The organism is Actinoplanes sp. NPDC051851 (assembly GCF_040681165.1).
Classification (GTDB): Bacteria; Actinomycetota; Actinomycetes; order Mycobacteriales; family Micromonosporaceae; genus Actinoplanes.
Window position 1 is genome coordinate 168662 of sequence record NZ_JBFAYF010000010.1, and the last position, 50179, is coordinate 218840.

Consider the following 50179-nt stretch of genomic DNA (forward strand, 5'->3'; position numbering starts at 1 on the left):
CTCGTGTCTCGCGAGGCGGCCGTCCGCAGGGCGCCACGCTGGTACTCGTCCAGTTCCATCACGGACCAGTATGACCGGTAGCGGTCAGGGCCGGCGCGGAGCGGAGCCGTCAGGCGTCCCTTGCCTGCGTGCTGATGGGCACCGCCATCGAGAACCGTTCGGAGAATCCCAGTGATTCTCGTTCCTGCTTCGCTGGTCCGTGCCCACCACTTGCGCGGCGGGACTTACCGGTCCTCCACAGGCGTTTACCGTCTCCCACGGAACTACGAGGCGACGTCATGCTGAGGTCGGTCAAGTGGCGTGCATCGCGGCGAGCAGGTTGCGTGCCCAAGGACAGAGTCGCGGTCCGGGCCGCGCCCGGCAGCGTTTTCCCCGACGACTCCCCGTTAGAGCGACGAGATCCCGCGACCTTCAGCCGCTCAGCGCGGCGGTGACGGCGGAGGACGGCGGCGAGACGACCCGTGGCGCACGGTGGGTGACGGTGTCCCAGGCGGCTTTGACGCAGGCGACGTAGTCGCGGATCGTCTTCTCGGCGAGCAGGACGGTGCCGCAGCCGTCGCAGCGGGCCGTGACGCCCTCGGCGTCGATGCCGAGGGCGCGGCAGAGGGCGACCGCGCGGGACAGGTGGTAAGCCTGCGTGACGACCAGGGCCTCGTGTACGCCGTAGACGTCGCGGGCGCGGATGCAGGAGTCGTAGGTGTCCAGTCCGGACGGGTCGGCGATCACCCGGGCGGGATCGAGGCCGAGGGTGCCGGTCAGGTAGGACGTCATCGCGGCGGTCTCGTCGCCGGACTCCCCACCGCCGTCGCCGGAGACCAGCACCACGCGGGCCCGGCCGGTGTGGACCAACTCGGCCGCGGTGGTGAGACGGCCGCGGAGCCGGTCCTCGGGCAGGCCGTCGGGGGCCACGGTGGTGCCCAGCACCAGGACGACGTCGGCGGTGGGCGCGCCGGCGGCGTCGTGCCGGTGCCCGGTCGCGGCGAGCACCGTCCAGGCCCAGGGCACGCTGAGCAGGAGCAGACCCGCGAGGGCCGAGACGGCGGCGGCCCGGCGTACCCGGGGAAGGTTCATCGATGCAGGGTAGCGGCAGGCGTCATCCCGGCTCGGACTCGTGGCCGGCCGGGTGGGTGCGCAACAACCCGTCGTAGGCGTGCTCCGCGGTGATGTCGCCGGTGATCACCCGGTGGATGGTGCGGGTGATCGGCATCGGCAGGCCGTGGCGGTCGGCGAGCTGAACGGCGGCGTGCACGGTCTTGACGCCCTCGGCGACCTGGCCCATCTCGGCGAGGATGTCGTCGAGGGCGCGCCCGCGGCCGAGTTGCTCGCCGACGTGCCGGTTGCGGCTGTGCGGGCTGATGCAGGTCGCCACCAGGTCACCCATCCCGGCCAGCCCGGCGAGGGTGCCCGGCTCGCCACCCATCGCGACGGCGAGCGTGGTGAGCTCGGCCAGGCCACGGGAGATCACCCCGGCCCGGGTGTTGTCGCCGACGCCGAGGCCCTGGGCGATGCCGGTGGCGATCGCGACGACGTTCTTCAGCGCGCCGCCGACCTCGCAGCCGATCACGTCGTGGTTGGTGTAGACGCGCAGCACACCGCGACGGAACACCCGCTGCAGCTCGGCGGCGACGGCGAGGTCCTCGGTGGCGATCACGGCGGCCGCGGCCATCCCGGCCATGATCTCCTTGGCCAGGTTGGGACCGGTCAGCGCGGCGGCCGGACGGCCCGGCAGCACCTCCTTGATCACCTCGGTCATCCGGAGCAGCGAGTCGCGCTCCAGGCCCTTGCTGAGGCTGACCACCGGGATCCACGGGTGCAGGTCGGGACGGACCAGCTCCAGGGTGGCCCGGAACGCCCCGGTCGGCACGCCGACGACCAGCAACTCCGCGTGCGCCGCCGCCTCGGCGAGGTCGGCGGTGGCCCGGAGCCGGCCGGGCAGCGGGAAGCCGTCCAGGTAGCGCTCGTTGGTGTGCGCGGCGTTGATCTCGTCGGCGGTGCCGGGGCTACGCGCCCAGATCAGCGAGTCGTGGTCCCGCCGGGTCAGCACGGACGCGACGGTCGTCCCCCACGAGCCCGCGCCGAGTACCGTGATCCGCATGATCGCCCCTTCCGCCGGCCCGGGTCCAGCCTACGGTTTCGGCGGTTCGCCGTCCCGTCGGCGGCTTCCGCACGCGCACCGGCCACTCCCGGCCCGCCGGGCGGCGGGGCCGCGGTCAGAGGACGATGCCGTCGCCCAGGTGGACCAACTGTTCGCCCGACGGGCAGCCGGTGGCCGAGCTCGATGCCAGACCGATCTTCTGGTACGGGCTGATCTCCAGGTCGATCGGGAGGGAGGCACCCTTGCGGACCTCGAACCACTTCCACAGCGCGTCGTCGGCGTAGACCTGAACCTGGACCGCCATCCCGTCGGGCGCGGAGTCGTCGACGCCGAGCGTGCCGGCCAGCCGGGTGTACTTCCCGCCGGTGTAGAACGTGACCTGCGGGACCGGGGTACCCGCGCACTGGGTCCACATGGCGGTGGAGTACGGGTAACGCTCGCCGGCCAGGGTGACATCGAGCGGGGCCCGCTGCGGACCGGGTTGCCCGGCGGAGGTCGCGGGCAGCTCGTAGAGGTGGGTGCCGGTCACCGCGGCCGAGGAGGGCCGTACCGAGGAGGGCCGTACCGAGGAAGGCTGTGCCGACCCTGACGGCGGGGCCGGGGCGGCGGTGGCGGCCGGCTCGGCGGCGGACTGCGGGAGCCACCATGCCCCGACCGCGACGGCGAGGCCGATGAGCGCGGCCAGGCCGCTGATCCCGCTCCACGCCGGCCAGGAGAGCCAGGCGTTCCGGTCCTTCGACTCCCTCATGCCACTCCCCCGCCACTGTGGACACCCGCCGCCACAGTAGCGTGGCGCCGCCCCCCGGCGATCAGCGATACGGGCACCGGCCGGGCCGGTCACCAGGCGGCGCGCCAGAACTGGGGCGGTAGCGGAAGGGCGGTGCGGTCGACGCCGAGGCGGGCCACCGGATCAGCGCGCGCATCGAACGCGCCCTCCAGCCGGCGCCCGGCGGGAGGCCCGGATCCTCCGCGACGCGGAGCACGCTTAGCGAGAGGTCGGCGCGGGGTGGCGGGGACGGGTGCGGTTCTGGCGCTTGACCTCGTACATCACCGTATCGGCGCGAGCCATCAGGTCGTCGGCGTCGGTGCCGGGGCCGCCGACCGCCACGCCGATGCTCGCGCCGATGCGAACCACCTGGTCCGGGAGGTCGAACGGGCGGCGCATGTCGGCCATCAGCTGCGCGGCCCGGGCGCGGGCCTCCGCCACCTCGGTGACCCCGGTCAGGACGGCGGCGAACTCGTCGCCGCCGAGCCGTCCCAGCAGGTCGTGGTCGCGCAGGCCGGCACGCAGACGGCGGGCGGCGGCGCCCAGGAGCGCGTCGCCGCTGGCGTGACCATACCCGTCGTTGACGGCCTTGAAGCCGTCCAGGTCGACGAAGAAGAGCGCCACGGACTCGCCGACCGGGGCGTCGCGGAGCGCCGCTTCGAGGACCCGCAGCACCTCCGCCCGGTTCGGCAGGCCGGTCAGCGGGTCGTGCGCGGCGGCGTAGGCGAGGCGGGCCTGGTGGGCGCGGCGCTCGCTGATGTCGCGCTGGTTCGAGACGATGCCGCGGACGGCCGCGTGGTCGAGGGCGTTGCGCAGGGTGACCTCGTGCCAGTGCCAGGTTCCGTCGCGGTGGGCGACGCGCAGTTCGAGGCGGATCTGGCTCTCGGCACCGGCGGCGGCGACCTCGTCCAGGGCGGCGCGGGCCTGCTCCTGGTCGTGCGGGTGGAACAGCCTCAGGTAGTCGCTGTTCAGCAGGTTGTCCGGGTTCCAGCCGCTGACCTGCCGTACGGCGGCGCTGACGTGGGTGATCCGGCCGGCGGCGTCGATGACGGCGACCACGTCCGAGGAGCCCTGCACCAGGGCCCGGTACCGTTCCTCGGCGCGTTCCAGGGTGCGCCCGGCCCGCTCCGCCCGGGCCGCGCTGAGACCGAGATTGCTCAGCCCGAACCCGCCCAGGAGCAGCAGGATGGCGGCCGCGACGTGCGAGCTGGCCGGGGTGACCACCGACGGCACGGCGCCGAACTGGACGGCGACCTGGATCGCCACCGTCACCAGGACGGTGATCACCGCGGCCGGGCGCCAGGCCCGGGAGCCGGACCAGCCGATGTGCAGGGTACCGATCAGGATCACGGCGGCGGGCAGCAGGAATCCCCAGCCGGCGAGCGCCAGTACGACGCCGAGCTGGCCGGTGGCGGAGAGCAGCCGCACCACGACGCGGTTGTGCAGGTGGCCGCCGCCGAGCCACCGCTGGAACCGTTTGCTCCCGGACGCCGAAAAGACCGTGGCCAGGACGGCGATCAGCAGCGGCTCGCCGAGGACGGCACCGTGGTAGGCGCCCCACGCGGTCAGCGCCCAGACCGTCAGGAACAGCACGGGCGCGCCCACCCAGAGCGGGACGACGTCGGTCGTCGCCATCGCGCCGAGGACGCGTGGCCGCGCTTGTCTCACGCCGCCTGTCATCGGCCGCCGGCAGCCCGACTTTAGGACGACGCTTGCCTTCCTCGCCGATCCGGCAGGAACGCCACGGCTACGGCCTGACGATGCAGACAGGTTTCGGCGTGTTCGGGGCGGCGCGCAGTGGATCGCCGGGCGGCAACGGCTCCACCTTCATGATCTTCACCGTACGGGTGCGGGGTCGACCACGGCCGGATGCGCACGATTGAATGGGGTGGTAGGTCCACGCTGGAGGATGGTCCGTGAGCCCCTACTTCGTCCCCGCTCTCCCCAGGCCGTTCGTCGGCCGCGAGGAGTTGCTGAACGCCCTGATGAAGACCCGTGCCACCGAGTTCCGCCAGGGCCGGAACAGCCGGTTCATGCTGCACGGCGCGCCGGGCATCGGCTCCAGCAGCGTCGCGGCGCTGCACACCGACGCCGCGATCCTGGTGACCGCGGAGGAGCACCCGGGGCGGGTCACCGCGTTCGCCGGGGACGCGTCGACCTGCCGGGTGAGCGGGCCACAGGGCGCGATCACCCTGCGGTACGCCGCGTCGCCCTGCCCCGATCCGGTCGGCCTCGCGTCGGTCGTCCCGCTCGTGGCGGCGTACGGGAAGGAGCTTCCGAACCGGATCGTGGTCGATCTCGGCCACGGCCGGTACCCGGTCGAGGTGTCGCGCCGGGCCCGCTGAGTATGGTGAATCGGTGAGCACGAGATTCGCGCTGGTACGGCCGCCCGCGACCAGCCTCGCCGACGGGATCGTGACGTTCATCGAGCGGCAGCCGGTCGATGTCGGGCTGGCCCGCGAGCAGTGGGCGGCGTACGTCGCGGCGCTGGAGGCGAACGGCTGGCCGACGGTGGCCGTCGACGGTGACGACGCGCTGCCCGACTCGGTGTTCGTGGAGGACACCGTGGTGATCTTCGGCGAGCTGGCGGTGCTCACCAACCCGGCGCGGGCGGCCCGCGCCCCGGAGGTCGACGGCACCGCGCGGAAACTGCGGGAGCTCGGCTTCGACCCGGTCGCGATCACCGAGGGCACGCTGGACGGCGGTGACGTGCTCAAGGTCGGCACGACCGTGTACGTCGGGCTCACCGGCAACACCAGCGCGTCCGCGATCGGTCAGTTGCGCACGATCCTGGCGCCGCGCGGCTGGACCGTCGTCGCGGTGCCGCTCACCACGGCGCTGCACCTCAAGAGCGCGGTCACCGCCCTGCCCGACGGGACCGTCATCGGCTACGACCCGCTGGTCGACGACCCCGCGGTCTTCGGCTCCTACCTGGCGGTGCCCGAGGAGCCCGGCGCGCACGTGGTGGTCCTCGACCCGGCGACGGTGCTGATGAGCTCCGCGGCACCGGCCAGTGCGGCGCTCTTCGAGGCCCGCGGGTTGCGGGTGGTCCGCGTCGACATCAGCGAGTACGAGAAGCTCGAGGGCTGCGTGACCTGCCTGTCGGTGCGCGTACGCGGATAGCGTCCCACCACGACCGCGACGATCTCACCGGCCCGTGCCGCGGAATCCGGCTGGTCGCGCGGGGTGTTCCCGGAGCGGAACGGCGCTCAGGGATCGCGCACTCCTGCCGACCGGGAGGGTGTGGTGCTGGAGCAGCGGGGATGAGCGGCCGGAGCACGTTCAGCAGCCGGCTCGTGGGCGGTTTCGTGCTGACCGTCAGCCTGACCATCCTGATGGGGGCGATGTCCGTCGTCGCACTGGCCGCGGTCACCCGCAGCAAGGACGACGTGATCGCGGCGACCAACCGGCAACTGTTCGACAGCCAGCAGCTCAGCACCATCGCCGAGCAGCGGATCGGCGATCTGCGCGCCTATCTGCTCAATGGCGAGGACGAGTGGCTCGCCGCCTTCACCCAGGATCGGCGGCTCTTCCTGGCGAAGGCGGCGGACCTGCGCACGCTGTTCACCGATGCCCGCAAGCGCGCGCTGCTCGACGCGGTGCTCCGGTCGGAGGCCGCGTACGCGGCCGCGCTCGAACCGACCGTGCAGCGCCGCCGGTCGATCCATGACCTCAGGACCGTCACACAGCTCAGCAATCCGCTCGTCAAACCGGCCCGGATCACCCTTCAGTCGGACATCACCGCCCTGATCGCCCGGGTCCAGGCCGATGCCGAGGCCGCCCGGCGATCCTCGTCGCGGGATGCCGCCGCGGCGATCGCGGCGATCTGCACGATGACCGGGCTCACCATCGTCGCCGCCGTGATCATCGCCTGGCGGCTGCGGCGGCGGTTGCGGCGACAGGTGGGCTCCGCGATCGGGCACATCCAGAGCTCGTCGGCGGAGTTGGAGGCGTCCGCCGCCCAGCAGGCGACCGGGGGCCAGAACCAGACCACCGCGATGTTGGAGATCAACACGACGATCAGCGAGATGCTGATCACCTCACGGCAGATCGCCGACAACGCCCGGATGGTGGCCGCGGCCGCCGAGGAGACCGCGGACGCCGCCCGCAGCGGGGACACCACGATCGGGCTGACCCGGCAGTCGATCACCGACATCCGGGAACAGGCCGATCAGACCGTACGGCACATGGTCGCCCTCGGCGAGAAGTCCCAGCAGATCAGCGGGGTCACCGACCTGGTCGGCGAGCTGGCCGAGCAGACCAACATCCTGGCGATCAACGCGACCATCGAGGCCAGCGGCGCCGGCGAGTGGGGCCGCCGGTTCTCGGTGGTGGCCGAGGAGATCCGCAAACTGGCCGACCGGACCGCCGGGTCGGCCAAGGAGATCCGGGCGCTGATCGACGACGTTCAGGCCGCCGTACGCACGACGGTGCTGGCCACCGAGAGCGGCGCCAAGACCGTGGACGCCGGCGCCCAGCGGTTCGACGAGGTCACCGAGTCGTTCCGCCGGATCGCCGGGCTGGTGGCGACCACCAACGACGCGACCCGCGAGATCGAGCTGTCGACCCAGCAGCAGGCCGTCGCGGTGGAGCAGGTGAACGCCGCGGCCGCGGACACCGCCGCGGTCACCCGGGGAACCCAGAGCACCGCCGTGCAGACCCGGCAGACGGCGGCCCACCTCTCCTCGCTCTCGAACGAGCTCCAGCAGCTCGTCGGCGTGGGTTCGGCCGGCTGAGCGGTCCGCTCCTCGATCGTGCCGTCGACACTTGAATCGACACAGTACGATGCCTTGCCATGGGGGAGATTCGGGTCGAGGTCGTACCGAAGTCCGGGCGGCCGGGTGACCTGCGCGCCGGCGCCCTCACCGAGAGCCTGCTCGACCGGGTCGAGGAGCTCGGCGACTCCATCATGGAGGTGGCCCGGGGGCTGCGCCGGCGCATCGACGACGACACGGACCCGGAGCTGGGCACGTTACGGCTCAACGAGGTCTCGCTGACCTTCTCTATCGACCTGGAGGCGGAGGCCGGCGTGATCGTCTCCCGCGCCTCCGCCGGTGCCGGTTTCGAGGTCGCCCTCACCTGGTCGCGGGACTGACCCGTGCCGGCCGGCGAGAGTACGCCGGCGATCGGTGAGGTGCGCTCCCCCGACGGCGCCGCCTCGCTCGGCACCGCGTTCGCCGTCTCCGGGACGCACCTGCTGACCGCCGCGCACATGGTCGCCGGGGACGCGACGGTGCTGATCCGGTTCCCGGGCGCGTCCACGCCCCGCCCCGCCCGGGTGCTCGACACCGACGAGCGGCTCGACGTGGCGGTCCTGGTGGTCGAGTCGCTGCCCGAGGGGCTGATCCCGCTGGTCCCGGCCGAGCACCGCGACGGTCAGCGGTGGCGGTCCCGGGGCTGGAGCGAGGATCTGCACGCGGACGCGATCGACGGCGCCTGGATCGACGGGACGGTCTCCGGCGTCACCGTCGAGCACGGACGCCCGGCGCTGCAACTGCGCTGCGAGCAGTCGGCCGCCGGTACGGCGCTGAGCCTGCACGGGTTCAGCGGCGCCCCGGTGCTGCCCGCCGAGGGCCCGCCGCACCGCTTCCTCGGGCTGGTCCGCTGGAACCCGGAGAGCCCCCGGACCCCGCGCATCGCGATCGGCGGCATGGTCTACGCCTGCCCCGCCGCCACGGTCCGGTCCCGGTTCCCCGCGGCCCTGCCGAGCACGAACCCCTACCCGGGCCTGCGGGCGCTCCGCGCCGACCGGGGCGACCTCTTCGTCGGGCGGGACACCGAGGTACGCCGCCTCGCCGCGCTGGTCCAGCGGCCCGGCCGCCGGCTCACCGTGGTCACCGGCCTCAGCGGCAGCGGCAAGTCCTCCCTGGTCCGGGCCGGGCTGATCGACCGGCTGCGGGCGGACGGCCCGGCCGCGGCCTGGCACGTCGCGGTCACCGACGTCTACGACGAGACCTTCCCCCGGCTGCTCGGCGAGGCCGCGGAGCACGACGGCACCACCCTGCTCGTCCTGGACCAGTTCGAGCGCTTCACCCTCGGCGACCACGCCGTGGAGACCGTCACCGCGCTGGAGACCCTGATCGCCGGCGCCCCGCGGGTACGCACCGTCCTGGTCATCCGCACCGACTTCCTCGCCATCCTGGAGGCCCGCTTCCCCGGCCTGCACGCGCTCGCCCACGACGAGATCGTCTTCCCCGGCGTCTACCTGGACCCCGACGGCATCCGCGGCATGATCGAGGAGCCGGCCCGGGCCGCCGGCCTGCGCCTGGAGCCGGGCCTGACCGACGCCCTGCTGCACGATCTGACCGAGGCCGCCCGTGACCGCCGCCGCGGCGAACCGGCCGGTGTCATCGCCACCGCCCTGCCGATGCTCGCCATCGTCCTGCACCGCCTCGGCGAGGCCGCGGCGACCAGCCACGAGATCACCATCTCCGGGTACGCCGCGATCGACAGGTTCAGCGGCGCCCTGACCCGCTGGGCCGACGTGAGCTACGCCCGTGTCCCGCCCGAGCTGCGCCCGCGGACCGACCGGCTGCTGCTGCGCCTGGTCCGGGTGGGCCTGACCGACGCCGAACCGGACACCCGCGCCGCCGTCCCGCTGCGCGAGCTGGCCGGGGACGACGAGGACCACGCGGCCTACGCCGAACTGCGCTCCGCCCGCCTGGTCCTGGAGTCCGGACCGGACCGGGAGCCGTACGCCGCCCTGGTGCACGACTCGCTGATCCACGACTGGTCGCACCTCTCCCGGCTGGTCAACGGGGCCCGCCCCGCGCTGGTCTGGCGGACCACCCGCTTCGACGCCCTGGTGGAGCGCTGGCGCGCGGACGGCGAACCGCTGACCGACGGCGAGACCCTGGCGACGGCCCAGCGGTGGCTCGCCGCGCAGCCGCTGCTCTTCGACGCCGACGAGCGCCGGTTCATCGCGGAGAGCCGCCACCGGCGGACGCTGCGCCGCACGGTCCTGCCGGGCGCGGGCACGCTGGTCGCGGCCGCGCTCGCGGTGCTGCTGGTCCTGCTCTGGTCCAGTGGCGCGAAGGTCGACGAGAGCCGCCGCTCCAGCCTGGCCGAGCGGCTCTTCACCCGCGCGCAGGAGGAGCAGGCGACGTCACCGGAGACCGCCATCCGGCTGATGCTGCAGGCGTACCGGCAGTACCCCTCGGACGTGACCCGCCTCCGGCTGCTGGGTACGGCGATGCACGACACCGGCCGGACGCTGGTCCCCTCCCTCGAACTCGGCGCCACCTTCTACCACACGGTGCCCGCCGCCCAACTGGACGGCGTGCTCTACACCTCGCTGGACGACAACTGCACCTACCTCGCGCCACTGGTCCCGGGTGTCGCCGTCGACTTCGGCGCCCGCCCGGCCGAGCACCGGTACTGCCCGCCGGGCACCGCCGACCAGGGTGTGGTGCTCTCCCGGAGCCAGCAGTACGCCGCGACCGCGCGCGGCACCGGGGAGATCACCCTGTGGCGCGGCGCCGATCCGGTCTGGCGCCATCAGGTCCCGCGGACCGGCGACGAGGAGGTCTTCAGCGTCGGGGCGGTGGCGGAGGACGGCACCGTGGTCGCGGTCCGGGACGGCGAGGCCCTGATCGGCGTGCCCGGGGATCCGAGCCCGCAGCGGATCGGCGTCGGATACGAGGATCCGGAGGTGGCCGTCGGCGACGACGGCGCGACCGTGCTGGTCACCGAGATCGGCGAGGACGGGGGCGTCCTGCTGCGCCGGGACGCCGGTGGCACGTACCGCCGCACGACGGTTCCGGCGGCCCTCGGGGACACCCCGGTGCTCTCGCCGGACGGCGCCTGGCTCTACGGCGTCGCCGACCTGCGCCACGGTTGGCGGATGGAGCGCTATGCGACGGCGACCCTGCGCCGGGCGCCGCTGGACCCGCGCATCGCCATGCCGGAGTCGTTCTTGGCGCCGGACGTGTTCGCGCTCAGCCCGGACGGGACCATGATGGTGCTCTACGTCAGCGGCGGGGACTACGACCGCGTCGACCTGGACGACCCCGGCCACGTGCTCCCGGTGGTGGGGGGCTCGATGAGCGGCACGCCGGACCAGGTCTGGATCAACGACGCGGGCGACATCGCCGTCGAGGAGGACGACTACCTGGAGGTCATCGACGCCGAGCTGGCCACCCGGGTGGAACGACGGTACCGGTCACCCGACTTCGAGGTGGCCGACGAGGACCGGGAGCAGCCGGCACCCGTGCTGCACGACTCCGGTACGGCCCTCTTCCTGCTCGACGAGGACGCCTTCGTCGCCGGCCCGGAGACCGGGGTCCGGCCGCTCGACGTCACCACGGTGCTGATCGCGACCGGCCCGGCGCCCGGCGACACGTTCCGGATCGTCGGCCGCGACGGCGAGGTGCGCTCGGTCGACGCGGCCGGGCACAGCACACCGCTCACCCACCTGGCCGACGCCGGCACGACGGACGTCGCCGCCGTCGCCGCCGACACGGTCGCCTACCGCGCCGCCGACGACCGGACGGTGGTCCGGTCGCTGACCGGTGGCGACGCCGGGCAGACCCTCGACACCGGCGGCCCGGCGACCGGGTTGCAGCTCGCCGACGACGGCCGGACCCTGCTCGCCGGCACCGACACGGGGATCCGGGCCTGGCGGCTCACCGGCGCTCAGTGGCGGCCGCTGCCCTGGCAGACCGCCCGCGACGACCCGGCGGCCGAGTACCGGCTCTCCGGCGACGGTCGGCACGTGCTGAGCGACAGCGCCCGGATGTGGAACGTCGAGACCGGCGAGGAGCAGGCGTTCAGCGGATCCGGCGTCACGGGCGCGATGCTCTCCCGGGACGCGAGCCGCATCGCCGTCTACGCCACGCCGGAGAACGCCGTCCAGAGCATCCGGGTGCTCGACGGGAACGGCGGCTCGTGGCTGTCCTCGCTGGAGCGTGAGTGGGAGGAGGGCACCGAGGTGGCCCTCTCCCCGGACGGCCGGACCCTGCTGCTCGCGGACGCCGGTCACGTCACCCACTTCACCCTGGATCCCGGCGCCTGGGCCGCGGCGCTCTGCGCGACGCTCGGTGGCCACGGCGCGGTGCCCCGCGATCTCTACGACACGCTGTCGGGCGGCCTCGACGTCGATCAGGAGCGCGTGTGCGGCTGACGGCCGTACCCCAGAAAGGGGTTAATCCACCCTGCGCAGCAGGCGGGTGAGCATCTCGCCGAGCGCGGCCCGCTCCCCCGCGTCGAGGTCCTGAACCAGGTCCTCCTCGAAGACCGACGCGCGGCGCATGGTCTCCAGCCACCTCTCGCGGCCCTCGTCGGTGATCCGGATGATCACGCGAACCCGGTTGGACTCGTCGCGCTCGCGGGTGACCAGGTGCGCGGCGAGCATCCGGTCGATGCGGTGGGTCATCGCGGCCGGGGTCAGGCCGAACCGCTTGGCCAGCTCGGTCGGGCCGAGCGCGTAGGGCGCCCCGGAGAGCATCAGCGCCCGCAGCACCTCCCACTCCGGAGCGCTGATCCCGACCTCCGCGAACTGCCGCCCGTAGGCCGCGTTCATCCGCCGGTGCAGCCGGAACAGCCCGGAGACGATCTTCTCGACCTGCGGGTCGAGGTCCCGGAACTCGCGCTGGTAGCTCGCGACCTGCTCGTCGAGGGTCGGCTCGGTGTAGGTCTCGGCGGCGTCCCCCATGAGGTCATCCTCTCATGCCCGCTTTTGGGCTTGAATACTTTCCCTCCGTAGACTTTAGTGTTGAAGTCTTCAGAACTAAAGTCATGAGAGGTACCGATGACCGCCGTGATGCGCCGCATCCAGACCGGAAACGCCCTGGCCTGGTTCGGCCCCGGCCTCACCGCGCCGCTGCTCTACGTCTACGTCGCCCAGGTCCGCGCCCTCGGCTCGCTGACCGCGGGCCTGACGGTGACCGCGTTCGCCGCCGCCGCGCTGGTCGTGCTGCCGCTGGTCGGCACGACGATCGCCCGCCGCGGCCCGCGCCCGGTCCTGCTCGCCGGGCTGGTCGCCGCGGCCCTCGGCTCGGCCTGCCTCGGCGTCGCCACCACGGTCACCACCACGCTGATCGCGGGCGCGCTCGCCGGCGCCGGGCAGGCCGTCGTCCAGCCCTCGATCGCCACGATGATCGCCGACTGCTCGACACCGCAGACCCGTTCGCGCGCCTTCGCCCTGCAGTTCTTCTTCCTCAACCTCGGCGTCGGTCTCGGCGGCCTGGCCGCCGGCCACCTGGTCGACCTCGCCCGCCCGGCCACCTTCACCCGGGTCTTCGCGATCTGCGCGGCGGCGTACCTGGCCTCGGCCGCCGTGATGGCCACGGTGCGGACACCCGCCGCCGTCCGGCTCACTCCCGGCGGCGGCCGCGTCTCCTGGCGGGAACTGCTGCACAACCGGACCATGGTCCTCCTCTGCGTGCTGGGCTTCGTGGTGTTCTTCGCCTTCTACGGCCAGTTCGACGCGGGCCTGGCCGCTTTCGGTCTCCAGGTCGCGCACATCTCACCGTCCACCCTCGGCACCGCGCTGGCCGCGAACACCGCCATGATCGCGATCGCCCAGTTCGCGGTCCTGCGCCTCGCCGAGCAGCACCGCCGCACCACGGTCATCGCCGCGGTCGGCCTGCTCTGGGTGGTCGCCTGGTCCATCGCCGGTTACGCGGGCCTGGTCCCCGGCAGCGGCACCGCCACCGTCGCCTTCGTCGCGGCCTACGTCCTGTTCGGCCTCGGCGAGGCGATGCTCTCCCCCACCCTCGCCCCGCTGGTCCCGGACATCGCCCCCGAGGGCATGGCCGGCCCCTACAACGCCGCGTTCAGCCTGGTCAAGCAGGTCGCCCTGGCCATCGGACCGGTCGCCGGCGGCCCGATCGCGACCCTGCTGCCGGCGCCCTACATCGTCGCTTTCGCACTCGTGTCGCTCGGCATCACCGCATTGGCGCTGCGCACCGCCCGTCACCTTTCAACAGCACAGAACCACCCCGCTTTCTCGGGTACGCCGTAAGCTCAGTCCCGTCCGCGCGGTGCGATCGCGGCGAGGACCAGGTCGACCAGCCCGTCGGCGTAGACCTCGGTGAGCGGACCGTTGCGCAGCAGCCAGCGGTGGTAGACCGGGCCGAACAGCAGCTCCACCACCTGGTCCAGGGGTGCGTCGGCGCGGACCTGGCCCGCCGCGCGCCCGGACTCCAGGCGGGTGCGGACCGCGTCGAGCTGGGGGCGCAGCAGCCGGTCGCGGACCTGGTCGGCGAGGTCGTCGTCGGCCAGGGTCTCGATGGTCAGCGCCCGGGTGGTCGCGGAGAGCGCCGGGTCGGCGAACTCGGCCACCGTCGCCCGGAGCACCGCGCGCAGGTCGGCCCGCAGGTCTCCGGTGTCGGGCAGGGCGACCACGCCGGGCAGATCCTCGGTGAGCGCGTCCAGGATGACCGCGCCCTTGCCGCGCCACCAGCGGTAGATCGTCTGCTTGCCGACCCCGGCCCGGCCCGCGATCGCCTCGATCGTCAGGTCGGCATAACCGGTCTCGGTCAGCAGCTCCAGCGCGGCGGTGAGGATCGCGCGGCGGGAGCGCTCGTTGCGGCGGGCGGGTTGCGGCGTCACTCCCGGAACCCTACCGATCCATTATCGCGAGACGCAACGTCTCGTCTTGACGGTGAGCGGCCACCGTGTCAGCCTTGGCGAGACGCAACGTCTCGTCTCACTTGGAGGTAGGCATGGCCCACATCGCCATGGTCAGCATCCCGGCCCACGGGCACGTCAACCCGAGCCTGGAGATCATCCGCACCCTGGCCGCCCGCGGCCACCGGGTCACCTATGCCAACGCCGCCTCGTTCGCCGGGGTCGTCGAGGGCACCGGCGCCGAGCTGAGACCGTACGCATCGAAGCTCCCCACCACCGACGACGTCTGGACCGACGACCCGATCGAGCAGCTCACGCTCTTCCTCGACGACGCGATCGCGATGCTGCCCCAGCTGCGGGCGCTCTACACCGACGACCGTCCAGACCTCTTCCTGTACGACATCGCCGGCGCGCCCGCCCGGCTGCTCGGCGAACAGTGGGGCATCCCGGCGGTCCAGCTGTCGTCGACCTTCGTCGCCTGGGACGGCTACGAGCAGGAGACCGCCCCGATGGTCGCGGCGCTGCGGGCCGACCCGCGCGGCGCCGACTACTACGCCCGCTTCGAGAAGTGGCTCGCCGAGAACGGCTCCCCGGTCACCGACAGCATCGCCTTCCAGGGCCGCCCCACCCGCAGCCTGGCCCTGATCCCCCGAGCCCTGCAGCCGCACGCCGACCGGGTGGACCCGGCCGTCTACACCTTCGTCGGCCCGGCCCTCGGCGACCGCGCCCACCAGGGTTCCTGGACCCGGCCCGCCGGGGCCGACCGGGTGCTGCTCGTCTCGCTGGGCTCCGCGTTCACCCGGCAGGCGGAGTTCTACCGCCGCTGCCTGACCGCCTTCGCCGGCCTGCCCGGCTGGCACATCGTCCTGCAGATCGGCAAGCACGTCTCCCCCTGCGACCTCGGCCCGGTCCCCGCGAACGTCGAGGTCCACCCCTGGATCCCACAACTCGCCGTCCTGGAGCGCGCCGACGCGTTCGTGACACACGCCGGGATGGGCGGCAGCAGCGAGGGCCTCTACTGCGGCGTCCCGATGATCGCGGTCCCCCAGGCCGCCGACCAGTTCGCCAACGCCGCCCAGCTGTCCGCACTCGGCGTCGCCCGGGTCGTCGACCCCGCCACGGTCACCACCGCCGCCCTGCGCGACACCCTGCTCTCGCTCACCACCGACCCGGCGGTCGCTCAGCGGTGCGCCGCGCTGAGCGAGCAGACCCGCTCGACCGGCGGCGCCACCCACGCCGCCGACCTCCTCGAAGCGATGGTCACACCCGGGTGACCTCCGGATAGCAGCGGGCCGGGTCGTCGAGGACCGGCTGCGGACGGCCGTACAGCCAGCGGTCGAACATCGCCTCGTTCATCCTGCGGGAGAGCTCGATACCGCGCCGCGGGTCGAGGGTCGCGCCGGAGGAGAGGCCGAGCCACTCGACCAGCAGCCCCACGTCGACGAAGGACTGGTGATCGCCGCCGGTCAGCAGCATCCACCGCTTCCAGCCGGTCAGGTTCGCGTAGTCCGCCGCCAGATCCGGTGCCGTCGCCGGACCGTGCTCGGCCAGGCTGAACACCAGGAACGGCCGGTCGAGCCCGGTCTCCAACGGCACCAGCGGATCGCCGCCGGTGTCCGTGGTGCCGTCCAGGTCGATCCCGGCGTCGATCCGCGGATCGTGCACCATCGCCGCGAACGACGTGGCGCCACCGGCCGAATGCCCCGACACCCCGATCCGCGAGGCGTCGATCAGCGCGGCGCCCCGCCAGGCGGGATGCGGGCCGGTGAGCCGGTCCAGCACGAACGACACGTCCCGCGCCCGACCCTGGTACAGCCGCCCGTAGAACGCCCGCCCCAGCTCGTTGTCCAGTTCACACGTCGTGCACCCGACCACGTGCCCGCCCGGGAACGTGGTCGAGTACGACTCCCCGGTGTGATCGATCGCCGCGACCACGTACCCGTGACTCGCCAGATCCTCGCCGAGCGCGGTGAGCGTCATCCGCGGCATCAGATAGCCCGGCGAGAGCACCACCAGCGGCAGGCTGTGCCGCTTCCCGACCGGCGCCGCGCCCTCGATCGCGCTGCTGCGCACCCGGCTGAGGATCGCCGGATCGTCGACCTCGATGTGCCGTCCCGCGAGCAGCGCCGCCGAGTCCTGCGCCGTCATGTACTCCACCGGCGCCCCGTGCCGGTCATCGGTGGGATACCAGAGCCGCACCATCAGCTCCCGGTACGGCTGCCCCGGCACCCAGGTGTCCGCCCGGGTGGTGTCCTTCATCCACAGATCGGTGACACCGACGGCATGCTGCCCGGTCGGCGCCGGCAGCTCCAGATCATCGGCCGCGACGGCCTTCGCCCCGACCGCCGACAGCGCGAGCACGGCCAGAACGGCGACTCCTATTGATGTACGCATGTCCCCCAGCCTCGACGCCGCAGGGTTCCCGCCCGGTTAACGTGGTCAGTGCCCGGGTCCCCGCGCCGGCGGCCACGAACACGCCGCCGAGCAGGAGCCACCCCGGAAGCCCGAGGCCGATCGCCGTCGAGGTGACGACGACCGGCGCCACCGCCCGGCCGATCGCGATACCGGCCTGGCTGACGCCTTGGTAGCCGCCGGAGTTGACCGGATCTGCCCACTCGAAGGCCAGCTCCCAGCCGCCGGTCTCGGAGACGATCTCGCCGAGGCTGTGCGCCACGACCGCCGCCACCAGCAGCGCGACGGCGAACCCGGCACCGCGGGGATATCCCGCGACTGCGTAGCAGAGGCAGGCCGCCAGCAGGAGGACCGTACCGGAGAAAACCGCTCTTCCTGCCGATGGCACATCGGCGACCAAGCCGGTCGCCCGGACCTGAAGGACCGAGACCAGGGCGGTGTTGAGCAACAGCAGCAGCGCGACGGTCACGTCCGGCGCGGCGGTGTGGCCGGTCACCCACAGTGGCATCCCGACCGTGAGCAGCACGAACTGCATGCTGATCACGGCGTGCAGCGCGGTCGAGGCCAGGTACCGGCGATCCTCCAGCGGTGACCGGGCGCCCCCTGCCGACCGGTCACCGCCACCCCCGAGGAGAGCGGGCAGCGCCCGCAACGGCACCAGAGCGGCCAGCATGAGCACGGCGGCCGCCAGCACCGCCGTCAGATAGGCGGACCGGGTGCCCACGGCCAGGGCCACCGCCGCGAACCCGGAGCCGGCCGCGATGGACACGTTGTCCGCGACCCGCAGCCGGGCCCGTACGCCGACCCGGTCGGGACCGGTGAACGCGCGGGCCAGCAACGCGACGCGCGCGGTCCGCTGCATGCTCTCGGCGCCGACCGCCACGCAGGCGACCAGCACGAACATGCCCGCGCCGCGGGTCAGGCAGTACGCCACGAGCGCCCCGCCCTGCGCCGTCGCCGTGGCCATCAGCACGCGCCGCGGCCCGAACCGGTCACAGAGCCGCCCGGCCGCGAACGACGCCACCACTCCCCCGGCGCCGGCGACGGTGAGCCCCACCCCCACGGTCGGCGGGCTGATACCGGCCACCGTGGTGAAGAACAGCGCGCTGACGCTGAACATCACCCCCTTGGCCGTCGAGGTGGCCACGGTGGCCCAGGTCAGAACTCGTTGCACTGGCACCGGCACAGTTCACCCGCCCCGGCCGGCCGGCACGATTGATGTAGCGTTCTGCTTCATGCCCGTGCGCTACCGGCTCGTCGGCCCCGACCTGGCGAGCGTCCGTTTCGCGGTCTCGCCCCTCAACGAGCTGGTCCTGTCGCTGCGGAGCTGGCGCGACCCCGGCCGTTTCCCGCTCCAACTGCCGTGGATCCGCCGCATGCGTGACGCCCGCGACGATCTCGACACCGAGACGCTCCTGGCCCTCATCGACGAGCGCCGGTGGACCCCCGACTTCCTGACCCCGCAGCCCCGCTCCCCTCTGACCCGCATCGAGGACGAGCTCGCCATGATCGCGGCGACCCCGCCCGAGGTGGTGCACCGGGACCTGCGCCTGCTCTACGGCGACGGCGAACGCATCCCACCGCCGCTGCGTTCGCCCGGCGCGCTCCCCCGGGTGGTCGCCGCCCTGGCCGGTTACTGGGACCGGTGCTTCGCCGCCGGCTGGCCCCGGATGCGCGCCCTGCTGGAGGGCGACGTCATGCACCGCGGCCGCGAGATCGCCCAGCACGGCCTGGCCACGATGTTCGCCGGCCTCTCCGACCGGATCACCATGACCGGCGACACCGTCGAGGTACGCCTGCACTCCGACGTCCACTACACCCGCCCGACCCTGGACGGCCTCACCCTGGTCCCGACCATGTGGACCCCCGCGGTCGCGGCGCCCCTGCACGCCGGCGAGCCCCCGCTGATCATCTACCTGGCCCGGGGCTCCGGCACCCTGTGGGAGCCGGAGCCCCTGCCCGCCCCGGGCGCCCTGGCCGCGCTGCTCGGCGCCCACCGGGCCGGCCTGCTCGCCCGCCTGGACACCCCCACGTCCTCCACCGAACTCGCCACGCGCCTGGGCGTCACCACCACCGCCGTGAACCAGCACCTGCGCGCCCTGCGTGCCGCCGGCCTTCTGGTCAGCGCCCGCCACGGCCGCTCGGTCCTCTACCACCGCTCCGACCTGGGCAACCGCCTGCTGTCCGGCGTCAGCTGACCGCCGATGCGATCGGGTAGCCGGTCGCGGCCACCTCCGTACGGACCGCGGCGAGGCCGGACTCCGGGTTCAGCGCCCGGACCACGTCGTCGGTGAGCGGTCGCAGCGCCGCGACATGCGCCACCGCGTTCCGGTCGATGTCGGTCTCGTAGTAGTCGGTGGCGAAGTCGACGTACCCGTCGACGATGTCGTCGCACAGGATGCCGAGCCGGTCGGTGCCGTCCGGGCTGATGTCGTAGGGGCCGCGGGACGGCGGGAACGTGATGCCGGCGCCGGCGTGCCAGTGGTCGTCGGTGGTCCGCCGCCACAGCACCGCCGTCGCGATCAGGTCGTCGTCGTGGCAGAACGCCGGCTCGGTGACGTGTTCGGCGAACTCCGGCGGCAACCCGTCGAGCAGCCCCGGCCAGAGCTCCATGTCGTCACCGGCGGCATAGGGCGACATCGCGGACTCGTGATCGAACAGCCGGATGAACACGCCCGCCTCGCCGAAGACGATGGTGTACTCGTCGCCGCTGCCGTTGCTCATCAGCGCCGCTTCGTCGTCACCCCAGGCGGTGTAGCTGTAGTACTCGTACCCGGTGCCCTGGATCAACTCCAGGACGGCCAGGGCCCGGCACCGGTCGCGCAGCACCGGAACCGAGGGCAACCGGCCGGCGATGTCGTAGACGTTCACCGGCCGACCGTATCCCCACTCGATGCGACGCTCCGGCTGAGGGGGCGGAGTCCACTCGGCGACGACGGAATAAGGAGAAAGGGTCATCGCCTGGATTCCGGTGATGGCGGCCAGCGCGGTGGGGTCGTTTCCGGCGTATCCGGCGAGCGTGGTCGCCGCGTCGGTGACGTCGAAACCCGCACTGGTGACGCCGAAGGACGCGTTTACCACGTTGATGTCGGCGGAGGCGCGGAGGCCGCCGGTGGCGGACAGCTTGAGCCGCGCGTCCACCGACGCGGGGATCTCGGTGGCGCCACGGCCGTCCGCCACGAGCGCATTCTGCCAGGCGCCCGAGGATGCACAGCGATACATATGGATGGTTGGCACCGCCGATTCGGCCGCTTGCATCGAGGTCACTGGATGGGAAAGCATGGCGGGCAGTTCTGGTGAGTTCACTGACATGGGGGAAGAGAAGACATGAACAAGCGCAGACTCGCCGGCTTGCTCTCCGCGGCGGCGCTGGTCGCCGGGCTCGGGCTGGCCGGGTCGACGACCGGGGCGGCCGCCGAGGTGAAGTCGATCGTGCCGCTCGCCGCACTGCCCACCATCACGCCGGCCGGGAGCTGGACGCTGACGCTCGACTGGTACTGCGACGGGACGGTCGGCACCTCGCTGATCACTTTCGCCGCGGACGGGTCGTGGAGTTCGGTGAACGGCACGGCCGTCCGCTCCGGGCGCTGGATCGGCGGCGGCGGCACGATCACCTGGACGTATTCGGACGTCGCCGACCTGATCTACACGGCGCAGATCAACGGCGGGTTCATGACCGGCGTGCACGGCTACAACTACTCCGGCGGCGCGACCGGCTGCTTCGGCGGCGTGCTGACGGCCGCGGCGACCACCTCGGCCGCCACGTCCGCGAAGAAGGCCGCGACCGAGACGGCCGTTACCCCCGGATAAACGGCACGCCGCCGCGCTGAGTGCCGACGACCGCCAGCTCAGGGGCGCCGACGGTGCTCGGCGCGGTGGCGATCACCGCGATGGCCAGGGTGTTCGGCCCGTTCTGGCGCAGTGGCCCGGCGGGCAGCACGAAGTCGGTCTGCGGGCCGATCTCGGCGCCGTACTGCCCGAGCTGCCACCCGTTGAGGTAGACGACGGCCCGGTACCCGGTCGGCGGCGCACCCGGGAAGCGAAGAACGATCGAGGTGTCCTGCCCGGACGGCAGCTGGAGGCGGAACCCGGTGCGCAACCAGGTGACCCCGGCGGGCACGGTGGTCGCGGCGGGTGACCAGGATCGGTCATCGTGGCCGGGGAGCGTCCAGCCCTCCCGCTCGCCGAGGAGGCCGCCGTTGTTGAGCGGACCGCGCACCGGATCGATCGCCGCGGTGCCCTGGATCCGCCAGGTGATCGGGGTGGTCGCGCCGTCGATCCGGGCGCCGACCAGGCCCCGGGGCTGCCGGAACCGGTTGTCGTCGGCGGTCCAGTCGTCGTTGTGGCCCATGTTCTGCACCAGCACGGAGAGCACGGCCGGTTCCCCGGGCCGCAGCACGCCCGGCGGGACGGCGAACGTGCCGGGCCCCGGCGCCGGGTTGCGCGGCTCCTCGGAGTCGGCCTCCACCCCGCCGGCCGCCGCGCCGAGGTAGCGCCCGTTCAGCCAGACCAGATAGTTCCCACGTTTCCCGGTGATCGCGTTGAGTTCGACGGACGTCTCGGCGCCGGTGGCGGTGAAGTGACCCCGGTACCAGACGCTGCCGGTGTGGAAGCCGTACTCGTCGCTGAACAGCACCGGCTGGGTGAGCGGGACGAACGGGCTGAGACTGGTGGTCTTGTCCGCGACGGTCCAGCCGGAGTCGTCGACGTCGGGCGTCTCCGGGTGCTGCCGCCAGCCGGTCAGCGCGGGCAGGGTGACCGTTTCCGGTCCGGGCAGTCGGCCGAGCAGGGAGCCGCTCGGCGTGGGCCGGGCGGCCAGCGGCGAGCCGTTGACGGTCACCGTCCGCGCGGAGGTGAAGACCTCGATCGGCCCGGCGGCGGACGTGTCGGCGCGCAACGCCCCACCTGACGCCGACCGCAGCAGGGAGGTGCCGCGGACGAGCACCGAGTCCGCGCGCCAGAACGTCGCGGCGGTCGCCGGGGTGCCGAGCATCAGCAGCATAGGCCGCCGTCCCCCGCCGTCGACCAGCACCCGCGCCAGCCCGGTGTGCGTGTAGTCGAGCCGGAGCTCCCCGTCCTCGAACGCCGCGTCCACCCGCCCGTCGAGAACGGTCACCCGGGGCCGGGACGGATAGCCGAGGATGGTGCTCCCCGGCGTGCCGTCATCGCCGTAGAGCACCGCGACGTCGCGACCCCCGATCGCCTCCTGCGTCAGGATCTCCGACGTGGAGGCGACGAGGCGCTGCCCGCCGAGCGCGAAACCGCCGACCAGCACCCGGGCACCATGACCGGGAAGGGTCACCGGCAGCGCGTGTGTTCCCCAGTCGAGGGTGGTCGTCACCGCGGTCGTGCCGGGGTTGCGGACCAGCACGAACGTGGTCCCGTCATCGGGATTGGCCCGTGCGTAGGTCTCCAATCCGGCGGCGAGGGGCGCGGTCACCGGGTCGGTCCTGGTGAGCGAGCCCGCCACCGTACGCAAGAAATAGCCCTGTCTCTTGAATTCGTCGTATTTGGCGGTCAACTGGCGGGCTTCGGTGATCGCGGCGCCGTAGTCGTAGGAGGTGTATACGTCGTTGGGTTGCGCGAGCCAGCCCCAGTTCGTCCCGCCGAATCCCATGTAGTAATTGAAGGCGGTCGCGCCGCTGAGGATCAGATTGCTCTTCGCGAAGTACCGGGTGTAATCCACTCCGGTCAGCTCGCGGCAGGCGTCGTATCCGGTGTCGTTCAGGTCGATCGCGCCCGCCTGATATTCGGCCGCGAAGGCCGGGGCGTCGTCGCGGACCCGCTCGGTGATCCCCGCGCCCCACGGCCCCCACACCGTCCCCGCGTTCGCACAGTCGAACGACTGCGGATAGTCGTCCACCCCGGGGATCTGCACCGCACCCAGCCCCGATGCCCAGGTCGAGCTCCACGACGCCGCGTCACAACAGAGGTTCGTGGTGATCGGCACGTCGATGCCCTGCGCCCGCGCGACGTCCTGCAGGTCCTGCATGTAGGCGGCGTCCGTGTTCACCGCATATTCGTTCTCCACGTTGTAGAGCAGCACCGATCCACCGCGGGTGACCTGATGCCGCGCGATTATCGGATTCAGGTGCCCCAGCCAGTCGCGGTAGGCGGCGGTGTATCCGGGCGCGCTGCTGCGCGCCCTTCCGGGCACGAGTTTGAGCCAGGCAGGAAAGCCGCCTCCGCTCGTCTCCGCATTGATGTACGGTCCGGGCCGCGCGATCACATACAGCCCGACCTGTTCCGCGGTACGCAACAGCCGATCCACGTCGCGCACCCCGGTGAAGTCGTAGACGCCCTCGGCCGGGGAATGGAACGCCCAGTCGAAGTAGACCGATACGGCGTTGAACCCGGCCGCCTTCTCCTTCTCCAGGACGTCGCGCCACAGATCGGGGCTGGGCAGCCGGAAGTAGTGGAACTCCGCCGCCTGCACCAGCACCCGATGTCCGTCAACGGTCAGCGAGTACCTGTCGTAACCGACCCGGTGGACGGTCGCCGCGGCCGCCGGCACCGCCCCTCCGGAGATCACCAGCGCCAGCGCGAGCAGGATGCGGCGAAGCGTCATACCGGACCTCCGGGGCGTCAAGACATCGACAGACCTCCATTTAAACGTATGCGAGAGAACTGATACAGGTTCCCTCGGCTCAACCACCCACCGGCTGCGGCGAAGATGTAATGTGACGAGAACCTGTTCTAGTTCTGGTGGAAGAGGCCTGATGGGGAGCGGCCATGCTGGAGTACAAGGAGCTCTACATCGGCGGCCGGTGGACCGCGCCCGCCACCGACCGGCGGATCCGGGTGGTGTCGCCGCACTCCGAGCAGCCGGTGGGCAGCACGCCCGAGGCGACCGCGGCGGACGTCGACCGGGCGGTCGCGGCGGCCCGGCGGGCCTTCGACGACGGGCCCTGGCCGCGCACCGACCCGGCCGAGCGGATCGCCGCGGTACGCCGTTTCGCCGACGCCTACCTGGACCGGCAGGAGGAGCTGGCCGGGCTGATCAGCACCGAGATGGGCGCGCCGCTCTGGTTCTCGCACGTCGGGCAGGTCGGCGCGACCGCGATGGCGACCGAGGCGTTCCTCCTGGCGGCCGCCACCCACCCGTGGGAGGAGCGGCGCGTCGGCACGTTCGGCAGCCCGGTCCTGGTGCGGCGGGAGCCGGCCGGCGTGGTCGGCGTGATCACCCCGTGGAACGTGCCGCACTTCGTGACGCTCGCCAAGCTGGTCCCGGCGCTGCTGGCCGGCTGCACCGTGGTGCTGAAACCGGCACCCGAGACGCCCGCCTCGGGCCTGGTCCTGGCCGAGATCCTGGACCGGGCCGGGCTGCCCGACGGCGTGGTCAGCGTGCTGCCGGGCGGCCGCGAGGTCGGCGAGCACCTGGTCACCCACCCCGGCGTCGACAAGATCGCCTTCACCGGGTCGACCGCGGCGGGCCGCCGGATCGCCGCGCTCTGCGGCGCCGACCTGCGCCGGGTGACCCTCGAACTGGGCGGCAAGTCCGCCGCGATCGTGCTCGACGACGCCGACCCGGCCGAGGTCGCGCAGGGCCTGCAGATGGCGTCGCTGATGAACAGCGGTCAGGCCTGCATCGCGCAGAGCCGCGTCCTGGCCCCGCGCTCCCGGTACGCCGCGGTGGTCGACGCGCTCGCCGCGATGGTCGACGGCCTCAGCGTCGGCGACCCCCTCGACATGGCCAACTACATCGGCCCGATGGTCGCCCGCCGCCAGCAGGAACGGGTCGGCTCGTACATCGAGCTCGGCGTGCGGGAGGGCGCCCGCCTGGTGACCGGCGGCCCCGGCATGCCCGACGGGCTCACCACCGGCTGGTACGTCCGGCCGACCGTCTTCGCCGACGTCGGCAACGACATGCGGATCGCCCGCGAGGAGATCTTCGGCCCGGTGCTCTGCGTGATCCCCTACGACACCGAGGACGAGGCCGTCCGGATCGCGAACGACTCCGAGTACGGCCTGGCCGGCACGGTCTGGAGCGCCGAGGAGGACCACGGCGTCGACGTGGCCCGCCGGATCCGCACCGGCACCCTCGGCATCAACCAGTATCTGATCGACTTCAACTCCCCGTTCGGCGGGTTCAAGGCCAGCGGCATCGGCCGCGAGTTCGGCCCCGAGGGCCTCGACGGCTACGTCGAGCTCAAGTCCATCGCCCTCCCGCTCGGCTGACCGATGAGCCTGACCGCCCCCTACACGATCGAATTCCCTTTCCGGCGTACGGTCGGACCCACGATCGGCACGTTCCTGGCCGGTCTGCGCGAGGCTCGCCTGTTCGGGGTACGGACCGCGCGGGGCGTGCTCTGCCCGCCGCTGGAGTTCGACCCGGCCGACGGCGCGGCCACCGGCGACCTGGTCGAGCTGGACCCGGTCGGCACGGTCGCCGCCTGGACCTGGGTGCCCGCCCGGCCCGGCGACCCACTGCCGCACGACTTCGCCTGGGCGCTGATCAGAATCGACGGCACGGTGAACTCCTTCTTCCACTGCGTCGACGTCGGCGGCAACCCCGACCGGATGTCCACCGGCCTGCGGGTCCGTGCCCGCTGGCGGCCCGAACGCCACGGCGACCTGCGCGACCTCCGGTGCTTCGAGGAGGCCGCGTGACCCTGCCCGAGCCGGTGGAGACGATGGCGAGCCCGCTGCGGATGGAGTACACCTTCGTGGCCGGAACCGGACGCTCGGTCTTCCTGCGTGGGCTGGCCCGCCGGCAGCTGCTGGCCCGGCGCTGCCCCGGCTGCCGGATGGTCTACGCGCCGGCGCCCGCGTTCTGCTCCGGCTGCCTGCTCCCGACCGGTCCGCCGTTCGCGCTCTCCGGCCGGGGCGAGGTCGCCACCTTCTGCGTGGTCAACTTCCCCTTCCCCGGCCAGGTCCATCAACCGCCGTACGTGGTCGCGCACATCCGCCTCGACGGCGCCGACACCCGGCTGCAGCACCTGGTCCGCGAGATCGCGCCCGAGCTGGTCAGAATCGGTCTGCCGGTGGAGCCGGTCTGGGTCGACGACGCCGAGCTGGACACCTCGACCACCAGCATCCGGTGGTTCCGGCCGATACGTGAACCGATCGGTCCGGCCGATGCGTGAGGTCGCGGTCGTCTCCTTCGCCCAGTCGCCGTGCGTACCGGCCGACCGCGAGCACGACATGGCCGAGATCCTGCTGCCGGTGCTGCGCCGGGCCCTGGACAGCTGCGGGCTGACCCGCGACGAGATCGGCTTCGTAGCCTCCGGCAGCCACGACTTCTACGAGGGCCGCACCTTCTCCTCCATCGAGTCGCTCGACGCGGTGGGCGCCTGGCCACCGATCCGTCAGTCACACGTGGAGATGGACGCCGCGTGGGCGTTCGCCGAGGCCTGGACCTGGCTCCAGACAAGCAAGATCAAGACCTCTGTGGTGTACGCCGTGGGCCGCTCGTCACTGGTGTCCGACCTGGATCAGGTGCTGCCCGCCCAGCTCGACCCGTACCTGCTCGCGCCGTTGCGCCCGCACCGCCACGCCCTCGCCGGGTTGCAGGCCGCCGCGATGGTGGACGCCGGGCTGACCAGCGAGCGGCAGATGGCCGAGGTGGTCTCCCGGTGCCTCGCGACGGCGGCGGCCAACCCGAACGCCCTGCGCGGCGGCGTACGTACCGGAAAGGAAAACGACGCACCGTTTGTGGCCTCCCCTCTGCGTGCCCACGACGTGGCGCCGCCGGGAGACGCCGCCGCGGTGATCGTTCTCGCCGCGGGCGACGCGGCGCGGCGGCCGACCGGACGCCCGGCCTGGGTGCGCGGCCTCGACCACCGGATGGAGACCCATTACCCGGGCGCGCGGGACCTGACCCGATCGATCTCGGTCGGCCTGGCCGCCGCCCGCGCTGCCGAGCAGGCCGGATTCGGCGCTGCCGACGTGGACGTGGCCGAACTGCACACCGAGTACAGCCATCAGGAGCCGCTGCTGGTGGCCGCGCTCGGCCTGGAAAAAACGGTGATCAACCCGTCCGGCGGCCCCCTCGCGGGCCACCCGGCCACCGCGACCGGGCTGATCAGAATCGGTGAGGCCGCCCGGCAGATCATGGACGGCACGGCGGAACGGGCCCTCGCCCACGCCACGAACGGCCCGGCCCTGCAGCACAACCTGATCTGCCTGATGGCCGGTGAGCCCCGATGAGCGAACCCCTCGCCGTGATCGGTATCGGGCAGAGCGTGCAGGCCAAACGCCGCGAGGTGACCATCGGCGCGCTGGTCCGCGAGGCCGTCGACGCCGCGCTCGCCGACGCGGAGCTGGGCTTCGCCGACATCGACGCGGTGGTGCTGAGCAAGACCCCCGACCTCTTCGACGGGGTGATGAATCCCGAGCTGTACCTCGCCGACGCGATGGGCGCGGTCGGCCTGCCGGTCACCCGGGTCTTCACCGGCGGCAGCGTCGGCGGGCACGCGGCGATCTTCGGCGCCCACCTGGTCGCGGCCGGACTGGCCCGGCGGGTGCTGGTGGTCGCCTACTCGAAGGAGTCCGAGGGGAACTTCACCTGGGCGCTGTCGCGCGGGCTGCCGTTCAGCTCGCACCTGGGCGCCGGCGCCGGTGGGCACTTCGCGCCGGTGATCCGGGAGTACATCCGGCGGGCGCGGGCCCCGGAGCACATCGGCTGGAAGGTGGCGGTCAACCACCGGCGCAACGCGGCCCGCAACCCGTACGCGCACCTGCGCGACGCGGACCTGACCGTCGAGCAGGTCCGCGACTCGCGGATGCTCTGGGATCCGATCCGCTACCTGGAGTCCTGCCCCTCCTCGGACGGCTCCTGCGCGATCGTGGTCAGCGGCGCCGCGGCGGCCCGGCGCGCACCACGGCCGCCGGCCTGGATCCACGGGATGGCCTTCCGGACCGAGACCGGGCACGCGGCCGGGCGCGACGAGGTGAACCCGCTCGCCGGACGGGAGTGCGCCGCCGACGCGTACCGGCAGGCCGGGATCACCGATCCGGCGCGCGAGATCGACGTGGCCGAGCTCTACGTCCCGTACAGCTGGTACGAGCCGATGTGGCTGGAGAACACCGGGCTGGCCGCCGAGCACGACGGCTGGCGGCTGGTCGACGCGGACCGTACCGCGTTCGGCGGTGACCTGCCGGTCAACCCGTCCGGCGGGGTCCTCGCCGGGAACCCGACCGGGGCCACCGGGCTGCTCCGGTTCGCCGAGGCGGCGCTGCAGGTCCGCGGCCTGGCCGGGGAGCATCAGGTGCCGGGCGCCCGCCGCGCGGCCGGGCACGCGATGGGCGGGGCGTCGCAGTTCCACGCGTTCTGGGTGGTGGGCAGCGAGGTGCCGGGGTGAGCGCGTACGTGGCCGGGGTCGGGATGACCCCGTTCACCCGCGGCGGCGCCGGCTATCCGGCGATGGTGGCCGCGGCCGTCCGGGACGCGCTCGACGACGCCGGGATCGGCTACGACGCCGTGCAGCGGGCCGCGGTCGGCTACGTGCTGCAGCCGTCGGCGGCCGGGCAGCGGGCCCTCTACGACGTCGGGCTCACCGGGATCCCGGTCGTCAACGTCACCAACAACTGCGCCTCCGGGTCGACCGCGCTGATGGTGGCCCGCGACTGGGTGCTCGGCGGGGTGGCCGACGTGGTGCTCGCCGTCGGCTTCGAGCAGATGACCCGGGAGGACCTCGCCGGGCGGCCGTCCGGGGTGTCCACCATCGACGCGCACCTGGCCGCGCTGCCCGCTTCTCCCTCCCTTCCTCTGACCGTGTGGTTCTTCGCGCAGGCGGCCGAGGAGCACATGCGCCGGTACGGCACCACCCCCGCCGACCTGGCCCGGGTCGCGGTGAAGAACCACGGGCACGCCGTACACAACCCGCGCGCCCGGTACCGGCGGGGGTTCCGCCTCGACGAGGTCCTCGCCGACACGGTCGTGGCCGGGCCGCTCACCCGTACCCAATGCTCACCGATCTGCGACGGCGCGGCCGCGGCCGTCGTGGTCAGTGACCGGCGCGCCCGGGCCGTGGAGATCGCCGCCCAGCGGATGGTGACCGATACCGCCGACGCGTTCGACGGCGGCTCGGCGATCGCCGTGGTCGGCGCGCCGATGACCCGCCGGGCCACGGCCGGGGTGCTGGCCGACGCCGGGGTGGGGATCGGCGACGTCGACGTGATCGAGCTGCACGACTGCTTCTCCATCAACGAGCTGCTCAGCTACGAGGCGATGGGGCTCTGCGCCGAGGGTTCCGGCGCCGAACTGGTGCGCAGCGGGGCGACCACCTACGGCGGGCGGTGGGTGGTGAACCCGTCCGGCGGGCTGATCGCGAAAGGACATCCGCTCGGCGCGACCGGTCTGGCCCAGTGCGCCGAGCTGGTCTGGCAGCTGCGCGGCGAGGCCGGCGAGCGTCAGGTGCCCGGCGCACGGCTCGGCCTCGCGCACAACCTGGGGCTCGGCGGCGCCTGCGTCGTCACCCTCTTCCGGAAAGGACCCTGATGAACGACCAGCCGAACCATCTGGGCCACCTCGTCGCCGCGGCGCTGCGGCGGCACCGCGACACGCCGGTGCTGGAGCTCGGCGGCACCAGCCTGACCGGCGGGGAGACCGCCGCGGCGGTCAGCCGGTACGCGCAGGCCCTCCAGGAGCTGGGTGCGGGCACCGACGCCGGTGCGGCACTGCTCGCCGGGAACCGCCCCGAGGTGCTGCTGATCATCGCGGCGAGTCAGATGCTCGGCTCCCGGCGCACCGCGCTGCACCCGCTCGGCTCGCTCGACGACCACGCGTACGCGATCGGCGACGCCGGCATCACCACGCTCGTCGTCGACCCGCAGCCCGCCTTCGCCGACCGCGCCCGGGAGCTGCTCACCAAGGTCCCCGGGCTCCGCCGGGTGCTCACCATCGGCCCGGTCCCGGCGTCCCTGGCGGGAACGGGCGCGGTCGACCTGATCGCCGCCGCTGATCAGTATCAGCCGAAACCGCTGCGGCCGGCCACGCTGGACCCCGAGCACGTCGTGGCGATCACCTACACCGGCGGGACCACCGGCGAGCCCAAGGGCGTGCTCGGCACCGCCCGGTCCATGCTGACGATGGCCCAGATCATGCTCGCCGAGTGGGAGTGGCCGGACGCGCCCCGGTTCCTGGTCTGCACGCCGCTGTCGCACGCCGGCGCCGCGTTCTTCGTACCGACGCTGCTCAAGGGCGGGTCGCTGGTGGTGCTGCCGCGCTTCGACCCGGCCGTCGTGCTGCGCGTCGTCGAGCAGGAACGGATCACCGCGACCATGCTGGTGCCGACCATGCTGTACGCGCTGCTCGACCACCCCGACTCGCGCACCCGCGACCTGTCCAGCCTGCAGACCGTCTACTACGGCGCGGCCGCGATCAACCCGGTCCGGCTACGCGAGGCGATCGACCGGTTCGGCCCGGTCTTCGCGCAGTTCTACGGGCAGACCGAGGCGCCGATGGCGATCAGCTACCTGCCGCGCGGCGACCACGACGAGGCCCGCCTGACCTCGTGCGGGCGGCCGTCGGCGTTCCTGCGCACCGCGTTGCTCGACGAGCACGGCGCCCCGGTGCCGCCCGGCGAGCCCGGGGAGATCTGTGTGGCCGGGCCGCTGCTCGCCGCCGGTTACCGGAACAAGCCGGAGGCGACCGCGGCGGCGTTCGGCGAGGGTTGGCTGCGCACCGGGGATGTCGCGCGCGAGGACCCGGACGGCTACTGGCACATCGTCGACCGGGTCAAGGACATGATCGTCACGGGTGGCTTCAACGTGTTCCCGCGCGAGGTCGAGGACGTGATCGCGGCCCATCCGGCGGTGGCCCAGGTCGGGGTGATCGGCGTACCGGACCCGACCTGGGGCGAGGCGGTCACCGCGGTCGTGGTGCCCCGCCCCGGCGCGTCCACCGACGGCCTGGCCGACGAGCTCCGCTCACTCGTCCGTGATCGGAAGGGCCCGGTGCACGTACCCAAGAAGATCGTCCTGACCGACCATCTGCCGCTGACCGCGCTCGGCAAGCCGGACAAGAAGGCCCTGCGTGCCCATCTAGGCTGAGCGCATGCCCACATTGAAAGAGATCAGTTCTTCTCGGTACGCCTCCCTGACCACGTTCCGCAAGGACGGCACGCCCGTCGCGTCCCCGCTCTGGGTGCTCCCCGACGGCGCGGGCGTCGCGTTCTGGACCATCACGGACTCGTGGAAGGTCAAGCGGGCCCGCAACAATCCCCGGGTCATCGTGACCGCCTGCGACATCCGCGGCCGCCTCACCGGCGCCCCGGTCGAGGGCACCGCCCGCATCGGCGACGACACCGACCGCGCCCGCATCGCCAGGGCCCTCGGCCGCAAGTACTGGATCACCGGCCGCATCGGCCTGATCCGCAACGCCCTGAGCCGCCGACCGGGCCGCATCACGGTCATCCTGGTCGACCCGGCCTGACACCACCACCGTGGAGGAAGCAGCCTTCTGGCGGATGGTCGAGGATTCCCGCGCGGAGATCGGCGCCGACACCGAACGTGTAGCTCAGGCTCTGCTTCGACGTCTTCGTACCTTACGGCCGAATGACATCGAACGGTTCACGGAGCCACGCCCACCGACTCGCCCTGGCCATCGCGCTGTTCGGCCCACCGTTCACCCGTTCTCGCCCGCCGTGATCGAGCCGGAGTTCGCACCGAATCCGGCAGATGATCAAGAGCTTTCTCCCGTACGCCGCCAGCGGCCCGCCCGGAGCACGTCCGGGCGGACCGCGTCGGTCAGAGTCGCGGGTAGAGGGGGTGTGCGGCGGCCAGGGCCGCGACCCGGTCGCGCAGCGTGCCCGCCGCCGCCTCGTCGAAGCCGGGCCGCAGCGCCGCCGCGATCACGTCGGCGACCTCGGTGAACGCCGCCGGGCCGAAGCCGCGCGTGGCCAGCGCCGGGGTGCCGATCCGCAGGCCGGAGGTGACCATCGGCGGGCGCGGGTCGAACGGCACGGCGTTGCGGTTCACCGTGATCCCGATGTGGTGCAGCCGGTCCTCGGCCTGCCTGCCGTCCAGCTCGGAGCGGCGCAGGTCGGCCAGGACGAGGTGGACGTCGGTGCCGCCGGTCAGCACGTCGATCCCGGCCGCCGTCGCGTCGGGGGCGGTGAGCCGCTCGGCGAGGATCCGCGCCCCGGCCAGGGTGCGGCGCTGCCGGTCGGCGAAGTCCGCGGTGGCCGCGATCCGGAAGGCCACCGCCTTCGCCGCGATCACGTGTTCCAGCGGACCGCCCTGCTGACCGGGGAAGACCGCACTGTCGATCTTCTTGGCCAGGTCGGTGCGCCGGGACAGGACGACCCCGCCGCGCGGGCCGCCGAGGGTCTTGTGGGTGGTGGTGGTGACCACGTCGGCGTACGGCACCGGGTTGGGGTGCAGACCGGCCGCGACCAGCCCGGCGAAGTGCGCCATGTCGACCAGCAGGAGCGCGCCGACCTCGTCGGCGATCTCCCGGAAGGCCGGAAAATCGAGCTTCCGAGGGTACGCCGACCAGCCCGCGATGATCATTTTCGGCCGGTGCTCGTGAGCCATGCTCCGGACCTCCGCCATGTCGACGCGGCCGGTCTCCGGCGACACCCGGTAGGCCACCGGCCGGTACAGCTTCCCCGAGAAGTTGACCCGCATGCCGTGGGTGAGGTGCCCGCCGTGGGCCAGGTCCAGGCCGAGGATGGTGTCGCCGGGGCTGAGCAGGGCGGCCATCGCGGCCGCGTTCGCGCTCGCCCCCGAGTGCGGCTGCACGTTCGCGTACGCCGCGCCGAAGAGCGCCGAGACCCGCTCGATCGCCAGCCGCTCGACGACGTCCACGTGCTCGCAACCGCCGTAGTAGCGGCGGCCCGGATAGCCTTCGGCGTACTTGTTGGTCAGCACGGAGCCCTGTGCCTCCAGGACGGCCGCCGGGGCGAAGTTCTCGCTGGCGATCATCTCCAGGGTGTCGCGCTGCCGGCCCAGCTCGGCGGCGATCGCGGCGTGGATCTCGGGGTCGTCGACGGCGAGCGCGCCACCGGCCGGGCGCTCGTGGTCATGGGGGAAACGGGTGCTCAACGCGGAAGGCTCCTCGGTCGTGGTCGGGGCCTCCCTCGCTCTGTCATGGGGCCTGAGAGGTTCACCGCCGCGGCGGCTTGCACCTTGGGCGCGGCACGCCCGGGGCATCCTGGGCGTACCGACTTTCCAGAGTCGCCAGACCGTTGCGGTACGGGTGCCTGAGAGATTCTGAGGGAGAAGTTGCTCCTTCGGCGCCTCGCTCGGGTGGCGAGGGCTCTCCCGCTACGGGGTTGCGGCGAATGTCTTGAGTTGTGGTCAGGAAAGCTAGCCGGACCGGGCCCGCCGGTCAAGATCGTCAGCGCAGCCGGGGGGTGTGCCCGGCCAGGGCCAGCTCGACCAGCTGCTGCACCGTGGACCGCAGCACGGGAGCGCGGCGGTACCCGGAGCGGTAGGTCAGCAGGCCGTTCCACAGATCCAGGAGAAGGTCGACGTCGATGTCGGCGGGCAGGTCACCGCGGGCGATGCCGCGTTGCACCACGGTACGGGCCAGCGCCCGGCGCGGCTCGATGATCCGGGCCAGGATGGTGCGCTCGGTCTCGGGGTCGTCGTCGATGGACCCGAGCAGCAGCCGCAGTTGCCCGCCGTCGGCCCCGGCGGTGTAGCCGGCGATGGTGTCGATCAGCTCCAGCAGTTCGGCCCGGGTGTCGCCCTGGTCCGGCACGGTGTGCACGGTGCTGCGCCGGGCGAGGAGATCGGCGATCAGGACGATCCGGTTCGGCCACCAGCGGTAGACGGACTTCTTGGCCATCCCCGCCCGGGCCGCGATCTCCTCCATCGTCGTGGCGGCGTACCCCGAGGCGTCGAGGATCTCACCGGCCGCGGTGAGGATGCGCTCACGTGCCTCCTCGGGCGAGAGGCGCGGACGGCGGACGCCGGTCTGTTCGGTCACCACCCCATCCTTTCAGGTGTGGCGCCGACCACCGGTCCCGGCCGAACCTCAAGGAAACTATCCGTTTCCTTCAGCGCTGAAGAGTCTTTTCAAATCGTCTTCCTGACGCTAGCCTCGGAAACGCCTCGTTTCCTTAGGAGTTCTGGATGACCCTCGCCTGGACCGTTGCCGACCGGTGGCGCGACCGTCTGGTGGCGCTGAGCCACAGCCTGCACGCCGAACCGGAGACCGCGTTCGAGGAGTTCGCGTCCTCGGCCAAGCTCGCCGCCCTGATGCGCGACGCCGGCTTCGCCGTCGAGCACGGGGTCGGCGACCTGCCGACCGCGCTGACCGCCACCTACGGCGCCGGCGACCTGACCGTCGGCGTCTGCGCCGAGTACGACGCGCTGCCCGAGATCGGCCACGCCTGCGGCCACAACGTCATCTGCGCGGCCGGCGCCGGTGCCGCGATCGCCCTCGCCGCGGTCGCCGACGAGCTGGGCATCCGGGTCAAGCTGATCGGCACCCCCGCCGAGGAGACCGGCGCCGGCAAGGTGCTGATGCTCGACCACGGCGCCTTCGACGACGTCACCGTCGCGATGATGGTGCACCCCGCCCCCGGCGTCGACGTCGTCGACGTCAAGGTCAGCTCGCAGACGTCCAGCCGCTTCGAGGCGACCTTCCACGGCCGGGCCGCGCACGCCGCGGCCGCGCCCCACACCGGCGTCAACGCCGCCGACGCGGCGGTCGTCGCCCAGGTCGCGATCGGCCAGCTGCGCCAGCAGATCCCCGGCGAGTTCCGGATCGCCGGCATCGTCACCGAGGGCGGCCGGCGGTCCAACATCATCCCCGAGCGCGCCCGCCTGGAGTACGAGTTCCGCACCCTCACCGCCGAGCAGATGCCCGACCTCAAACGGCGGGTCCACAACTGCTTCCACGGCGCCGCCCTGGCCACCGGCACCACCCTCGAACTCCGCCAGTCCCACCCCGACTACCTCGACCTACGCCAGGACGCCTTCCTCACCGAGGCGTACGGCCGGGCGCTGACCGCGCTGGGCCGGACCGTCCACGCCATGCCGCCCGGCATCGTCGGCGGCTCCACCGACATGGGCAACATCAGTCAGGTCATCCCCAGCATCCACCCCGGCCTGGGCATCGCCGGCGCCACCACGATGCCGCACACCCGCGAGTTCGCCGCCGTCACCGACTCCCCCGCCGCCGACGACGCGATCCTGTTCGGCGCCAAGGCGATGGCCGCCGCCGCGATCGCCCTCGCCACCGACCCCGTCCAGCGGGCCGCGTACCTGGACCGGCAGGCCCGGCGCGGCACGCTGTCGGAGCGCTCGTGACCGTCTCGGTCCTCGACCTGTTCTCGATCGGCATCGGCCCGTCCAGCTCGCACACGGTCGGGCCGATGCGCGCCGCCCGCAGGTTCATGCGGGAGCTGACCGAGCCGCCGACGGCGATCCGGGTCGACCTGTTCGGGTCGCTGGGCGCCACCGGTCACGGGCACGGCACACCCCGGGCGGTGCTGCTCGGCCTGGCCGGCGAGGACCCGGAGACGGTCGACACCGGCCTCGAGGTCTCCACCGGCGACTTCGGGTTCCCGGTGGAGATCATGCTGCACCGGCGGCGGTCGCTGCCCGGCCACTCCAACGCGATGACCATCACCGCGGCGGGCACCGAGACCCTGCGGCGGACCTATTTCTCCGTCGGTGGCGGCTTCATCGTGGAGGAGGGGGCCGTGGATGCCCGGGTTACCACGTACCCGATAGAAAGCGGTCAGGAACTGCTGGCAGCCACCCGGACCACCGGCCTGTCGATCTCGGCCCTGATGCTCGCCCACGAGGCGGCGTCGCGGCCGGAGGCCGAGGTCCGCACCGGCCTGCTGCGGATCTGGCAGGTCATGCGCGAATGCGTCGACGCCGGCCTGACCACCGAGGGCCTGCTCCCCGGCGGCCTCAACGTCCGCCGCCGCGCCACCGTCACCGCCCGCCAGCTCCGCGCCGCCGGCGACCCCGCCGCGCACGCGATGGAATGGCTGACCGTTTTCGCCATGGCCGTCAACGAGCAGAACGCGGCCGGCGGGCGGGTGGTGACCGCACCCACCAACGGCGCCGCCGGCATCATCCCGGCCGTGCTGCATTACTACACCCGCTTCGTCCCCGGCGCCTCCCCCGAGGGCGTGGTCCAGTTCCTGCTCGCCGCCGGCGCGATCGGGCTGCTCTTCAAACGCAACGCCAGCATCTCCGGCGCCGAGGTCGGCTGCCAGGGCGAGGTCGGCTCGGCCTGCGCGATGGCCGCCGCCGGACTCGCCGAGGTGCTCGGCGGCACCCCCGAGCAGGTGGAGAACGCCGCCGAGATCGGCATGGAGCACAACCTGGGCCTGACCTGCGACCCGATCGGCGGCCTGGTCCAGATCCCGTGCATCGAACGGAACGGGATGGCCGCGGTCAAGGCCGTCACCGCCGCCCGGATGGCGCTGCGCGGCGACGGCCGCCACCACGTCTCCCTCGACAAAGTCATCAAAACCATGAAGGAGACCGGCGCCGACATGAAGTCCAAGTACAAGGAGACGGCACGCGGAGGACTCGCCGTCAACATCGTCGACTGCTGACCGTTCTCCCCTCGCCGCCGCGTACGTCGGTAGTGAGACCCTGGCACGTTGGGGTCGATTTGCGGGCGAAAGTAGCCGGGATCTCGAAGCCCCAACTCAGCTTCCTCCAAGGGGTTCGCGGCACCGCCCTGGATACCGTGTTCACCACCCAGCCAGCCCACCGCTCGCATAGGCAGCGGGAGTACGCGTACGGCGTCAGATCGAGATACTCCACCCACCATGTTCTCCACCTCGGGTGACGCCATGCCGCGGATCCCTCGCACGCCGACACCGCCGCCTAGGGCGTTCAGAACGAGACCAGGGGCGACGGCAAGCCTGCAACCATCCTCCTCATGCCGCAGCCGCGCACGATCAGCGGCAGATCCGTGTGTCGCGGTAGCCAGGTGTTTCCCTATGGCGCGCAGGCCGGCGTCGATGGCGCGCTTCAGCGTGGTGAGTCGAGTAGGGGGCGGGTGATGTGCAGCAAGTGTCGTCGGACATGCTCGGCTGGACTGCCGTCGTGGCCGGCCATGCCCCACGTGATCAGGGCGCCGTTGTAGGTAGCGTGGATCATCTCCGCTGTTGTCTGCTCGACGCGCTCGGGATTCAGTTCGCCGGCCTCTATCGCGGCTTGGAGCACCGCGCTGATCACCGTCTCGACCGCAGCGGCGTACCTTCGGGTGATCTGCTGGAACTCCGGAGCCGACAGGTCCGTTAGCAGGAACGCGAGATGGTTTGCGAACTCGGTCGCGTTCCGGACGGTGCCCGCCATCGCCACCAGGATGTCGATCAGCGCCGCTACCGGGCGCTCGGCGGACCGTGCGGCGGCGAGGCGAGCCGGGACGGCCTCGACGGCATCGCGGGCAACGGCCAGCAGCAATCCATCCTTGGAGCCGAAGCGGCGCAGCAGGGCGGCAGCCGTCAGCCCGACGCGATCACCGATCTGCGCGAGGGTCACGTTCGCCGGCCCCGCCTGACCGACGGCATGGGCAGCCGCGGCAAGGATGGCGGCATCCGAGACTGTCCGCGGTCGAGCCATGGCTGCAGCCTAGCGGGTCGCCAAGATTAGTAAACCGTGATTCACTAATCCGATGCAGACATCACCGATCAAGCCGTTGTCGCACACGATCGCGCTGGTAGCCGGTGCTACCCGGGGAGCCGGGCGAGGCATCGCAGTGGAGCTCGGCGCCGCAGGCGCGCGGGTCTATGTCACCGGTCGCAGTTCCCGGAACGGGCGGTCGGACATGAACCGTCCCGAGACGATCGAGGAAACCGCCGACCTGGTCACCGCGGCCGGTGGCCAGGGCATAGCTGTGCGCTGCGACCACAGCGACGTACGGCAGGTGGTGGCACTCATCCGGCAGGTCGAGGACGAACAAGGACGGCTCGACGTCCTGGTCAACGACATCTGGGGTGGCGATCCACTCACCGAGTGGGGCACGCCGTTCTGGCGCCTGGACCCGGCCGCGTTCCGCGCCATGTGGGAACGCGCGGTACTGACCCATCTCATCACCAGCCAGCACGCCGTCCCGCTAATGATGCGGCACCGCGTCGGCCTGATCATCGAGGTGACGGACGGGCTCGGGCACGAGTACCGCGGCAATCTCGCCTACGACCTCACCAAGACCGCCGTCAACCGCCTCGCCCTGGCGCAGGCGGAGGAATTGCGCGAACACGGGATCACCGCGCTGGCCGTCACGCCGGGCTTCCTGCGTTCCGAGGCGATGCTCGACCACTTCGGAGTCACCGAGGACAACTGGCGTGACGCGGGCACCCGTGACCCCCACTTCCTGGCGTCCGAGACACCCCACTACATTGGGCGCGCGATCAGCGCGCTCGCCGCTGATCCGCAGGTCACCGAACGAGCCGGCCAAGTCCTCACCTCCTGGGACCTCGCCGAGCACTACGGCCTGCATGACATCGACGGACGCCAACCGAACTGGGCCCGGCACCTCGCTAGCACAGTCCCCGCGTAGCCGTGGTTCTCGCACGCTTCGCACACATTCGACCGGCAGCGGTGCTCTCCTACGCCACGACGGCTGACGTCGCCGCCGCCCTCGCCACAGCGCGGCGTCGGCACCTACCCGTCGCGATACGCGGTGGCGGCCATTGCTTCGCCGGGCGATCCACCACCACCGGCGTTGTGATCGATACGAGCCCAATGGCCGAGGTGCATCTCGACGGCAGCCGCGCCGTCATCGGCGCCGGCACACGCCTCGCCGAGGTCTACGACCGGCTCGGCGCCCACGGCCGGACCATCCCGGCCGGGTGCGGACCCACAGTGGGAATCACCGGGCTCACGCTCGGCGGCGGGCTCGGCATCCTCGGCCGCCGTCACCGACCGCCTGCAGCCGCTGGGCAGGGCCACCGGCGTACTGCGCGGTCACGAACGCGAGGACGTCCGCCGCGACGACCCGGCCCGGGGCCTTACCGACTACGGTGAAGAACACTTTCAGGTCGTACGCGACCGCGACCACCGTGTTCGGCCGGGACCGCACCGCCAGGAACTCCAGATACGCATCCAGCAGCGCCACCCCGAACCGCACGACCAGACCACCGGCCGCGTCCCGGGACCGCACCAACCGCAAACCACTCCACGCCGACATCCAGGCACCCCTCAATACCCCGATCCACCAGGACAAACATGCCGTGGATCACCAAGGATTACCTGCATATCAAGCATGTCCGGACTTCAGCGAGAGGCCGACCAGAGAGACCCAGCGATGTAGAGGAACCTCCAGGGCCGGCCTACCCCGGCAGCGCCGCAGGGCCGGATCGCGGTCGGATGAGGGCGTCTTCAGCGTCGCTGGGTGGGTTTCGTGTGGCGACGATGGCCGCGAGGCCGATGAGGTAACGGTCGGAGATGAAGGCCTTGGTGATGTGGCGGAGCTTGTAGCCGGTCGGACGCTTGCGCCAGGTGGCGTTCGGGCGGACCTCGTGCAGCCATAGCCACCGCTCGGTGATCTCGTCGAGGACGCCTATCCATGCCATCGACGTGTCGAAGCGTCTTTCCTGCTCGATGGCGAGCAGTGGCGAGATCGCGCTCATGCCCCTGATCAGGCCGGCGGTCGTGTCCAGGCAGCACAACGATGCCCACGCCTCCCCCGATATTCAATCGCCGGCCGTGGCCACTCCCTGGCCGGTGCGTTGGAGGCAGTCGGTGAGGCGGCGCAGGTAGTCGGGGAAAGACTCGTCGGGGCGCCACGACGCGTAAGCGGCGCCGGTCGCGGCGAAAGCCAGGTTCAGCTGGAGCAGGGCGGGCATGGGGTCGGCGGCGTCGGCGCGGGAATGGACCCACGCGGTCAGGTCGGCGCGGAACTGGTCGCCGAACTCCTTCGTGGACTGGGCCAGGGCCGGGGACTCGGCCTTCAGGCGGCGCTGGAGGGGCATACGGTCGGCCAGGCGTTCGTTGAGGCCGAGCATGATGGCGGTCAGGGACTGCCAGAGGGGCTCGGTCGCCGGACAGTCGGCCATCATCGCGCGCAGGATCTCGCGCTCCTCCGGGTCCTGGTCGAAGACGACCGCCTCCTTGCTGGCGAAGTAGTTGAAGAACGTGGCGCGGGAGACCTGGGCGGCGGCGGCGATCTGCTCGACGTTGACGGTCTCGAAGCCGCGCGCGGCGAACAGTTCCAGAGCCGCCGACCGGATCGCGCGCCAGGTCGCCAGCTTCTTGCGTTCGCGCAGGTTCATGTCCCGATCTTACCGTCACTCGACGCCGTCCATGATTAGACGCCGTCTAAGTTTCGGGTATGGTGGTGGGCATGAGCATGATCTGGTTCATCACCGGCACCTCGCGCGGCCTCGGCCGGCACTTCACCGAAGCCGCGCTCGAACGCGGCGACCGGGTCGCCGCCACCGCCCGCGACACGAGCACGCTCGACGACCTGGCGGCCAAGTACGGCGACGCGCTGCTGCCGATCGCCCTCGACGTCACCGACAGGGACGCCGTCACCGCCGCGGTCGCCGCCGCCCACGAGCGGTTCGGCCGCCTCGACGTGGTGGTCAACAACGCCGGATACGGGCTCTTCGGCGCGGTCGAGGAGATCAGCGAGGAGCAGCTGCGCGACCAGCTGGAGACCAACCTCTTCGGCGCGTTCTTCGTCACCCGGGCCGTCCTGCCGATCCTGCGCGCCCAGGGCGCCGGCCACCTCATCCAGATCTCCACCATCGGTGGCATCGGCGCGTTCCCCAACCTCGGCGGCTACCACGCCTCCAAGTGGGCCCTCGAAGGCCTCACCGAGTCCCTGGCCCAGGAGGTGGCCGGCTTCGGCATCAAGGTCACCCTGGTCGAGCCGGGCGGCTTCGCCACCGACTGGGGCGGCTCGTCGGCCGTACGCGCCGACCCGGACCCCGCCTACCAGCCGCTGCGCGACGCGATGGCGGCCCGCTCGGGCGGCGCGCAATACGGTAACCCGGCCGCCGCAGGAAAGGCCCTGCTGCAGATCGTGGACGCCGAGAACCCGCCGCTACGGGTGCTGTTCGGCTCGCAGCCCACCCAGCTCGTCCAGCACATCTACGCCCAGCGGCTGGCGACCTGGGCCGACTGGGAGCACGTCGCGCACGCCGCGCAGGGCTGAGACCACCGGTTGTCGTCTCCTCCGGAGGAGACGACAACCGGTGGGGCGATCAGGCCGCGGTGGCCAGGCCGGCCGCGATCGGTTCCAGCGCCGTTTTCAGGATTTCGCGTACGTCGGAGACCACGTGCACGGTCAGCGCGGCGAGCACGTCGGCCGGGACGTCGTCGAGGTCGGGCTCGTTGCGCTGGGGCAGGAACACCTCGGTGAGGCCGGCCCGCTGCGCCGCGAGCAGCTTCTGCTTGACGCCGCCGATCGGGAGGACCCGGCCGGTCAGCGACACCTCTCCGGTCATCCCGACCTCCGCGCGGACGTTGCGGCCGAGCAGCAGCGACACCAGCGCGGTCGTCATCGTGACCCCGGCCGACGGGCCGTCCTTGGGGACCGCGCCCGCGGGGACGTGCAGGTGGATCGGGTGGTCCAGCTGCTCCGGGGAGATGCCGAGTTCCTCGGCGTGTGCACGTACATAGGAAAGGGCGATCTGGGCTGATTCTTTCATGACGTCACCCAGCTGGCCTGTCACCGACAGGCCTCCCTTCTCACCCGGCAGGAGCGACGCCTCGATGTAGAGCACGTCGCCACCCATCCCGGTCACGGCCAGGCCTGTGGAGACGCCCGGCACCGCGGTCCGCTCGCCCGACTCCGGGGTGAAACGCGGACGGCCGATCAGCTCCTTCAGGTCGGCGGCCTCGACGACGGCGGGCAGCACACCGAGCGCCGCCTTCCGGAACGCCTTCGCCAGCAGCCGCTCGAAGGAACGGACCCCGGCCTCACGGGTGTAGTTCGCGGCGATCTCCCGCAGCGCCTCCTCGGTGACCGTCACCTCGCCCTCGGCGAGCGCGGCGCGCTCCAGCTGGCGCGGGACCAGGAAGTCGCGGGCGATGGCGACCTTGTCGTTCTCGGTGTAGCCGTCGACCGTGATCAGCTCCATCCGGTCGAAGAGCGCCTGCGGGATCGTCTCCAGCACGTTCGCGGTCGCGATGAAGAGCACGTCGGAGAGGTCCAGGTCGACATCGAGGTAGTGGTCCCGGAAGGTGTGGTTCTGCGCCGGGTCGAGGACCTCCAGCAGCGCCGCGGCCGGGTCGCCGCGGTAGTCGCTGCCGACCTTGTCGACCTCGTCGAGCAGCACCACCGGGTTCATCGAGCCGGCCTCCCGGATCGCGCGCACGATCCGGCCGGGCAGCGCGCCGACGTACGTCCGGCGGTGTCCGCGGATCTCGGCCTCGTCGCGGACGCCACCGAGGGCGACCCGGACGAACTTGCGGCCGAGCGTACGCGCGACCGACTCGCCGAGCGAGGTCTTGCCGACGCCGGGCGGACCGGCCAGCAGGATCACCGCGCCGGAGCCACGGCCGCCGACGACCGACATGTTCCGCGACTCGCGCCGGGCCCGGATGCCCAGGTATTCGACGATGCGCTCCTTGACCTCGTCGAGCCCGTGGTGGTCGGCGTCGAGCACCCGGCGCGCCTCGGTCAGGTCGGCGTTGTCGGTGGTGCGGACGGTCCACGGCAGGTCGAGGACCGTGTCGAGCCAGGTGCGGATCCAGCCCGCCTCCGGGTTCTGGTCGCCGGCCCGCTCCAGCTTGCCGACCTCGCGCAGCGCCGCCTCGCGGACCGCGTCGGGCAGGTCGGCCGCCTCGACCCGGGCACGGTAGTCGTCGCCGCCGTCGGCCTCGCCCTCGCCGAGCTCCTTGCGGATCGCCTTGAGCTGCTCGCGGAGCAGGTACTCCCGGTTGCGCTTCTCGACCGACTCACGCACGTCGGCCTGGATGGTGTCGTTGACCTCGGACTCGGTGAGGAAGTCCCGCGTCCAGTCGATCAGCAGCCGCAGCCGGGCCGCCACGTCGGGGGTCTCCAGCAGCTCACGCTTGCGGTCGTTGGCGATGTAGGGCGCCCATCCGGCCGTGTCGGCCAGGTCGCCCGGGTCGTCGATCGCGGTCACCGATTCGAGGATCTGCCAGGCCTCGCGGCGTTCGAGCACCGTGACGACCAGCTTCTTGTACTCGGCGGCGAGCTCGCGGGTCTGATCGTTCGCGGCCGCGGTCACCACCGTCTCGGCCTCGACCCAGAGCGCCGCGCCCGGGCCGGTCACGCCACTGCCGATCCGGGCGCGCACGCCGGTGCGCAGCACGGCGGCCGGGGATCCGCTCCGGGACTTGCCGACCTGCCGCACGCTGGCCACCACGCCGTGCGAGGCGTAGCGGTCCTCGAGCCGGGGCGCGATGAGCAGTTCCGATCCGGCCGAGGTCCGGGCCGCGTCCACGGCCGCCTGAGCCGCTTCATCCAGCTCGATCGGCACGACCATCCCCGGAAGCAGTACAACGTCGTCCAGGAACAACACGGGAAGCTTCTTGCTGGTCACCCGTACCTCCGAAAAGTTGCGTCTGACCCGCTCAACCTCCCGCCCCTCCCCCCTCTTCCACCGTTCACCGACAGCGAAATTCACGACCTTCTTTCAGGTACGCCGGAAGCCGCGAACCTCGATCGACGGACTTCCCTAGCTTGCCAGCGTCCATTACGGTAAGTCACGCACACACACTCAGTGATCATTTGGCTTCGGCAATGAGCAGGCGCCGCGATTTAGCCGATATATACCCTCACTTCATCGTTGAGGCATCACCGGGTGTAACCACTTTCCAGGAGGATCAGTGGACGACGCGGTCGAGCTCTCCGAGCTCATCGGTCATTTACGCGACGAGCTCAGCCAGGCCGTGCGCGCCGGTGCCGGGCGGGAACTGCGCTTCGAGCCCGGCCCGATCGAACTGGAGCTCACCGTCGGTGTCCACCGCGACTCGGGTGCCGACGGCAAGGTCCGACTCTGGGTCCTCGACATGGCCTCGGGCAGGAAGCGTACGTCGACCATCACCCAACGGATCAAGCTGACGCTGACACCCCACACGGGTGACGCCCCGGACCGCACACCTCTGATCCATGGAGAACCGGACCTCCTCGAACGGTGATGACGTGGGATTCGATCCGCGGCGCCTGGCCGAGATAATCGTCACCGGGCCGGGCCGCCCCGGGCGCCGGGGCACCGGCTACCGGGTCACCGCCACCGCCGTCCTCACCGCCGCCCATGTGGTCCTCGACGGCGCGGCCATCGCCGTCCGCTGCGACGCCGAGCGGGCCACCGAGTGGACGGCCGAGGCAACCCTGCTCTGGTACGACACGGCGGCCGACCTGGCGCTGCTCGGCATCGAGGCGCCGTCGGCTGCCCCACTCTCCCCGACCCGGTACGGTCGCCTCGAGGATGTCGGCGCCTTCATCGACGCGCACACCCCCGGCTTCCCACGCTGGAAGCTACGCCCGTCCCCCGCTCACCACGGCGATTTCGCCGTCCGCGACCTGCACCACGCCTCGGCCCGCATCGCCGTGGCCTCCAACCGGCGCACCGGACGGCTCGAGGTCAAGGTGTCCGGGCCGCGCGACACCCCGGAGAGCGCGGGTTCGCCGTGGGAGGGCATGTCCGGCGCACCCCTCTGGGCGGGTGAGCACCTGGTCGGAGTCATCGCCGAACATCACCGGGCCGAAGGGCCGGACTGGCTGACCGCGGTCCGGCTCGACCACTGCCTGGCGACGACGAGTGAACCCGCCGTCCTGGCCCGGCTGCTGGGCCTGCCCGGCGGCCGCTCTCAGCTCGAGAGCGTCACCGCCGCGGTGCCCGAACCGGCCACCGTCCACACCGTTCTTCCGCTGATCCCCGAGTTCACCGGCCGCGACGAGGAGATCGCCACGGTGGTCGCCGCCGCCCGGCCCGGATCGGTGGTGGCGATCCACGCCATCGACGGCATGCCGGGAGTCGGCAAGACGGCGCTGGCCACCCAGCTCTGGCACCTGCTGGCCGACCGTTTCCCACAGCGGCTCTTCGTCGACCTGCACGCGCATACGCCCGGTATCGCCGCCGCACGGCCGACCGACGTACTGGCGGGCCTGCTAATCGCCGTCGGCGTCCCGCCCTCGGAGCTGCCGGAGAGCCTCGATGCGCGGACCGCGCTATGGCGCGCCCGTATGTCCGACCGCACCGCCTTGATCGTCTTCGACAACGCGGCCGGCAGCGGCCAGGTCAATCCACTGCTACCCGCGGCGCCGGGCTGCCTCGTGGTGGTGACCAGCCGCCGTCACCTCGGTGATCTGGCCAGCACACCGGTCGGACTGCCGTTGAAGGAGTTGCCGCCGCACGAGGCGGCTCGCCTGTTCGTACGGCTGGCGCCGACCACCGCGACCGCACCGGCGGAGGTCGCCGAACTGGTCTCGCTCTGCGGCCACCTGCCGCTGGCGATACGCATTCTCGCTCGCCTGCTCACCAAGCACCACCGGTGGACAGCCCGGACGCTGATCACGATGACCCGGACGAAGTTGCTCACCACGAGCGCCGAGTACGAGACCATCGCCACCGCCTTCGACCTGTCCTACCAGCACCTCAACGCCGAACAGCAACGGGTCTTCCGCAGCCTGAGCCTGCATCCGGGAGTCGAGTTCGACGCCTACGCGGCTGCCGCGCTCACCGGGCTGCCGCCGGACGAGGCCGAGCAACACCTCGACGACCTGTTCGGCGACCATCTCCTGGAGGAGGTCGGCGACGATCACGGCGCTGTCGGCGTCCCTCAGATCCGGTACCGCATGCACGACCTGATCGCCCACTACGCACGCAGCCGGGCCGGCACCGAGCCCATCGCCGACCAGGCCGAGGCCCTCGACCGGCTGGTGGACTACTACCGGCAGGCGGCCGCGACCGCCGCGAGGCACCTGGCCCGGCACACCCGTCCGGTCCGCGAACCGACCGTCGAGTCGCCGAGACCGCTGCCCGACCTGTCCGACTCCCGGCAGGCTGCCGCGTGGCTCCGCAGCGAGCGGGCCAACCTGCTCGCCACCGTCCGCCAACTGCAGGAAAACCGCCGGCCCGGACCTCTCGCGCACCTCGTGGCCAGTCTCGCCGTCCTGCCGAGGCTGGACGGCCCGTGGATGCAGAGCATCTCGCTCCAGCACCAGGCCCTGGCCGCGCTCCGCGAGCTCGGCGACGAGTTCGGGCAGGCGGGCGCGCTGACCGAGCTGGGCCGGATGCTCTACATGGTCGGTGACGGCGCTCGGGCCACCGGCATCCTCGACCGTGCCCTGGAGATCTATACCGAGTACGGGGACCGGCTCGGCCAGGGCAACGTCCTCTACGAGATCGCCGTCCTACGCCACCTCACCGACGACTACCCCGGAGCCGAGGAGGCTCTCGACCGTGCCCTCGCGCTACACCGCGAGGTCGGCGATCGGCTCGGCCTGGCCAACGCGCACCACGAACTCGGGCACCTCCGCCGACGCACCGGCGACTACCCCAGCGCGGTCGAGAACCAGCAGACCGCTCTGGAGATCTACCGGGAGTTGGGCAACCCGGTCGGGCAGGCGAACGCCCTCAACCAGATCGGCCGATTGCAGCATCTCACCGGCGACACCGAGGCCGCGGCCCAAGCCCTGGACCAGGCACTCCGGCTCTATGACGAGTACGGCAACCGTGGCGGACAGGCCTACGCGTCCCATGAACTCGGACGCCTCCACCTCCTGACCGGCGACCTCGCCGCGGCCGACGCCGCGCTCCAGCGGGCGCTGGAGATCTGCCTGGACACCGACGACCGGGGCGGCGAGGCCGAGGTCCTCAACAGCCTCGGCGATCTGGAACGTGCCCGGGGCGCTCTCGCTGCCGCACGCCGGCGCCACGAACAGGCCCGTGCGCTCTCCCAGAGAATCGAGAGCGAGTGGGACGAGGCGTATGCGCTCGCCGGCCTCGGCCGCTGCGACCTCGCGGACGGCGATGTCCCCGCGGGTTCCCGCAAGTTGGCGGCGGCGCTGGCCGTCTTCGAACGCCTCGGCGCCGCCGAGGCGTCCACCATCGCCGCCGAACTCGCCCACCTCGAACACTGACTCACGGATTGCGACCGGGCACCGTCATCCGTTCGTTGATCGACTGCGGCTATCTTGGTCGACCGTCCTTCCACGAACGACAGGAGTCACATGCCGACCTGGCACGAACTGCGCGAGCACGCCCGTACCACCTACACGCTGGACAAGGACGAACAGGAGTGGTTCAGCCTGGTGTGGGGGCTGGAGAGCGGCCGCAAGCAGCGGATCGTGGTCAGCCGCTACGAGGCGTACGACCAGGAGTGGGCCGAGTTCCGCAGCTTCATCTGCACCGAGGCCGAGATGAGCCCGCGGGTCGCGCTGCGCAAGAACGACTCGCTCAACCTCGGTGCGCTCGCCCTCGACGACGACGGCGACTACTCGCTCGTGCACCGCGCCGCGATCGCCACCCTCGACCAGCAGGAGTTCGCCCTGCCGCTGCGGGTGATCGCGGACATCGCGGACCGCTTCGAGAACGAGCACGCCGCGAAGGACGCCTACTGATGGCCGCCGAGTCCTTCATCCCCGAGGACTGGGCGACCGCCGAACCCGGCCCGAAGCACTGGACCGCGGACTCTCGCAGCGACGACCCGGCCGCCCGTGCGGTGCACGAGCCGACCGGCACCGGGCCGGGCGACGGGAAGACGTTCCACTTCCTGTTCGGCTACCGCACCGGCCGCGAGCAGGACCGCTCGATGCTCGCCGAGGAGCTCGCCCACATCGACGACGACGTCGCCGTACTCCGCGCCGCCGGATACACGGTCGTCGTCGACCGGCAGGCCACCCGCGAGGACCTGACGGAGGCGGTCGCCGACAAGGGCACGGCCGGGCTCTACTGGAGCGGGCACGGTGGCGCCGACGGACGCCTGCAGACCTGCGACGGCACGCTCGTCGGCCCCGCCGACATCGACCCGGCGACCGTCACCCCCGGGCTGCGGCTGGTCGTGCTCGGCGCCTGCTACGTCGGTGCGTACGCCCCGGCGTGGCGTACCGCGTTCGGCGGGTTCCCGCTGGTCGCCGGGTGGGGACGGCCGGTGACCCTGGAACGGGCCGTCGACTTCCTGGAGGCGGGCCCCGAGCCGGAGATCGGCCTGGACGACCTGATCGCCCACTGGCTGCTCACCGACGCCCCGATCCCGGCGCCCTCGGCACCGGCCGGCCTCGCACCGGCCGCGTCGACCGGCGGCCGCACGAAGGGCCTGGCCCGCCGGATCCGCCCGGTCACCGACCGCCTCGGCGCCACCTGGGAACAGCAGGACACCCACTACACGATCATGGTTCCGCTCCCCGGCGGGCGCACCCACCTGGTCCGCCTCTTCGTCGTCGACGGCACGGACCCGTTCAGCGAGGGCGTCGCCCTCTGCGGCGTGGAGGCCGAGGTCGGCCCCACCTCACCCTTGATCACGCCGGAACGCCTGCTGACCCGCACCGCTTTTCCCGGGTACGGCCGCATCGCGCTCGTCACCGGCGACACCGACGTACCCAAGATCGTCACGCAGTCCTTCACTCCCCTGGCCGGCACCTCCAGCCAGCAGCTCGCCGCCCACTGTTTCCAGGTGGCCTTGCACGCCGACACCTTGGAACGCGCCATCTTCGGCACCGACCAGGGCTGACCCCCACCCACCGGCGCGGCCACCGCCGGACCCATGAGCGTCCGCAAGATCCGATCCGAACGCGCGGATCACCAAGGATTACCTGCATATCAAGCAGTAGAGTGCGCCGTTTGCTAGGACACCGGGGTGCCTCGGAGGCCCTGAGGCACCCCGCACCGCCCGCCAGGAGCTGCCGCCGGTGGACCGCGGAGGAGCAGCGCGGGCGGGCAAAGCGGACGGCGCCGTGATCCTGGTGAACTCTCGTCGCCAGAAGGACGCTGCGACTCCGTCACGCCGGGGCGGTCACGCGGTAGATCGCGCCGGCGTAGTCGTCGCTGACGTAGATGGCCTTGTCCGGGCCCATGACCGCCATGACCGGACGGCCCCAGCGGGAGCCGTCCGCCAGCTGGAAACCGGAGAGCAGGGTCTGCTGCGGGCCGACGGCGCCGTCCTTCCAGGCGAAGAACGACACCTCCGGTGCCCGCGGCGGCTTGCGGTTCCACGAGCCGTGGATGCCGACCAGGGCGCCGTCGCCGTACCCGCTGGGCAGCCCGGAGACGAAGGTCAGGCCGAGCGGTGCGGAATGCGCGCCCATGCCCTGCTCGGTCGGGGCGAGACTGGCGCAGTCCAGCTTCGCGCCGTCGCCGTTCATCGCCAGGTCCCGGATGAACGGCCGGTTCGTGTAGCTCACCGTGCCGTCGGCCACGTCCGGGTCCGGGTTGCAGTACGGCCACCCCAGGTCACGGCCCTGTTCGAGCCGGGCGAGCTGCTCGAACGGATGCTCGTTCACGTAGTCGCGCAGCACCTTCCCCTTGTCCGGCTCCCCGTCCCCGTCGAAGTCCTCGTCGTAGGGGTACTCGACGTTGTCCCGGTGATTGACGGCCGTCCAGACCGCGCCGTCCGGTGCGACGGCCAGACCCGTGCCGTTGCGGACGCCCCGGGCGAAGGTCTGCGCCGCTCCCCCACCCGGCGGCACCCGCAGGATCGACGCGCGCTCCGGCGTGGCGTCCCGATCCTCCTCGGACACGTTCCCGGTCGAGCCGACCGAGACGTAGACCGCCCCGTCCTGCCCCACGGCCACGCTCTTGAGCGCGTGCGCATACTTCCCGCCCAGCTCCGGGCTCTTCTTGTCGGGCAGCCCACCGACCACCAGCTTCTTGCCGGTCAGCTTCCCCGCCTGGTAGGTGAACGAGTTCACCTGATCGCTCTCGGCCAGGTAGAGGGTGTCCCCGGCGAAGGCCAGCCCGTGCGGCTGGTTGAGCCCGCTGATCAGCGTCCGGTTCTCCGGCGCCGCGTCACCCGGTGTCAGCTCGACGACGTCCCCGAACTTCGGCCGGGAGACCAGCAGCGTGCCCTCCGGCGTCCAGGCCATCAGCCGCGCCCCGGGAACCTGCGACCAGAGCTCCACGGTCCACCCGGGCGGCGCCATCACCTGCCTGTCCAGCCCTTCCACGTCGGTGGCGACGAGCGCCGCCACCTCGGCCGCCCCGGACTCCTGCACGACCGAGGGCGCGGGCGCGGCCGGCGCTTCCGCCGAGCACGCGGCCAGAGCCACGACAAAGACCATTCCTAACGTACGGGTGACAATCTGCACTATCCCTCTCTACCTCACCATCGACGCCCATACGTGGCCGGCCACCCGGTCCACGCTCCACCTCACCACTCGGATACGGGAATTCACCGGCCACGTATCAATCAGCCAGCGCCGCGCTGGCCACCTCACCATGCGGGTGCCAGGGGAGTGTCAAGAAAACGGTGTAACTCGATTTTTTGAAGGTCAGTTACGGCCTGTGGTGAGGCGTCCTTCGAAGGCAAGGTCGAAGGCGTTGAGG

45 protein-coding genes, 1 pseudogene and 1 riboswitch (1 of these 47 only partly in view) are annotated in these 50179 nt (G+C 72.0%); of the genes and pseudogenes, 27 read left to right on the forward strand and 19 right to left on the reverse strand.

Annotation, left to right across the window (positions count from 1 at the left end; translation table 11 throughout):
- The 5 genes from AB0M08_RS13370 to AB0M08_RS13390 all read right to left on the reverse strand — a co-directional run.
- Positions 1–59, reverse strand: the 5' portion of a protein-coding gene (locus AB0M08_RS13370; RefSeq protein WP_364492360.1) for a nucleoside triphosphate pyrophosphohydrolase family protein. It extends 271 nt beyond the left edge of the window; only the first 59 of its 330 coding nucleotides appear in the window; its start codon is at positions 57–59; its stop codon lies off the left edge, out of view.
- Between the two features lie 352 nt (positions 60–411).
- Entirely contained in the window at positions 412–1071 is a 660-nt protein-coding gene (locus AB0M08_RS13375; RefSeq protein ID WP_364492361.1) for an ElyC/SanA/YdcF family protein, read from the reverse strand.
- A 22-nt stretch (positions 1072–1093) separates the two neighbouring features.
- Positions 1094–2095, reverse strand: a complete 1002-nt coding sequence (locus AB0M08_RS13380) for an NAD(P)H-dependent glycerol-3-phosphate dehydrogenase (RefSeq protein WP_364492362.1) — start codon at positions 2093–2095, stop codon at positions 1094–1096.
- 115 nt (positions 2096–2210) lie between these two features.
- Positions 2211–2843 (reverse strand): NPCBM/NEW2 domain-containing protein, encoded by a 633-nt coding sequence (locus tag AB0M08_RS13385; RefSeq protein WP_364492363.1) that lies wholly within the window; start codon positions 2841–2843, stop codon positions 2211–2213.
- A 237-nt stretch (positions 2844–3080) separates the two neighbouring features.
- Positions 3081–4496, reverse strand: coding sequence for a sensor domain-containing diguanylate cyclase (locus AB0M08_RS13390; protein WP_364492364.1), 1416 nt, complete (start codon positions 4494–4496; stop codon positions 3081–3083).
- A gap of 14 nt (positions 4497–4510) precedes the next feature.
- Here AB0M08_RS13390 and AB0M08_RS13395 point away from each other — a divergent pair, with 14 nt between their 5' ends.
- The 6 genes from AB0M08_RS13395 (at position 4511) to AB0M08_RS13420 (ending at position 11982) form a co-directional block, all read left to right on the forward strand.
- Positions 4511–4744 carry a hypothetical protein gene (locus AB0M08_RS13395; protein WP_364492365.1) on the forward strand — a complete coding sequence of 78 codons (234 nt, stop codon included), beginning with the start codon at positions 4511–4513 and terminating at the stop codon, positions 4742–4744.
- Positions 4745–4777: 33 nt separating this feature from the next.
- A complete protein-coding gene (locus tag AB0M08_RS13400; protein WP_364492366.1) occupies positions 4778–5206 on the forward strand; it encodes a hypothetical protein in 429 nt (142 codons plus the stop codon).
- 13 nt (positions 5207–5219) lie between these two features.
- Complete coding sequence (ddaH, locus tag AB0M08_RS13405; RefSeq protein ID WP_364492367.1) at positions 5220–5984, forward strand: dimethylargininase; 765 nt, start codon at positions 5220–5222, stop codon at positions 5982–5984.
- Positions 5985–6124: 140 nt separating this feature from the next.
- Positions 6125–7597: a methyl-accepting chemotaxis protein gene (locus tag AB0M08_RS13410; RefSeq protein ID WP_364492368.1), complete on the forward strand. Its 1473-nt coding sequence runs from the start codon at positions 6125–6127 to the stop codon at positions 7595–7597.
- Between the two features lie 59 nt (positions 7598–7656).
- Entirely contained in the window at positions 7657–7956 is a 300-nt protein-coding gene (locus AB0M08_RS13415; protein WP_364492369.1) for a CU044_2847 family protein, read from the forward strand.
- Positions 7957–7959: 3 nt separating this feature from the next.
- Complete coding sequence (locus AB0M08_RS13420; protein WP_364492370.1) at positions 7960–11982, forward strand: serine protease; 4023 nt, start codon at positions 7960–7962, stop codon at positions 11980–11982.
- 21 nt (positions 11983–12003) lie between these two features.
- On the opposite strand, the gene AB0M08_RS13425 is transcribed toward AB0M08_RS13420, so the two are convergent.
- The gene (locus AB0M08_RS13425) at positions 12004–12513 is read right to left on the reverse strand and encodes a MarR family transcriptional regulator (protein ID WP_364492371.1); all 510 of its coding nucleotides are present in this window, start codon (positions 12511–12513) and stop codon (positions 12004–12006) included.
- 96 nt (positions 12514–12609) lie between these two features.
- On the opposite strand from AB0M08_RS13425, the gene AB0M08_RS13430 reads away from it, so the two are divergent.
- Positions 12610–13824: an MFS transporter gene (locus tag AB0M08_RS13430; RefSeq protein WP_364492372.1), complete on the forward strand. Its 1215-nt coding sequence runs from the start codon at positions 12610–12612 to the stop codon at positions 13822–13824.
- 2 nt (positions 13825–13826) lie between these two features.
- Here the strand turns inward: AB0M08_RS13430 and AB0M08_RS13435 are convergent, their stop codons facing one another.
- Positions 13827–14414, reverse strand: a complete 588-nt coding sequence (locus tag AB0M08_RS13435; protein WP_364492373.1) for a TetR/AcrR family transcriptional regulator — start codon at positions 14412–14414, stop codon at positions 13827–13829.
- Between the two features lie 113 nt (positions 14415–14527).
- Between AB0M08_RS13435 and AB0M08_RS13440 the strand changes: the two genes are divergently transcribed.
- Complete coding sequence (locus AB0M08_RS13440) at positions 14528–15706, forward strand: macrolide family glycosyltransferase (protein WP_364492374.1); 1179 nt, start codon at positions 14528–14530, stop codon at positions 15704–15706.
- Here AB0M08_RS13440 and AB0M08_RS13445 read toward each other — a convergent pair.
- Positions 15693–16826 (reverse strand): hypothetical protein, encoded by a 1134-nt coding sequence (locus AB0M08_RS13445; RefSeq protein ID WP_364492375.1) that lies wholly within the window; start codon positions 16824–16826, stop codon positions 15693–15695. The two genes, AB0M08_RS13440 and AB0M08_RS13445, sit on opposite strands and share 14 nt — an antisense overlap.
- Complete coding sequence (locus AB0M08_RS13450) at positions 16747–18024, reverse strand: MFS transporter (protein ID WP_364492376.1); 1278 nt, start codon at positions 18022–18024, stop codon at positions 16747–16749. Before AB0M08_RS13450 ends, AB0M08_RS13445 begins: the two co-directional genes overlap by 80 nt.
- A gap of 55 nt (positions 18025–18079) precedes the next feature.
- Here AB0M08_RS13450 and AB0M08_RS13455 point away from each other — a divergent pair, with 55 nt between their 5' ends.
- Positions 18080–19042, forward strand: a complete 963-nt coding sequence (locus AB0M08_RS13455) for a helix-turn-helix domain-containing protein (protein WP_364492377.1) — start codon at positions 18080–18082, stop codon at positions 19040–19042.
- Here AB0M08_RS13455 and AB0M08_RS13460 read toward each other — a convergent pair.
- Positions 19035–20024 (reverse strand): hypothetical protein, encoded by a 990-nt coding sequence (locus tag AB0M08_RS13460; protein WP_364492378.1) that lies wholly within the window; start codon positions 20022–20024, stop codon positions 19035–19037. The genes AB0M08_RS13455 and AB0M08_RS13460 overlap by 8 nt on opposite strands.
- Positions 20025–20171: 147 nt before the next feature.
- Between AB0M08_RS13460 and AB0M08_RS13465 the strand changes: the two genes are divergently transcribed.
- Entirely contained in the window at positions 20172–20654 is a 483-nt protein-coding gene (locus AB0M08_RS13465; RefSeq protein ID WP_364492379.1) for a hypothetical protein, read from the forward strand.
- On the opposite strand, the gene AB0M08_RS13470 is transcribed toward AB0M08_RS13465, so the two are convergent.
- Positions 20641–23412: a beta-galactosidase gene (locus AB0M08_RS13470; protein ID WP_364492380.1), complete on the reverse strand. Its 2772-nt coding sequence runs from the start codon at positions 23410–23412 to the stop codon at positions 20641–20643. The genes AB0M08_RS13465 and AB0M08_RS13470 overlap by 14 nt on opposite strands.
- A 164-nt stretch (positions 23413–23576) precedes the next feature.
- Between AB0M08_RS13470 and AB0M08_RS13475 the strand changes: the two genes are divergently transcribed.
- Genes AB0M08_RS13475 through AB0M08_RS13510 form a run of 8 tightly spaced genes read left to right on the forward strand, consistent with a single transcriptional unit; the run spans position 23577 to position 31221 of the window.
- Positions 23577–25022 carry an aldehyde dehydrogenase gene (locus AB0M08_RS13475; protein WP_364492381.1) on the forward strand — a complete coding sequence of 482 codons (1446 nt, stop codon included), beginning with the start codon at positions 23577–23579 and terminating at the stop codon, positions 25020–25022.
- Between the two features lie 3 nt (positions 25023–25025).
- The gene (locus AB0M08_RS13480) at positions 25026–25454 is read left to right on the forward strand and encodes an OB-fold domain-containing protein (protein WP_364492382.1); all 429 of its coding nucleotides are present in this window, start codon (positions 25026–25028) and stop codon (positions 25452–25454) included.
- Complete coding sequence (locus AB0M08_RS13485; protein WP_364492383.1) at positions 25451–25930, forward strand: OB-fold domain-containing protein; 480 nt, start codon at positions 25451–25453, stop codon at positions 25928–25930. Before AB0M08_RS13480 ends, AB0M08_RS13485 begins: the two co-directional genes overlap by 4 nt.
- Positions 25923–26993, forward strand: coding sequence for a lipid-transfer protein (locus AB0M08_RS13490; protein WP_364492384.1), 1071 nt, complete (start codon positions 25923–25925; stop codon positions 26991–26993). The genes AB0M08_RS13485 and AB0M08_RS13490 overlap by 8 nt, the downstream gene beginning before the upstream one ends.
- Positions 26990–28147, forward strand: a complete 1158-nt coding sequence (locus tag AB0M08_RS13495; RefSeq protein WP_364492385.1) for a thiolase domain-containing protein — start codon at positions 26990–26992, stop codon at positions 28145–28147. Before AB0M08_RS13490 ends, AB0M08_RS13495 begins: the two co-directional genes overlap by 4 nt.
- Complete coding sequence (locus tag AB0M08_RS13500) at positions 28144–29286, forward strand: beta-ketoacyl synthase N-terminal-like domain-containing protein (RefSeq protein ID WP_364492386.1); 1143 nt, start codon at positions 28144–28146, stop codon at positions 29284–29286. Before AB0M08_RS13495 ends, AB0M08_RS13500 begins: the two co-directional genes overlap by 4 nt.
- Positions 29286–30839, forward strand: coding sequence for a fatty-acid--CoA ligase FadD8 (gene fadD8 / locus AB0M08_RS13505; RefSeq protein ID WP_364492387.1), 1554 nt, complete (start codon positions 29286–29288; stop codon positions 30837–30839). The genes AB0M08_RS13500 and fadD8 overlap by 1 nt, the downstream gene beginning before the upstream one ends.
- Before the next feature lie 4 nt (positions 30840–30843).
- Positions 30844–31221, forward strand: coding sequence for a PPOX class F420-dependent oxidoreductase (locus AB0M08_RS13510; protein WP_364492388.1), 378 nt, complete (start codon positions 30844–30846; stop codon positions 31219–31221).
- Between the two features lie 314 nt (positions 31222–31535).
- On the opposite strand, the gene glyA is transcribed toward AB0M08_RS13510, so the two are convergent.
- Together glyA and AB0M08_RS13520 are read right to left on the reverse strand one after the other, a co-directional pair.
- The gene (glyA, locus tag AB0M08_RS13515; protein WP_364492389.1) at positions 31536–32834 is read right to left on the reverse strand and encodes a serine hydroxymethyltransferase; all 1299 of its coding nucleotides are present in this window, start codon (positions 32832–32834) and stop codon (positions 31536–31538) included.
- A gap of 136 nt (positions 32835–32970) precedes the next feature.
- Positions 32971–33066: riboswitch (glycine riboswitch) on the reverse strand.
- A gap of 63 nt (positions 33067–33129) precedes the next feature.
- On the reverse strand, positions 33130–33723 hold the full coding sequence (locus AB0M08_RS13520) for a TetR/AcrR family transcriptional regulator (RefSeq protein ID WP_364492390.1): 594 nt from the start codon (positions 33721–33723) through the stop codon (positions 33130–33132).
- 146 nt (positions 33724–33869) lie between these two features.
- On the opposite strand from AB0M08_RS13520, the gene AB0M08_RS13525 reads away from it, so the two are divergent.
- The gene (locus tag AB0M08_RS13525) at positions 33870–35051 is read left to right on the forward strand and encodes an amidohydrolase (RefSeq protein ID WP_364492391.1); all 1182 of its coding nucleotides are present in this window, start codon (positions 33870–33872) and stop codon (positions 35049–35051) included.
- On the forward strand, positions 35048–36319 hold the full coding sequence (locus tag AB0M08_RS13530) for an L-serine ammonia-lyase (RefSeq protein ID WP_364492392.1): 1272 nt from the start codon (positions 35048–35050) through the stop codon (positions 36317–36319). The genes AB0M08_RS13525 and AB0M08_RS13530 overlap by 4 nt, the downstream gene beginning before the upstream one ends.
- Positions 36320–36743: 424 nt before the next feature.
- Here AB0M08_RS13530 and AB0M08_RS13535 read toward each other — a convergent pair whose 3' ends face one another.
- A complete protein-coding gene (locus tag AB0M08_RS13535; protein WP_364492393.1) occupies positions 36744–37337 on the reverse strand; it encodes a TetR/AcrR family transcriptional regulator in 594 nt (197 codons plus the stop codon).
- 52 nt (positions 37338–37389) lie between these two features.
- Between AB0M08_RS13535 and AB0M08_RS13540 the strand changes: the two genes are divergently transcribed.
- Both AB0M08_RS13540 and AB0M08_RS13545 read left to right on the forward strand, forming a co-directional pair.
- Entirely contained in the window at positions 37390–38274 is an 885-nt protein-coding gene (locus AB0M08_RS13540) for an SDR family oxidoreductase (RefSeq protein ID WP_364492394.1), read from the forward strand.
- Between the two features lie 41 nt (positions 38275–38315).
- Positions 38316–38576: pseudogene (locus tag AB0M08_RS13545) on the forward strand (FAD-binding protein); the annotation flags it as partial.
- Positions 38577–38595: 19 nt separating this feature from the next.
- On the opposite strand, the gene AB0M08_RS13550 reads toward AB0M08_RS13545, so the two are convergent.
- The 3 genes from AB0M08_RS13550 to AB0M08_RS13560 all read right to left on the reverse strand — a co-directional run bounded on the left by AB0M08_RS13550 (position 38596) and on the right by AB0M08_RS13560 (position 39988).
- A complete protein-coding gene (locus AB0M08_RS13550) occupies positions 38596–38904 on the reverse strand; it encodes a hypothetical protein (RefSeq protein WP_364492409.1) in 309 nt (102 codons plus the stop codon).
- Between the two features lie 142 nt (positions 38905–39046).
- Positions 39047–39346, reverse strand: coding sequence for a hypothetical protein (locus AB0M08_RS13555; protein WP_364492395.1), 300 nt, complete (start codon positions 39344–39346; stop codon positions 39047–39049).
- Positions 39347–39409: 63 nt separating this feature from the next.
- On the reverse strand, positions 39410–39988 hold the full coding sequence (locus AB0M08_RS13560) for a TetR family transcriptional regulator (protein WP_364492396.1): 579 nt from the start codon (positions 39986–39988) through the stop codon (positions 39410–39412).
- Positions 39989–40059: 71 nt separating this feature from the next.
- Here AB0M08_RS13560 and AB0M08_RS13565 point away from each other — a divergent pair, with 71 nt between their 5' ends.
- Entirely contained in the window at positions 40060–40875 is an 816-nt protein-coding gene (locus AB0M08_RS13565; protein ID WP_364492397.1) for an SDR family oxidoreductase, read from the forward strand.
- A 49-nt stretch (positions 40876–40924) separates the two neighbouring features.
- Here AB0M08_RS13565 and lon read toward each other — a convergent pair whose 3' ends face one another.
- Positions 40925–43234 carry an endopeptidase La gene (lon, locus tag AB0M08_RS13570; RefSeq protein WP_364492398.1) on the reverse strand — a complete coding sequence of 770 codons (2310 nt, stop codon included), beginning with the start codon at positions 43232–43234 and terminating at the stop codon, positions 40925–40927.
- Between the two features lie 286 nt (positions 43235–43520).
- Between lon and AB0M08_RS13575 the strand changes: the two genes are divergently transcribed.
- From AB0M08_RS13575 to AB0M08_RS13590, 4 genes are all read left to right on the forward strand, one after another.
- Complete coding sequence (locus tag AB0M08_RS13575; RefSeq protein ID WP_364492399.1) at positions 43521–43832, forward strand: trypco2 family protein; 312 nt, start codon at positions 43521–43523, stop codon at positions 43830–43832.
- Between the two features lie 4 nt (positions 43833–43836).
- Entirely contained in the window at positions 43837–46779 is a 2943-nt protein-coding gene (locus tag AB0M08_RS13580; RefSeq protein WP_364492400.1) for a tetratricopeptide repeat protein, read from the forward strand.
- 90 nt (positions 46780–46869) lie between these two features.
- On the forward strand, positions 46870–47259 hold the full coding sequence (locus AB0M08_RS13585; RefSeq protein ID WP_364492401.1) for a hypothetical protein: 390 nt from the start codon (positions 46870–46872) through the stop codon (positions 47257–47259).
- Complete coding sequence (locus AB0M08_RS13590) at positions 47259–48368, forward strand: hypothetical protein (protein ID WP_364492402.1); 1110 nt, start codon at positions 47259–47261, stop codon at positions 48366–48368. The genes AB0M08_RS13585 and AB0M08_RS13590 overlap by 1 nt, the downstream gene beginning before the upstream one ends.
- Before the next feature lie 268 nt (positions 48369–48636).
- Here AB0M08_RS13590 and AB0M08_RS13595 read toward each other — a convergent pair whose 3' ends face one another.
- Positions 48637–49902 carry a gluconolaconase gene (locus AB0M08_RS13595; RefSeq protein ID WP_364492403.1) on the reverse strand — a complete coding sequence of 422 codons (1266 nt, stop codon included), beginning with the start codon at positions 49900–49902 and terminating at the stop codon, positions 48637–48639.
- Positions 49903–50179: the final 277 nt, after the last annotated feature.

Bases quoted from the DNA above. Each gene is read 5' to 3' on its own strand.
- AB0M08_RS13375 (WP_364492361.1), bottom strand. From the start codon at position 1,071: ATGAACCTTCCCCGGGTACGCCGGGCCGCCGCCGTCTCGGCCCTCGCG.
- AB0M08_RS13380 (WP_364492362.1), bottom strand. From the start codon at position 2,095: ATGCGGATCACGGTACTCGGCGCGGGCTCGTGGGGGACGACCGTCGCG.
- AB0M08_RS13385 (WP_364492363.1), bottom strand. From the start codon at position 2,843: ATGAGGGAGTCGAAGGACCGGAACGCCTGGCTCTCCTGGCCGGCGTGG.
- AB0M08_RS13390 (WP_364492364.1), bottom strand. From the start codon at position 4,496: ATGGCGACGACCGACGTCGTCCCGCTCTGGGTGGGCGCGCCCGTGCTG.
- AB0M08_RS13410 (WP_364492368.1), top strand. From the start codon at position 6,125: ATGAGCGGCCGGAGCACGTTCAGCAGCCGGCTCGTGGGCGGTTTCGTG.
- AB0M08_RS13415 (WP_364492369.1), top strand. From the start codon at position 7,657: ATGGGGGAGATTCGGGTCGAGGTCGTACCGAAGTCCGGGCGGCCGGGT.
- AB0M08_RS13425 (WP_364492371.1), bottom strand. From the start codon at position 12,513: ATGGGGGACGCCGCCGAGACCTACACCGAGCCGACCCTCGACGAGCAG.
- AB0M08_RS13430 (WP_364492372.1), top strand. From the start codon at position 12,610: ATGACCGCCGTGATGCGCCGCATCCAGACCGGAAACGCCCTGGCCTGG.
- AB0M08_RS13440 (WP_364492374.1), top strand. From the start codon at position 14,528: ATGGCCCACATCGCCATGGTCAGCATCCCGGCCCACGGGCACGTCAAC.
- AB0M08_RS13445 (WP_364492375.1), bottom strand. From the start codon at position 16,826: ATGCGTACATCAATAGGAGTCGCCGTTCTGGCCGTGCTCGCGCTGTCG.
- AB0M08_RS13455 (WP_364492377.1), top strand. From the start codon at position 18,080: ATGCCCGTGCGCTACCGGCTCGTCGGCCCCGACCTGGCGAGCGTCCGT.
- AB0M08_RS13465 (WP_364492379.1), top strand. From the start codon at position 20,172: ATGAACAAGCGCAGACTCGCCGGCTTGCTCTCCGCGGCGGCGCTGGTC.
- AB0M08_RS13470 (WP_364492380.1), bottom strand. From the start codon at position 23,412: ATGACGCTTCGCCGCATCCTGCTCGCGCTGGCGCTGGTGATCTCCGGA.
- AB0M08_RS13475 (WP_364492381.1), top strand. From the start codon at position 23,577: ATGCTGGAGTACAAGGAGCTCTACATCGGCGGCCGGTGGACCGCGCCC.
- AB0M08_RS13480 (WP_364492382.1), top strand. From the start codon at position 25,026: ATGAGCCTGACCGCCCCCTACACGATCGAATTCCCTTTCCGGCGTACG.
- AB0M08_RS13490 (WP_364492384.1), top strand. From the start codon at position 25,923: ATGCGTGAGGTCGCGGTCGTCTCCTTCGCCCAGTCGCCGTGCGTACCG.
- AB0M08_RS13495 (WP_364492385.1), top strand. From the start codon at position 26,990: ATGAGCGAACCCCTCGCCGTGATCGGTATCGGGCAGAGCGTGCAGGCC.
- fadD8 (WP_364492387.1), top strand. From the start codon at position 29,286: ATGAACGACCAGCCGAACCATCTGGGCCACCTCGTCGCCGCGGCGCTG.
- AB0M08_RS13510 (WP_364492388.1), top strand. From the start codon at position 30,844: ATGCCCACATTGAAAGAGATCAGTTCTTCTCGGTACGCCTCCCTGACC.
- AB0M08_RS13525 (WP_364492391.1), top strand. From the start codon at position 33,870: ATGACCCTCGCCTGGACCGTTGCCGACCGGTGGCGCGACCGTCTGGTG.
- AB0M08_RS13535 (WP_364492393.1), bottom strand. From the start codon at position 37,337: ATGGCTCGACCGCGGACAGTCTCGGATGCCGCCATCCTTGCCGCGGCT.
- AB0M08_RS13540 (WP_364492394.1), top strand. From the start codon at position 37,390: ATGCAGACATCACCGATCAAGCCGTTGTCGCACACGATCGCGCTGGTA.
- AB0M08_RS13550 (WP_364492409.1), bottom strand. From the start codon at position 38,904: ATGTCGGCGTGGAGTGGTTTGCGGTTGGTGCGGTCCCGGGACGCGGCC.
- AB0M08_RS13555 (WP_364492395.1), bottom strand. From the start codon at position 39,346: ATGAGCGCGATCTCGCCACTGCTCGCCATCGAGCAGGAAAGACGCTTC.
- AB0M08_RS13560 (WP_364492396.1), bottom strand. From the start codon at position 39,988: ATGAACCTGCGCGAACGCAAGAAGCTGGCGACCTGGCGCGCGATCCGG.
- AB0M08_RS13565 (WP_364492397.1), top strand. From the start codon at position 40,060: ATGAGCATGATCTGGTTCATCACCGGCACCTCGCGCGGCCTCGGCCGG.
- AB0M08_RS13585 (WP_364492401.1), top strand. From the start codon at position 46,870: ATGCCGACCTGGCACGAACTGCGCGAGCACGCCCGTACCACCTACACG.
- AB0M08_RS13590 (WP_364492402.1), top strand. From the start codon at position 47,259: ATGGCCGCCGAGTCCTTCATCCCCGAGGACTGGGCGACCGCCGAACCC.